At 69.1% G+C, this 42,098-nt stretch carries 39 protein-coding genes and 2 tRNA genes (1 of these 41 cut by a window edge); 29 read left to right on the top strand and 12 right to left on the bottom strand.

Annotated elements, in window-relative coordinates; translation table 11 throughout:
• The 4 genes from E5S69_RS25435 to E5S69_RS25420 form a co-directional block, all read right to left on the bottom strand.
• The coding region (locus E5S69_RS25435; protein WP_171517222.1) for a helix-turn-helix domain-containing protein at window positions 1-486 on the bottom strand (486 nt) is incomplete at its 3' end.
• A 238-nt stretch (window positions 487-724) separates the two neighbouring features.
• Window positions 725-811, bottom strand: a tRNA-Leu gene (locus tag E5S69_RS25430).
• Between the two features lie 90 nt (window positions 812-901).
• Window positions 902-1,666: a MetQ/NlpA family ABC transporter substrate-binding protein gene (locus E5S69_RS25425; protein ID WP_236901429.1), complete on the bottom strand. Its 765-nt coding sequence runs from the start codon at window positions 1,664-1,666 to the stop codon at window positions 902-904.
• A gap of 310 nt (window positions 1,667-1,976) precedes the next feature.
• Window positions 1,977-2,384, bottom strand: a complete 408-nt coding sequence (locus E5S69_RS25420) for a VOC family protein (protein ID WP_171517220.1) — start codon at window positions 2,382-2,384, stop codon at window positions 1,977-1,979.
• Between the two features lie 236 nt (window positions 2,385-2,620).
• On the opposite strand from E5S69_RS25420, the gene E5S69_RS25415 reads away from it, so the two are divergent.
• Together E5S69_RS25415 and E5S69_RS25410 are read left to right on the top strand one after the other, a co-directional pair.
• Entirely contained in the window at window positions 2,621-3,091 is a 471-nt protein-coding gene (locus E5S69_RS25415) for an SRPBCC family protein (protein WP_171517219.1), read from the top strand.
• A complete protein-coding gene (locus tag E5S69_RS25410) occupies window positions 3,088-4,569 on the top strand; it encodes a DHA2 family efflux MFS transporter permease subunit (protein WP_171517218.1) in 1,482 nt (493 codons plus the stop codon). The genes E5S69_RS25415 and E5S69_RS25410 overlap by 4 nt, the downstream gene beginning before the upstream one ends.
• A 20-nt stretch (window positions 4,570-4,589) precedes the next feature.
• Here the strand turns inward: E5S69_RS25410 and E5S69_RS25405 are convergent, their stop codons facing one another.
• Entirely contained in the window at window positions 4,590-4,859 is a 270-nt protein-coding gene (locus tag E5S69_RS25405) for an acyl-CoA-binding protein (RefSeq protein WP_012353003.1), read from the bottom strand.
• A 128-nt stretch (window positions 4,860-4,987) separates the two neighbouring features.
• Here E5S69_RS25405 and tsaB point away from each other — a divergent pair, with 128 nt between their 5' ends.
• Genes tsaB through E5S69_RS25385 form a run of 4 tightly spaced genes read left to right on the top strand, consistent with a single transcriptional unit; the run spans window position 4,988 to window position 8,268 of the window.
• Complete coding sequence (gene tsaB, locus E5S69_RS25400; RefSeq protein WP_171517217.1) at window positions 4,988-5,743, top strand: tRNA (adenosine(37)-N6)-threonylcarbamoyltransferase complex dimerization subunit type 1 TsaB; 756 nt, start codon at window positions 4,988-4,990, stop codon at window positions 5,741-5,743.
• Complete coding sequence (gene rimI, locus E5S69_RS25395; protein ID WP_171517216.1) at window positions 5,740-6,300, top strand: ribosomal protein S18-alanine N-acetyltransferase; 561 nt, start codon at window positions 5,740-5,742, stop codon at window positions 6,298-6,300. The genes tsaB and rimI overlap by 4 nt, the downstream gene beginning before the upstream one ends.
• Window positions 6,297-7,160: a uracil-DNA glycosylase gene (locus E5S69_RS25390; RefSeq protein WP_171517215.1), complete on the top strand. Its 864-nt coding sequence runs from the start codon at window positions 6,297-6,299 to the stop codon at window positions 7,158-7,160. The genes rimI and E5S69_RS25390 overlap by 4 nt, the downstream gene beginning before the upstream one ends.
• Window positions 7,135-8,268, top strand: coding sequence for a DUF1853 family protein (locus E5S69_RS25385; RefSeq protein ID WP_171517214.1), 1,134 nt, complete (start codon window positions 7,135-7,137; stop codon window positions 8,266-8,268). The genes E5S69_RS25390 and E5S69_RS25385 overlap by 26 nt, the downstream gene beginning before the upstream one ends.
• 36 nt (window positions 8,269-8,304) lie before the next feature.
• Here the strand turns inward: E5S69_RS25385 and lplT are convergent, their stop codons facing one another.
• Window positions 8,305-9,624: a lysophospholipid transporter LplT gene (gene lplT / locus E5S69_RS25380; RefSeq protein WP_171517232.1), complete on the bottom strand. Its 1,320-nt coding sequence runs from the start codon at window positions 9,622-9,624 to the stop codon at window positions 8,305-8,307.
• A gap of 582 nt (window positions 9,625-10,206) precedes the next feature.
• Between lplT and alr the strand changes: the two genes are divergently transcribed.
• From alr to E5S69_RS25360, 4 genes are all read left to right on the top strand, one after another.
• The gene (alr, locus tag E5S69_RS25375) at window positions 10,207-11,328 is read left to right on the top strand and encodes an alanine racemase (RefSeq protein WP_171517213.1); all 1,122 of its coding nucleotides are present in this window, start codon (window positions 10,207-10,209) and stop codon (window positions 11,326-11,328) included.
• 114 nt (window positions 11,329-11,442) lie between these two features.
• Window positions 11,443-12,804: a DNA repair protein RadA gene (radA, locus tag E5S69_RS25370; RefSeq protein ID WP_171517212.1), complete on the top strand. Its 1,362-nt coding sequence runs from the start codon at window positions 11,443-11,445 to the stop codon at window positions 12,802-12,804.
• A 3-nt stretch (window positions 12,805-12,807) separates the two neighbouring features.
• The gene (locus E5S69_RS25365) at window positions 12,808-13,371 is read left to right on the top strand and encodes a GNAT family N-acetyltransferase (protein ID WP_171517211.1); all 564 of its coding nucleotides are present in this window, start codon (window positions 12,808-12,810) and stop codon (window positions 13,369-13,371) included.
• Between the two features lie 144 nt (window positions 13,372-13,515).
• Window positions 13,516-14,001 (top strand): disulfide bond formation protein B, encoded by a 486-nt coding sequence (locus E5S69_RS25360; protein ID WP_171517231.1) that lies wholly within the window; start codon window positions 13,516-13,518, stop codon window positions 13,999-14,001.
• 132 nt (window positions 14,002-14,133) lie between these two features.
• Here the strand turns inward: E5S69_RS25360 and E5S69_RS25355 are convergent, their stop codons facing one another.
• On the bottom strand, window positions 14,134-16,068 hold the full coding sequence (locus E5S69_RS25355; RefSeq protein ID WP_171517210.1) for an ATP-binding cassette domain-containing protein: 1,935 nt from the start codon (window positions 16,066-16,068) through the stop codon (window positions 14,134-14,136).
• Between the two features lie 293 nt (window positions 16,069-16,361).
• Between E5S69_RS25355 and E5S69_RS25350 the strand changes: the two genes are divergently transcribed.
• The 16 genes from E5S69_RS25350 (at window position 16,362) to E5S69_RS25275 (ending at window position 33,752) form a co-directional block, all read left to right on the top strand.
• A complete protein-coding gene (locus E5S69_RS25350; RefSeq protein WP_171517209.1) occupies window positions 16,362-17,324 on the top strand; it encodes a MurR/RpiR family transcriptional regulator in 963 nt (320 codons plus the stop codon).
• A gap of 8 nt (window positions 17,325-17,332) precedes the next feature.
• Entirely contained in the window at window positions 17,333-18,304 is a 972-nt protein-coding gene (locus E5S69_RS25345; protein WP_171517208.1) for an isoaspartyl peptidase/L-asparaginase family protein, read from the top strand.
• A gap of 50 nt (window positions 18,305-18,354) precedes the next feature.
• Window positions 18,355-20,259: a dipeptide ABC transporter ATP-binding protein gene (locus E5S69_RS25340; protein WP_171517207.1), complete on the top strand. Its 1,905-nt coding sequence runs from the start codon at window positions 18,355-18,357 to the stop codon at window positions 20,257-20,259.
• A 50-nt stretch (window positions 20,260-20,309) separates the two neighbouring features.
• Window positions 20,310-21,854: a glutathione ABC transporter substrate-binding protein GsiB gene (gsiB, locus tag E5S69_RS25335; RefSeq protein WP_373459629.1), complete on the top strand. Its 1,545-nt coding sequence runs from the start codon at window positions 20,310-20,312 to the stop codon at window positions 21,852-21,854.
• Between the two features lie 160 nt (window positions 21,855-22,014).
• Window positions 22,015-22,935 carry a glutathione ABC transporter permease GsiC gene (gene gsiC, locus E5S69_RS25330; protein ID WP_171517205.1) on the top strand — a complete coding sequence of 307 codons (921 nt, stop codon included), beginning with the start codon at window positions 22,015-22,017 and terminating at the stop codon, window positions 22,933-22,935.
• Window positions 22,936-22,942: 7 nt separating this feature from the next.
• Window positions 22,943-23,857 carry a glutathione ABC transporter permease GsiD gene (gene gsiD / locus E5S69_RS25325; RefSeq protein ID WP_171517204.1) on the top strand — a complete coding sequence of 305 codons (915 nt, stop codon included), beginning with the start codon at window positions 22,943-22,945 and terminating at the stop codon, window positions 23,855-23,857.
• 4 nt (window positions 23,858-23,861) lie between these two features.
• A complete protein-coding gene (locus tag E5S69_RS25320) occupies window positions 23,862-24,899 on the top strand; it encodes a P1 family peptidase (protein ID WP_171517203.1) in 1,038 nt (345 codons plus the stop codon).
• Window positions 24,899-25,717 (top strand): M55 family metallopeptidase, encoded by an 819-nt coding sequence (locus tag E5S69_RS25315; protein WP_171517202.1) that lies wholly within the window; start codon window positions 24,899-24,901, stop codon window positions 25,715-25,717. Before E5S69_RS25320 ends, E5S69_RS25315 begins: the two co-directional genes overlap by 1 nt.
• 74 nt (window positions 25,718-25,791) lie before the next feature.
• Window positions 25,792-26,556, top strand: coding sequence for a hypothetical protein (locus tag E5S69_RS25310; protein WP_171517201.1), 765 nt, complete (start codon window positions 25,792-25,794; stop codon window positions 26,554-26,556).
• A 63-nt stretch (window positions 26,557-26,619) separates the two neighbouring features.
• Window positions 26,620-27,690 carry a M14 family metallopeptidase gene (locus E5S69_RS25305; RefSeq protein WP_171517200.1) on the top strand — a complete coding sequence of 357 codons (1,071 nt, stop codon included), beginning with the start codon at window positions 26,620-26,622 and terminating at the stop codon, window positions 27,688-27,690.
• A gap of 263 nt (window positions 27,691-27,953) precedes the next feature.
• Complete coding sequence (locus E5S69_RS25300) at window positions 27,954-28,580, top strand: CDP-alcohol phosphatidyltransferase family protein (RefSeq protein WP_171517199.1); 627 nt, start codon at window positions 27,954-27,956, stop codon at window positions 28,578-28,580.
• Window positions 28,581-28,584: 4 nt separating this feature from the next.
• On the top strand, window positions 28,585-30,354 hold the full coding sequence (locus tag E5S69_RS25295) for a bifunctional alpha/beta hydrolase/class I SAM-dependent methyltransferase (protein WP_171517198.1): 1,770 nt from the start codon (window positions 28,585-28,587) through the stop codon (window positions 30,352-30,354).
• Window positions 30,351-31,727 (top strand): phosphatase PAP2/dual specificity phosphatase family protein, encoded by a 1,377-nt coding sequence (locus E5S69_RS25290; RefSeq protein WP_171517197.1) that lies wholly within the window; start codon window positions 30,351-30,353, stop codon window positions 31,725-31,727. Before E5S69_RS25295 ends, E5S69_RS25290 begins: the two co-directional genes overlap by 4 nt.
• Window positions 31,717-32,160 (top strand): hypothetical protein, encoded by a 444-nt coding sequence (locus E5S69_RS25285; protein WP_171517196.1) that lies wholly within the window; start codon window positions 31,717-31,719, stop codon window positions 32,158-32,160. Before E5S69_RS25290 ends, E5S69_RS25285 begins: the two co-directional genes overlap by 11 nt.
• Window positions 32,161-32,166: 6 nt before the next feature.
• Complete coding sequence (locus E5S69_RS25280) at window positions 32,167-32,793, top strand: lysophospholipid acyltransferase family protein (RefSeq protein WP_171517195.1); 627 nt, start codon at window positions 32,167-32,169, stop codon at window positions 32,791-32,793.
• Window positions 32,790-33,752, top strand: a complete 963-nt coding sequence (locus E5S69_RS25275; RefSeq protein ID WP_171517194.1) for a phosphatidate cytidylyltransferase — start codon at window positions 32,790-32,792, stop codon at window positions 33,750-33,752. The genes E5S69_RS25280 and E5S69_RS25275 overlap by 4 nt, the downstream gene beginning before the upstream one ends.
• Before the next feature lie 12 nt (window positions 33,753-33,764).
• Here the strand turns inward: E5S69_RS25275 and E5S69_RS25270 are convergent, their stop codons facing one another.
• The gene (locus tag E5S69_RS25270) at window positions 33,765-34,664 is read right to left on the bottom strand and encodes a LysR family transcriptional regulator (RefSeq protein ID WP_171517193.1); all 900 of its coding nucleotides are present in this window, start codon (window positions 34,662-34,664) and stop codon (window positions 33,765-33,767) included.
• 227 nt (window positions 34,665-34,891) lie between these two features.
• Here E5S69_RS25270 and E5S69_RS25265 point away from each other — a divergent pair, with 227 nt between their 5' ends.
• Genes E5S69_RS25265 through E5S69_RS25255 form a run of 3 tightly spaced genes read left to right on the top strand, consistent with a single transcriptional unit; the run spans window position 34,892 to window position 38,095 of the window.
• Complete coding sequence (locus E5S69_RS25265) at window positions 34,892-35,899, top strand: tripartite tricarboxylate transporter substrate binding protein (protein ID WP_171517192.1); 1,008 nt, start codon at window positions 34,892-34,894, stop codon at window positions 35,897-35,899.
• An 11-nt stretch (window positions 35,900-35,910) separates the two neighbouring features.
• Complete coding sequence (locus E5S69_RS25260; protein ID WP_171517191.1) at window positions 35,911-36,924, top strand: NADPH:quinone oxidoreductase family protein; 1,014 nt, start codon at window positions 35,911-35,913, stop codon at window positions 36,922-36,924.
• A 13-nt stretch (window positions 36,925-36,937) separates the two neighbouring features.
• Window positions 36,938-38,095, top strand: a complete 1,158-nt coding sequence (locus E5S69_RS25255; RefSeq protein WP_171517190.1) for a CaiB/BaiF CoA transferase family protein — start codon at window positions 36,938-36,940, stop codon at window positions 38,093-38,095.
• A gap of 63 nt (window positions 38,096-38,158) precedes the next feature.
• Here E5S69_RS25255 and E5S69_RS25250 read toward each other — a convergent pair.
• The 4 genes from E5S69_RS25250 to E5S69_RS25235 form a co-directional block, all read right to left on the bottom strand.
• Window positions 38,159-38,235, bottom strand: a tRNA-Val gene (locus E5S69_RS25250).
• 85 nt (window positions 38,236-38,320) lie between these two features.
• The gene (locus tag E5S69_RS25245; RefSeq protein WP_171517189.1) at window positions 38,321-39,871 is read right to left on the bottom strand and encodes a class I adenylate-forming enzyme family protein; all 1,551 of its coding nucleotides are present in this window, start codon (window positions 39,869-39,871) and stop codon (window positions 38,321-38,323) included.
• Between the two features lie 65 nt (window positions 39,872-39,936).
• Complete coding sequence (locus E5S69_RS25240; RefSeq protein ID WP_171517188.1) at window positions 39,937-40,935, bottom strand: tripartite tricarboxylate transporter substrate binding protein; 999 nt, start codon at window positions 40,933-40,935, stop codon at window positions 39,937-39,939.
• A gap of 156 nt (window positions 40,936-41,091) precedes the next feature.
• Window positions 41,092-42,098, bottom strand: the 3' portion of a protein-coding gene (locus tag E5S69_RS25235) for an MFS transporter (protein WP_171517187.1). It continues 265 nt past the right edge of the window; only the last 1,007 of its 1,272 coding nucleotides appear in the window; its start codon lies beyond the right edge, outside the window — the gene reads right to left on this strand; its stop codon occupies window positions 41,092-41,094.

The raw sequence follows: 42,098 nt of genomic DNA, 5'->3' as shown, positions 1-42,098 counted from the left end.
GGCATCGAGTTTTTTTAGGTACGCCACCTCCGCGCGCAGGTATTCGTTCTCCTTGAGCAACTGCTCACGGGTGCGCTGATCCGGCTTGGATTCCGGTGGGATGGGTTCGGGCGGTGAAGAGTTCGGCATCTTCCGGGGGCGTCCCTTGGGACGGGGCAATAGTGCAGACAGACCACCCTTATGATACTGGCGTTCCCAGCGGCTGATGGCCCCCGGATCACGGATCCCCAATATCGCTCGTACCTGGGCTTGCGACAGGTTGTCTCGCTGCATGCGCTCAAGCGCCGCCAGCTTGAATTCTGCGCTGTACTCGGTATAGCCCTTGCGCCGTAACCCACGTTGACCATGGAGTTCATACTCGGCAACCCACTGTCGGGCCAGCGTACGGGCCAATCCATACTCCTGCGCCAGCGCCCTATAACCGATATCCCCGGCTAGATATCGCTTTACTACCTCGAGCTTCAGTTGCTCGTCGTGTCTCACCATGAAAAACACCCCAAGGTTGGATCGGCGTCCAACTCTTGGGGTGCAGTTCATTGCGCGCGGGCCTTTTGCCTGTAACTCTGGTGCCCACGAGAGGACTCGGTCACGCAAGCTCGACCCCGGCTGCGCTTGCAAGCGCAGCCCTTCTCGTCCTCGCGAAAAGCGCTCAAGCGCTCAAGCGCTTTTCTTCCTGGGCGGAAATGAAAAAAGGGTCTGCATGCGCAGACCCTTTTTAGTATTGTGGTGCCCAGGAGAGGACTCGAACCTCCACAGTGTTGCCACCGCTAGGACCTGAACCTAGTGCGTCTACCAATTCCGCCACCTGGGCAGGTGGTGAGCCGCGAATTCTACCGAAGGCGACGGAATTTGCAAGCCCCTGCGCGGGCGCCGTGTAAAAACCGTGGCGACCGCCAGGCAATCAGAACGAGGGCACCATTGCGCCCTTGTACTGCGCTTTCATGAATTGGCGCACGTCTTCGGACTGGTACGCCGCCACCAGCTTCTTGACCCACGGCTTGTCCTTGTCCTGGGTGCGCACCACGATGATGTTGGCGTACGGGCTGTGGATGTCTTCCAGCGCGATGGCGTCCTTGGTCGGCTGCAAGCCGGCGGCCAGCGCGTAGTTGGTGTTGATCACGGCGGCGCCGACATCGGGCAGTGCGCGGGCCAGCTGCGCCGCGTCCAGTTCCACGATCTTCAGCTTCTTCGGGTTGTCGGCCACGTCCAGCGGCGTGGCATTGGAACCGTTGGTGCCGGCGCCAGCCTTCAGCTTGATCACGCCTTGCGCCTGCAGCAACAGCAGCGCGCGGTTTTCATTGGACGGATCGTTGGGCACCGCCACCTTGGCGCCCTGCGGCAGATCCTTCGGCGACTTCAGCGTCTTCGAGTAGATGCCCAGCGGCGAGATATAGGTGTAGCCCACGCTCTGCATCTTGTAGCCGCGCTGCTTCACCTGGCTGTCGAGATACGGCTGGTGCTGGAAGCTGTTGGCGTCGAGGTCGCCGGCGTCGAGCGCGGCGTTGGGCTGCACGTAGTCGTTGAACTCAACCACCTTGAGGTTGAGGCCATTGCGCTTGGCCACCTTCTGGACCACCTGCCAGACCTCGGCGTCCGGCCCGCTGACGGTGCCGACCCGGATGGTCTGTTCCTGGGCCGAGACGCTGCCGGCGGCGATAAGACCCATGGCGGACACTGCTGCCGCCAGACGCTTGAAGAAAGACGTGCGCATAGGAGTGGTAAAGATCTTGTTGGGATATGGCGAGTGAGAGGCATTCGCCGGGCAGGGATCGCCTGTCCGGAGCGAGGCCACAGATTAACGCAATTGCGTCAGGACGGCGCGGTGTGGACGATTCTGGCGTCTATTTCTTTTTCATAAGCTTATGAATCCAAGCTGTGCGCGCATGCCGCCATTAAATGCTTTCGTCAGGCTCAATGCCGACGGCGGGGTCGAGCGCAACTTCCGTAAACGCATGCCCCGCGCCGCTGCGATCGGCTCAGTCGGCCATCACCGCGTATCCCTGACCCTTCCACTCGACAAAACACAGCCCGTGCCCGAACGGGTCCGACAGGGTCGCCTGCCGGCCCCAGGCGAACTCCTGTGGCCAGTCCTCGATTTCCGCGCCGGCCTCGAGCGCGCGCTCGATCGCTTGCTCGAGGTCGGCGACGACGAAATCAAGGTGCACCGGGGTCCAGTGGCGGCGATAATCGCGCCGGGTTTCGGCGCGCGTGGTCGGGCGCGTGCCGGCGGCCTTGGCGAGCAGGTAGACCGGGGTATTGCCGCCCAGCATTTCGGCGACGGTGCCGTCGAACAGCTTGCGCTCAAGCCGCAAGCCGAGCGCTTGCGTGTAGAAGACGATGCCGCGCGGCAGATCGTCGACATCGATATTGATCAGCAATTCCATCACAGCCTCCTGCGGCGTTTCGGGGAGTGAAAGCGGCCGCATTGTGCGCCGGGTCTCCTGACATCTGCTGTCAGGAGTGATGTTTCAGCCGGCTTCGCGGCGTATGACGAGGCTGCGCGGCGTTGGGCCGATCAGAAGGCAGGGCGGGGCGTTCATGTTGCAACGCGCCGACAAAAAGGCCTCGCGAATACGCGGAGACTTCATAATATCGACTTATCGCGAACGGGAGAGTGAAGTTGCGTTTTGAGCACTTGGTTGAGATCAATGATCCGGGCAACCCGCAGCTGGAACCGCTGTCGGCCGAGCAGCTGTGGCAGGGCCTGGTGCTGCGCGCCGAGTCTCCCGAGCTGTTCGTGCTGGGCCTGGACCGCGCCGAGGTAGTGGGGCGCGGCGACAACTGGATCGATCGCGTGCTGCATTTCGGCGAAGCGTCGATCGAGGACCACGTGGTCTACGAGCCGCGCCGGCTGGTGCGCTATGAAACCGCGGCCACGGCCGAGCATGCCGGCGGCACGCTGACCATGGCGATCGAGACCCCGGGGCCGGGCGCGCTGCTGCTGCGCTTTATCTATGACACCACCATGCCGGCGGTCGATGCCAGCGGCGACGACCGTTACGCCGAGATCGTCAAGTCGGCCTATCACGCCGCCGACATCGACACCGTCCGCAAGATCCGCGAGATCGCCGACACCGGGCGGCTCGGGTGAGCGAGGGACCGGCCACGCCGGAGGATTCCGGCCAGCAGTCGGGCCTGCCGACCCGGCAGGCGCTGCGTGCGCGTTACGGCGAGCGGCTGCGCTGGCTGGTGCTGGCGACGCTGATGCTGGGCACAATCTCGTCGATCGTCTCGTCCACCATCGTCAATGTGGCCATTCCGGACCTGAGCCGGCATTTCGCGCTGGGGCAGGAGCGCGCGCAATGGGTGGCCGCCAGCTTCATGATCGCGATGACGATGTCGATGCTGCTGACCCCCTGGCTGCTGAACCGCTACGGGCTGCGGCGCACCTTCCTGGGCGCGGCGCTGCTGCTGGGCGCGGGCGGGCTGGTGGGCGGCTTTTCGCCCACCTACGGCGTGATGATCGCCATGCGGGTGGCCGAGGGTGTTGCCGCGGGGATCATGCAGCCGCTGCCCAATATCCTGATCCTGCGGGTGTTCGAAGAGCGCGAGCAGGGCAAGGCGATCAGCATGTTCGGCTTTGGCGTGGTGCTGGCGCCGGCGCTGGGGCCCAGCCTGGGCGGCTTCCTGGTCGAGGCCTTCGGCTGGCGCTCGATCTTCTTCGTGGTGGTGCCGCTGACGCTGCTGGCGGTGCTGATGGCGCGTCGCTTCATGGCGGTGGATTCGATCATGATGGGCGAGCGCCAGCCGCTGGACTGGCGTGGGCTGGGCCTGGCCGGCGTCGCCACGGTGAGCCTGCTCAACGGCGTGGTGGAGATGCGCGAGAGCGTGCCCGCGGGCCTGGCCCTGTCGGGCTTCGGCGTGCTGATGCTGGCGGCATTCGTGATGTGGCAGCTGCGCGCGGCGTACCCGCTGATGAACATGCGGCTCTACAGCTATCGCCAGTTCGCCGCGGGAGCGGTGGTGGCCTTCATCTATGGCGCGGGCCTGTTCGGCTCGACCTACCTGTTGCCGGTCTACATGCAGATGGCGCTGGAATACACGCCGTCGCGGGCCGGCCTGGTGCTGTTCCCGGCAGGGGTGGTGCTGGCGCTGACGATTGCGCTGGCGGGACGCTTCACGCACCGGATCCCGCCGCATATCCAGGTGTCGTTCGGGCTGGCGCTGCTGTCGCTGTCGTTCCTGCTGATGGCACTGGGCTCGCGCGCCACGCCTTACCTGGTGCTGGTGGCGCTGGCGGTGCTGGGGCGGATCGGCCTGGGCTGCATCCTGCCTTCGCTGACGCTGGGCGCGATGCGCGGCGTGGACTTCACCTTGATCGCGCAGGGTTCGAGCTGCATCAACTTCCTGCGGCAGCTGGGCGGGGCCATCGGTGTGAGCCTGGCGGGCGTGGGGTTGCAGTGGCGCCTGGCCGAGCATGGCGCGTTGCTGGGCCAGGCCGGCGACACTGTGGTCCAGGCGGCGCGCATCCGCGCCTTCGACGAAACCTTCCTGGCGGTGGGCGTGGTGATTGCCAGCGCGATGCTGGCGGCCTGGCGGATCCGCCCGCGCCCGGTGCCGGCGGCCTGAGGCCACCGGCCCGGCACCGTTCAGCTGGCGGCGCCGCTGCGCAGTTCCTCCACCAGCGCGATGTATTGCTCCATCGCCTGTTCGCGCGCGGTGCCGCGCAGCGCTTCCCACGCTTCAAACTTGTAGCGGCCGACAAAATCGGTCATGCCGGGCTTGTCGCCGTGGGCATCGCCTTCGCTGCCTTGCTTGAACAGCGCGTACAGGCGCAGCAGGGACATATTGCTGGGGCGCTCGCTCAGTTGCTTGACGTCGATCTGGGCCTGTTCGAAGCGTGCCTGCAGGTCGCTCATGGGGTTCCTCCGTGTGGACTGTCTGGATTGCGGAAATGCAGCCCGATGATAGCCGTCCCGCGCGGCCGCGCCGTCCGTATAAAACCGAAGAAGCCCTCGATTCCGGGCCCAACGGATACAATCGCGCCATGTCCTGGATTCTTGCTGTTGAAACTTCTACGGAATGGTGCTCGGTGGCGCTTGGACGCGCGGCAGGCGCCGGCATCGAGTGCCTGGTGCGCCATGAGCACACCGGCGCACGCTCGTCGGCGCGCGTGCTGCCGGCCGCCGGGGAATTGCTGGCCGAGGCCGGCATCGCGCTGGCCGATTGCGCGGCCATTGCCTTTGGGGCCGGCCCGGGCTCGTTCACGGGGCTGCGCACCGCCTGCGGGGTGGCGCAGGGGCTGGCGTTCGGCGCCGGGCTGCCGGTGGTACCGGTCAATACCCTGATGACCTGCGCCGAGCGCGCGCGCGCCGCCACGCCGGCGCTGCCGGACACGACCGCGGTGCTGGTCGCGCTCGATGCGCGCATGGATGAGGCCTATGCCGCGTCGTTCCGCTGGGACGCCGCCGCACAGGAGTGGACGGCACTCACGCCGATGCAGGTCAGCGCGCCGGAAACCGTGGCGTTGCCCGATGGCGCGTTCTGGCTGGCCGGCAATGCGTCGACGGTGTTCGGCGAGCGGCTCGCCGGCCTGGCCCGCGCCGCCCGCGTGCTGCCCGAGGCGATGCCCCATGCGCAGCCGATGGTGGCCATCGCGCTGCGCGCACTGGCGCGCGGCGAGGCCATCGACGCCGACCAGGCCATGCCGCTCTACCTGCGCAACAAGGTCGCGCAGACCATCGCCGAACGCGAAGCCGCCGCGGCGGCGCGCGCCGCGGCCCAGCCGGGGAAGGCATCGTGAGCGCCGCCTATCCCCTCGAAGACCGCCATGACTGGCCCGCGGTACCGGCGATGCCAGTGCTGCCGGACGGCTGGTCGCTAGGGCGCATGACTGCGCTGGACCTGCAAGCGGTAGCAGGCATCGAGGCGCGCGCCTACAGCCACCCGTGGACCCGCGGCAACTTCGAGAACTCGGTCAAGTCCGGGCATCTGGGGCTGACGCTGCGCGATCCGGCGGGCACGCTGGTGGCCTACGCCGTGCTGATGCCGGTGGTCGATGAAATGCACCTGCTCAATATCACCGTCGAACCGCAGCGCCAGCGCCAGGGGCTAGGGCGGCTGATGCTCGCGGTGGTGCTGGCGACCTCGCACGCGCACCGCATCCACACCATGCTGCTGGAAGTGCGACCTTCCAATACCGGCGCGATCGCGCTGTACCAGGCGGCCGGGTTTGCCGAGATCGGACGCCGCAAGGGCTATTACCCCGCGCCCGGCGGCAAGCGCGAAGACGCGCTGGTGCTGCGCCGCGCCTGGCCGGCGCAGGATGCCGCCAATGAAGGCACGGAGGGGCAGGCATGAACCGCCGTGCGCAGTTCCTCGAGGTGCTGGGGATCGCCACTGAATGGGTCCCCCGCGAGCGCAACGACGCACCGGCAGAGGCGGTGCCCGCCACGGCCACCGCGCCGGTCGCGCAGGCGCCTGCAGCCGCAACGGCTGCTCCGCTTGCACCGGTTGCTGCGGTGATTGCCGATGTCGCGGAGCCCGTGTCGGCGCGCGTGAAGCCTCTAGCCCGGGCGCCCGCCGCACCTTCGCTGGTTCCCGCCGTGCCCGAGCCGGGCTCGGCGCAGGCCGACCGCGAAGCCGCCATCGCCACGATGGACTGGCCGGCACTGGATGCCGCCGTGGCCGGCTGCACCGCCTGCGGCCTGTGCCAGACCCGCACCCAAACCGTCTTCGGCGTGGGTGACCGCCAGGCGGAATGGATGCTGGTAGGCGAAGCCCCCGGCGAGAACGAAGACCTGCAGGGCGAGCCCTTCGTCGGCCAGGCCGGCAAGCTGCTCGACAACATGCTGGGCGCGCTCGGGCTGGCACGCGGGCGCAATGTGTTTATCGCCAACGTGCTCAAGTGCCGCCCGCCCGGCAACCGCAACCCGGAGCCTGAAGAGGTGGCGCAGTGCGAGCCCTTCCTGCGCCGGCAGATTGCGCTGGTCAGGCCCCGCGTGATCGTGGTGCTGGGCCGCTTCGCCGCGCAGACATTGCTGCGCACCACCACGCCCATCGGCAAGCTGCGCGGCACCGTGCATGCGTATGAAGGCATCCCCGTGGTGGTGACCTACCACCCCGCCTATCTGCTGCGCACGCTGACCGACAAGGCGCGCGCATGGGAAGACCTGTGCCTGGCCCGGGAGGTCCATGACCGTGCGGGAGCTGGGGCCTGACCTTTCCCTGACCCGCGGCGGCGACGGCCCTGGGCCGTCGGACGCGCCGCTGTGGCGCCGTGCCGCGTCGGCACGCGCACGCGACCTGGCCTGGACCACGCTGTCGCCGCCGCTGCTGGGCGTGGTGCCTGGCGCCGCGCTGGCGCGCTGGCCGGCCGGCGCCCGCGAGGCCTGGCAGCACTGGCTCGAAGGCGCCGATCCCGCCACGCTCCCCGCCACCATCGATGAACTGGCCGACGGCCACGCCGCGTTCCCTGCCGATGCCGACCATGATCCCGCCAACCGCAGCCTGCGCCTGGGCCGGCATGCCGAGCGGCTGCTGCATTTTGCCTTGCGGCATATGCAGGGGCTGTCGCTGCTGGCGGCCAACGTGCCGGTACGGCGTGCGGGCAAGCACGGCGTGCGCACACTGGGCGAACTGGATTTCGTCTGGCGCGACCTGGCCTCGGGCGCGGTGGTCCACTGGGAAATGGCGGCCAAGTTCTACCTGATGGCGGCGGGCGGCCACCAGCCGCCGCGGGCGCAGGATTTCGTCGGCCCGAACCTGGTCGACCGCCTCGGCGACAAGCTCGGCCATATCGTGCATCGCCAGCTGCCGCTGGGACATACCGCCGAGGCGCGGGCCGCGCTGGGCCATACCGTGGACCGCAGCGAGGTCTACTTGCTGGGCTGGCTGTTCTATCGCGACGGCCAGGTGCCGGCCGGGCTGGAGACACTGGGCATTGCGCCGGACCACTTGCACGGCTGGTGGTCCACGCTCGACACCTGGGCCGCGCGCGCCGCTGCACGCCCGGGCATGCGCTGGTGCCGCCTGCCGCGCACCGGGTGGCTGTCGGGCGCGCTGGTGCCCGATTCAGGCACGGCCGACGCCGGCGCGCTGCAAGCAATGCTGGCGCAACGCTTTGCCGATCCGCGCCATGACCACGGCTGGCGCCGCGAGTCGCCCGTGATGCTGTGCGAACTGGAACCGGCCGGCGCGCAGGCGCCGGGCTGGTGGCGCGAATGCTCGCGCGGGTTCGTGGTACCGCCGGGGTGGCAGGAGCGCGCGCTGGCGCGTACCGGGGAACCGCCACGGGCCGGGCCGCAAGGCGGGCAGGACGACGCCTGAGCCGGCCTCGCCGCCGCTGGCCGGGCCGCGACGGTGTTAGTGGTGCTTGTCCTCGCCGATCATCGCCAGCGAGTTGAAGGTGCGTACGTTGTACTTGTGCAGCTTGAGCACCAGCGCCATGGTCACGCAGATAAACAGCCCCAGCGCGATGATGACCACGCCGATTGGCACGTTCAGCTTGATCAGCAGCGCGTACAGGCACAGCATCAGCAGCACCGAGACGTTCTCGTTGAAGTTCTGCACCGCGATTGAGTGCCCGGCCGACAGCAGCACATGGCCGCGGTGCTGTAGCAGCGCGTTCATCGGCACCACGAAATAGCCCGACATGGCGCCCACCAGCATCAGGAACACGTAGGCGATGGCCATGTACAGCGGCATGTGCAGCCCCAGCACGTCAAGCGTGACCTGCGGCATCGCGTCCTTGGTGTAGAACGCCATCAGCATCACCGTGGCGCCCATCGCCACGCCGAAGGGCAGCACCGACAGCGATTTGCGCAGCGGAATGCGCGCCGCCGCCAGGATTGCGCCGACCGCCACGCCCACGGCCACCACGGCTTGCAGCAACGCACCCTGGGACAGGTTCAGCCCCAGCGATTTCTCGGCCCACTTCAGCACGATGAACTGCAGCGTCGCGCCCACGCCCCAGAACAGGGTGGTCACCGCCAGCGAGATCTGGCCCAGCTTGTCGCGCCACAGCCCCAGGAAGCAGTCGCCGAACTCGGCGATCAGCTTGATCGGATTCTTTTCCTGCGCCGGATAGCGGGCGCCGGTGTCGGGAATGAACACGTTGAAGACGGAAGCGATCACGTAGAACAGCATGATCACCACCATCGCGGCCTCGGCCGGGGTGTCGATGCCGGTATTGATAAAGGGCACGTCCAGGCGCAGCAGCAGGCTCGAGACATGCACCGAGATCAGCGCTCCCCCCACCACCGTGCCCAGGATGATCGAACCCACCGTCAGGCCCTCGATCCAGCCGTTGGCCAGCACCAGCTTTTCAGGGGGCAGCAGCTCGGTCAGGATGCCGTACTTGGCGGGCGAATACGCCGCCGCGCCGAAGCCAACCACGCCGTAGGCCAGCAGCGGATGCAACCCGAACATCATGATGGCGCAGCCGACCACCTTGATGGCGTTGGTGATGAGCATCACCCGCCCCTTGGGCATCGAATCGGCGAAGGCGCCGACGAAGGCGGCAAGAATGACGTAGGAGAGAACGAAGAACAGCTTGAGCAGCGGGGTCATCCACTGCGGGGAATGCAATTCGGTGAGAAGGGCGATGGCGGCGATCAGTAAGGCATTGTCGGCCAGCGAGGAAAAAAACTGCGCGGCCATGATGGTGTAAAAACCCTTCTTCATGCTGTCGACTTTCTCTCCATCGCGCGCTCCATTCAGGTTGGCCAGGCTGGTGCCGGCCGCAGAGGCCATGGTTTGCAAGGAACCTTGTGCCGCGGCCGTGTCGAATTGTGTCGTAGGTGCTGCGCTGCGGCGCCGTGAGGCCTGCCTGACAGTCATTGACATAATGCTTCGCTTTTAGAACATGGCCGGAGCGTCCGGCTTTATATCACGAAAACATGACATTCCCGAACCCCGGCAACGGCTCTTTTTGACAGCCAATTGCCCTGCCGATTCCCCGATGACCCCCGGCAACAGCATCCGAATGTGTTCAAATAACGGCTGCCACCGTGGCCCGCCGGACCGGACTTTCCCTGATCCGGTGTGCGCCCGGCAAGATATGGTGACTGGGATACCTGAGGGTGCCAATTGCGGGCATCCCGCATATCCGTCGCCGCAACGTGCTGCGGCACACCGACAGGTGACGTTTGCGCCATCGATACTGAGACAGAGCCGTCCCTCCAGCCTTGCGCCATGCGTGCCTGCCGCCTGCGCCGCTGCCGGCTGTGCCGCTGCCGGCCTGTCCGCTACCCTGATGTGACCTCCATGCCAAGACCGATCCAAGCCGTCATCCACCAACCCGCACTGGCCAACAATCTCGACGTGATCCGCCGCAAGGCGTCCCACTCTCGCGTCTGGGCGGTGGTCAAGGCCAACGCCTACGGCCATGGCATCCGCCGCGTCTTTGCCGCGCTGCGCGCTGCCGACGGCTTCGGGCTGCTGGACCTGAATGAAGCCGTGCTGCTGCGCGACCTCGGCTGGCAGGGCCCGATCCTGCTGCTGGAGGGCTTCTTCCAGCCCCAGGACATTGCCTTGATCGAGCAATACCGGCTGACCACCGCGATCCACTGCGACGAGCAGCTGCGCATGCTTGAGAGCGCACGCCCCAAGGGCCCGCTGGCGATCCAGCTCAAGCTCAATACCGGCATGAACCGGCTCGGCTTCCATCCGGCGGCGTATCGCACGGCCTGGGAGCGCGCGCGCGCCATGCCGTGCGTGGGCAGCATCGTCCATATGACGCATTTTTCCGATGCGGATGGCCCGCGCGGCATCGCCCACCAGGTGGAGGCGTTCGACGCTGCCACGGCCAACCTGCCGGGCGAGGCCAGCCTGGCGAATTCCGCCGCGGTGCTGTGGCACCCGCAGGCGCACCGCGCCTGGGTGCGCCCCGGCATCATCCTGTATGGCGCCTCGCCCACCGGGCGCGATGCCGATATTGCCGGCACCGGACTGCAGCCGGCCATGTCGTTGCACAGCGAGCTGATCTCGGTGCAGGACCTGCAGCCGGGCGATACCGTCGGCTATGGCTCCCTGTTCACCGCGGAGCGGCCGATGCGCATCGGCGTGGTGGCGTGCGGCTATGCCGACGGCTACCCGCGCCATGCGTCGGGCTGGGGCGAGCAGCGCGCCCCGGTGCTGGTCGACGGCGTGCGCACCGAACTGGTCGGGCGCGTGTCGATGGACATGCTGTGCGTGGACCTGACGCCATGCCCGAAGGCCCGCGTCGGCAGCCCCGTCACGCTGTGGGGCCAGGGCCTGCCGATCGACGAAGTGGCGCAGGCCAGCGGTACGGTCGGCTACGAGCTGATGTGCGCGCTGGCGCCGCGCGTGCCGACCACGGTGGCGACCATCACGGCATCGGACAGCGCCGCGCCCGTGGTGGCCTGATCCGCGGCGCGGGTGCGGGCCCAGGCCCGTCCGGTTACGATCTGCGGGCATCCGCCACCTTCCGCGGGCCGGGTCAATCTGGACCCGGCTCGTTTCATTCTGCAAGGACCTCCGTTGGCCAAGAGCAAGACTGTCTATACCTGTACCGAATGCGGCGGCACCACGCCGCGCTGGGCCGGCCAGTGCCCGCATTGCCAGCAGTGGAACACGCTGGTGGAGACCGTGGCGGAATCCGCGGCCAACAAGCGCTTCCAGCCGCTGGCGGCGTCGGCGACGGTGCGCAAGCTGGCGGAGATCGAGGCGGCCGACGTGCCGCGCTTTTCCAGCGGCATCGATGAATTCGACCGGGTACTGGGGGGCGGCCTGGTGTCGGGCGGGGTGGTGCTGATCGGCGGCGATCCCGGTATCGGCAAGTCCACGCTGCTGCTGCAGGCGCTGGCCAACCTGGCCGGACAGCGCCGCGTGCTCTATGTCAGCGGCGAAGAATCGGGCGCGCAGATCGCGCTGCGCGCGCAGCGCCTGGGCGTGGAAAGCCCGTCGCTGGGGCTGCTGGCCGAAATCCAGCTGGAAAAGATCCAGGCCACGCTGGAAGTGGAAAAGCCCGAGGTGGCGGTGATCGATTCGATCCAGACCCTGTATTCCGAGGCGCTGACCTCGGCGCCCGGGTCGGTGGCGCAGGTGCGCGAATGCGCGGCGCAACTGACGCGCATTGCCAAGAGCAGCGGCATCACCATCATCCTGGTCGGTCACGTGACCAAGGAGGGCAGCCTGGCGGGCCCGCGCGTGCTCGAGCATATCGTCGATACGGTGCTGTATTTCGAGGGCGATACCCATTCGTCGCACCGGCTGATCCGCGCCTTCAAGAACCGCTTCGGCGCGGTCAATGAGCTGGGCGTGTTCGCCATGACCGAGCGCGGCCTGCGCGGCATCAGCAATCCGTCCGCGCTGTTCCTGTCGCAGCATGAAGAGACCGTGCCGGGCTCGTGCGTGCTGGTGACGCAGGAAGGCACGCGGCCGCTGCTGGTCGAGATCCAGGCGCTGGTCGATACCGCCCACGTGCCCAATCCGCGCCGGCTCGCGGTCGGGCTGGAGCAGAACCGGCTGGCGTTGCTGCTGGCCGTGCTGCACCGGCACGCGGGCGTCGCCTGCTTTGACCAGGATGTGTTCCTCAATGCGGTGGGCGGGGTCAAGATCACCGAACCCGCCGCCGACCTGGCGGTGCTGCTGTCGATCCACTCGTCGATGCGCAACAAGCCGCTGCCGCGCGGCCTGGTGGTGTTCGGTGAAGTCGGCCTGGCCGGCGAGATCCGCCCCAGCCCGCGCGGGCAGGAACGCCTGAAGGAAGCCGCCAAGCTGGGCTTTACGCTGGCCGTGATCCCCAAGGCCAACGCGCCCAAGCAGAAGATCGACGGGCTCGAGGTGATCGCGGTGGAGCGCATCGAACAGGCCATCGACCGCGTGCGGCATCTGGACTGAGCCATGGATCCAGGCATCGCCTTCGAGACCGGCCGGTTGCGGCTGCGCCAGTGGCGCGATGAAGACTATGCGCCGTTTGCCGCGCTCAATGCCGATGCGCAGGTGATGCGCTATTTCCCGGCGCCCCTCACCCGCGCCGAAAGCGATGCGATGGCCGGGCGCTGCCGCAGCCTGATCGCGGAGAACGGGTGGGGCGTCTGGGTCGTCGAACGCACGGCAGACCATGCTTTCCTGGGCTTTGTCGGACTGCACGAGCCGGCCGCCGTGTTGCCGTTTGCGCCGTGCGTGGAGATCGCCTGGCGGCTGGCGCGGCAGGCCTGGGGCCACGGCTATGCCACCGAGGCGGCGCGCGGCGCGCTCGCCTATGGCTTCGGCCGCCTGGCGCTGGAAGAGATCGTCGCCTTCACCACGCTTGCCAATACCCGCTCGCGCGCGGTGATGGAACGGCTCGGCATGCGCCAGGATGCCGAGGGCTTCGACCATCCCGCATTGCCGCCGGGGCACCCGTTGCGGCCGCATTGCCTGTACCGCTTGCCGCGCGCGACGTGGCTGGCATCGGGCGCCTGATGTCCCTGCGTCAATCCGCCACAGGGCAGGGGCCTTGCGCCGCATGTGGCGCCCGCGGCAGGGGCGGCAAAATCGGTAATAATGCGCAGCAACGCCGCGCCCTCCACTGACGGCAACGATTACCGGATCACCTGAATTCCCATGATGCAAGCCAATTCCCGCGCGTACTTCCTGCTGATTGCCATCGTCTCCTTCGCCCTGGTCGGCGTTGCGCTCTACCTGCAGTTTGAAAAGGGCTACCAGCCTTGTCCGCTTTGCGTGATGCAGCGCTTTGCCTTTATCGGCATCGGTATCTTCGCGTTGCTGGCCGCGGTGGCGCAGAACACGCGCTCGCTGTGGCAGGGCCTGGGCATGCTGTCCGGCATCGCCGGCATCGCGGTGGCGGTCTACCACGTGTCGCTGCTGCTCAATCCCAAGGCATCGTGCGGCATCGACCCGCTCGAGAACTGGGTCAATGCGCTGCCTACCGCCAAGGTGCTGCCGCAGGTGTTCTATGCCGATGGCCTGTGCACCGCGCCGCTGCCGCCGGTGCTGGGGCTGTCGGTACCGGCATGGTCGCTGATCTGGCTGTTTATCCTGACGCTGACGCTGGCGGTGGGGTTGATCCGGAGGGAGAAGAATTTCCGCTGAGCGATGGCGGAGTTGGAGTGAAAAACCGGTGCCGTGTGCGCCGGTTTTTTTCAGGGCTGCCGCGGCATCCTCATCTGACGGTTGGCTCCCCTCTCCCTCTGAGAGAGGGGGAGCCAACCATCGCGGAAGACATCAAGCAATCTGCTCGATCTGCTCCTGCAGTTCCAGCCATTTCTCTTCCAGCGTTTCCAGCTCGCCGTTGACCTCGCCCTGGCGCTTCAGCATTTCCATCAGCTTCGCCTTGTTGGCCTCGGCGTAGCTGCTTTCGTCTGCCATGAACTGGTCGATCTCGACCCGGGCGGTTTGCAGCACCGCCATGCGCTTTTCGACCTTTTCCAGTTCCTTTGCCAGCGGCTTGCGCAGCGCCGACAGCCGCTGGCGCTCGTCGGCCTCGGCGCGGCGCTGGTCCTTGCGGTTGACCGCCGCGCCGGCATCGCCGGCGTTGTCGGCGAGGTGGGCGGCGGTGGCGGCGTTGCGCTTGGCCGCGGCCTGCTGCAGCAGCCAGTCGCGGTAGTCGTCGAGGTCGCCGTCGAACGGCCGGATGGTGCCGTCGGCTACCAACATGAACTGGTCGGCGGTGGCGCGCAGCAGGTGACGGTCGTGCGAGACCAGGATCAGCGTGCCTTCGAACTGCGCCAGCGCCATGGTCAGCGCCTCGCGGGTGTCGAGGTCGAGGTGGTTGGTCGGTTCGTCGAGCAGCAGCAGGTTGGGCTTCTGCCAGACGATCAGCGCCAGCGCCAGCCGCGCTTTCTCGCCGCCCGAGAACGGTTCGATCGGCGCGGTGGCCATGTCGCCGCGGAAGTTGAAACTGCCGAGGAAGTCGCGCAGTTCCTGCTCGCGGGTGTCCGGGGCGAGCCGGGCCAGGTGCTGCAGCGCGGAGTCGTGGTCGCGCAGGGTTTCCAGCTGGTGCTGGGCGAAGTAGCCGATCTGCAGGCCCTTGCCCAGGCGCAGGTTGCCCTTGAGCGGATCCTGCGTGCCGGCCAGGGTCTTGACCAGCGTCGACTTGCCCTGGCCGTTCGCGCCCAGCAGGCCGATGCGCTGGCCGTTCTGGATCGACAGCGCCAGGTTGTGCAGGATGGTGACGGGCGGATCGGCCTGCGCATAACCGCAGTCGACGCCGTCGAGCACCATCATCGGGTTGGGCGCGGCATCGGGCTCGCGGAACTCGAAGGCAAAGCCGGCGGCGACATGCACCGGCGCCAGGCGCTCCATCTTCTCCAGCGCCTTGACCCGGCTCTGCGCCTGGCGCGCCTTGGTGGCCTTGGCCTTGAAGCGCGTGATGAACGATTCCAGGTGCGCGATTTCCTTCTGCTGGCGCGCATAGGCTGACTGCTGCTGCGCCATCTGCTGCAGCCGCAAGGTCTCGAACAGCGTGTAGTTGCCGCCGTAGCGGCGCAGCTGCTGGTTCTCGATATGCACGGTGACATTGCAGATCGCGTCGAGAAATTCGCGGTCGTGCGAAATCATCACCAGCGTGCCGGGGTAGCGCGCCAGCCAGTCTTCCAGCCAGACGATGGCGTCCAGGTCCAGGTGGTTGGTCGGTTCGTCGAGCAGCAGCAGGTCCGACGGGCACATCAGCGCCTGCGCCAGGTTCAGGCGCATGCGCCAGCCGCCCGAGAACGACGCCACCGGCTGCGACACCTGCGCCAGCGTGAAACCCAGGCCCAGCAGCAGGGCCTCGGCGCGCGCCGGGGCGGTGTAGCCGTCGGCGTCGGCGTAGGCGGCGTGGGCCTCGCCTTCGGCGCTGCCGTCTCCGCTGGCCTGGGCGGCGGCAATCGCGGCCTCGATCTCGCGCAGGCGGGTGTCGCCATCGATCACGTAGTCGACCGCGGTGCGGCTGACGGCCGGCGTTTCCTGCGCCACGTGGGCGACCCGCCACTGCGCGGGCACGCTGACATCGCCCCCGTCCGGATGCAATTCGCCGCGCAGCAGCGCGAACAGCGTCGACTTGCCGCTGCCGTTGGCGCCGACGAGGCCCACGCGCTCGCCCGGGTTGAGCGTCACGCTGGTGTGGTCGAACAGCACCTTGGTGCCGCGCTGAAGGACAAGCTGGTCGATTCGGATCACGAGAGGGGAAATGCCTGAATGAAAAACAGAAAAAGCGCCGCGAAATGCGGCCCGCGGCCGGGTCTGTGGCGCTGGCCCGCATTGTAGCGTTTCCGGTGCGCCGCACGCCGTGCCGGTGCACGGACCGTGCCAAAGCGGGTCGACGCGTGCACCGGGAAAGTGCCGGTAACGCGGGCAAATCTAGGGATTACCCTTGGTCTGGCAAAACTATATTTTCTTGTAAGTCGGTTGAGTGTAAATTCATTTACACAAACGGCAGCCCTGATGCGCCGTCCTGACCAGCCGCTTCCATCATGCCCATTGGCCATTCGATTTCGGACCGCATTGCACGCAGCCTGCCGGCACTGACGCCGGCGCACCGCCGTATGGCGGAATACGTGCTGGCCAACCTGTTTCGCGCCGCAACCATGCGCATCGATGAATTCGCCGCGGCGGTGGAGGTTTCGGTGGCGACCGCCAACCGCTTTGCGCGCGCGCTGGGGTTCGACGGCTATCCGCAGTTCCGGGCTGAGCTGGTGCGCGGCTTCGAAGCCACGCTGGCGCCGGTGGAGCGGCTGCGCAGCGAGCTGGAGCGGCCCGCCACGGCCGCCGAAGTCTTCGCGGCCTCGCTCGAAGATGCCGCGGCCAATGCCGAAGCGACCCGGCGCGGCATCGATGCGGCCTCGTGCGAGCGCGCGGTGGCGGCGATCCTCGCCGCGCAGCGCGTCTATGTGGCCGGCTTCGGCGCCAGCGGTTTCCTTGCGGGCCTGCTCCAGCACGGGCTGGAAATGCATTGCCGCATGGTGACCTCGGTGGCGGGCGCGGGCGGCGCCTCGCATGCGGCGCGCCAGCTGTTCAAGCTTCAGCCGAGCGACCTGCTGATCGTGATTGCCTTTCCGCGCTACGTCACCGACACCATCGAGCTGGCCCAGCGCGCCCGGTTGCGCGGCGGGCAGGTGCTGGCGCTGACCGACGGCCCCACCTCGCCGCTGGCGCCGCTGGCCGATATCGCGCTGTATGCGCAGGCCGGCAACCGGCTCTCGGCCAACTCCGATGCCACCGTGCTGGCGCTGATCGAAGCGCTGTGCGGCGCGGTGGCGCACCGGGCCGAACGCCCGGTCAAGGCCGCCGCGGAAATGACCGAATTCCTGTTGCCGTGGCTGTATGGCGCTCCCGAGGCCGAGCCGGCGCGCCGGCCCGCGCCGATGCCCGCGGCCTCCACCGAACCCGGGACCGGCGCCAGGCGCGGCCGGTCGACCCACACACGCAAGTCCTGAACCTCCCTATGCAAGCAGCTGTCATTGCCATCCACGGCGGCGCCGGCACCATCACCCGCGCGGCGATGGATGCGGCCCGCGAACGCGAATACATCGAAGCGCTGCAGCATGTGCTGCAAGCCGGCCAGCGCATCCTGGCCGACGGCGGCAGCGCGCTCGATGCGGTCACCGAGGCGGTGCGCCTGCTCGAAGAGTGCCCGCTGTTCAACGCCGGCAAGGGCGCGGTGCTGACCCATGCCGGCACCTATGAACTGGATGCGGCCGTGATGGATGGCGCCACCCGCGACGCCGGCGCGGTAGCCTGCGTCACGCGCCTGCGCAACCCGGTGCTGGCCGCGCGCGCGGTGCTCGACCACAGCGAACACGTGCTCTTTGCCGGCGCCGGCGCCGAGGCCTTCGCGCAGGCGCAAGGGCTGGAACTGGTGCCCCCCGGGTACTACTTCACCCAGGCCCGCCACGACCAGTGGCAGCGCGCGCGCGGCAATACCGGCATGGCCTTGCTCGACCACGACGCCGCCGCGCTGGCGGCGCAGCAGCCCCAGGGCACCGATCCGCTCGACGCCGACAGCAAGTTCGGCACGGTGGGTGCCGTTGCCTGCGACAGCCGCGGCAACCTCGCGGCGGCCACCTCGACCGGCGGCGTGACCAACAAGCAGGTGGGGCGCGTCGGCGATACCCCGCTGATCGGCGCCGGCTGCTATGCCGACGACATGGCCGCCGTGTCCGCCACCGGCACCGGCGAGATGTTTATCCGCACCGTGGCCGCGCACGACGTCGCGGCGCAGATGCGCTATGCCGGCCTGCCGCTCGAGGAAGCGGCGCGGCGCGTGGTGATGGAGAAGCTGCCCGCCATCGGCGGCCGCGGCGGCCTGATCGCGGTCGACCGCGCCGGCAACGTCACGCTGCCGTTCAACACCGAAGGCATGTACCGCGGTGTCGCCCGGGTGGGCGAGGCCGTGAACGTGTCGATCTACGGTTGACGCGCCGCGCCCCCCGGCCCGTCCCGCATCCCGCCATACAAGGAGTCCCTGTGGTCACTACCCCAGCGCCAGCGCGCGTTCCCGCATCCGGCATCGTCCTGCCGCCCGAGCGCGTGGTCCAGGTGGACGGGCTCGGCGTGCGCTTTGCTACGTCCGAGCGCACCGTCGAGGCCGTGCGCAACCTGTCCTTCCATGTCGACCGCGGCGAGACGCTGGCGGTAGTGGGCGAGTCGGGCTCGGGCAAGTCGGTGACGTCGCTGGCGCTGATGCGGCTGGTCGAGCATGGCGGCGGCAAGATCATCAGCGGCAGCATGGCGCTGCGCCGGCGCGGCGGCGAGGTGATCGACCTGGCGCGCACCGATAGCGCGACGCTGCGCAGCGTGCGCGGCGCCGATGTGGCGATGATCTTCCAGGAGCCGATGACCTCGCTCAACCCGGTGTTCCCGGTGGGCGAGCAGATCGCCGAATCGATCCGGCTGCACCAGGGCAAAAGCCGCGCCGGGGCGCGCGCCGAGGCCTTGCGCATGCTGGAACTGGTGCGCATCCCGGAAGCGCGCCGCGTGCTCGAACGCTATCCGCACCAGCTCTCCGGCGGCATGCGCCAGCGCGTGATGATCGCCATGGCGCTGTCGTGCAAGCCGGCGCTGCTGATTGCCGACGAACCCACCACGGCGCTCGACGTGACCATCCAGGCCGAGATCCTGCAGCTGATCCGCGGCCTGCAGGCCGAGATGCACATGGGCGTGGTCTTCATCACCCACGACATGGGCGTGGTGGCCGAGGTGGCCGATCGCGTGCTGGTGATGTACCGCGGCGAGAAGGTCGAGGAGGGCACCTCGGACGACGTGTTCCGCGCGCCGGCCCATCCGTATACGCGCGCGCTGCTGTCGGCGGTGCCGCGCCTGGGCGCCATGCGCGGCACCGACCTGCCGGCCAAGTTCCCGCTGCTGCGGCTGGACAGCGCCAGCCCCGAACAGGCCGCGCCGCAGGATACGGTGGCACCCGGCGTCGCGCCGATCCTGCGCGTGCAGGACCTGGTGACGCGCTTCGACGTGCCCGGCGGCGTGTTCGGCCGCGTCACGCGGCGCGTGCATGCGGTCGAGCAGGTCAGCTTCGATCTCTATCCCGGCGAGACGCTGGCGCTGGTGGGCGAATCCGGCTGCGGCAAGTCCACCACCGGCCGCTCGCTGCTGCGCCTGGTGGAAAGCCAGAGCGGCACCATCGAATTCAACGGGCAGAACATCAGCAAGCTCGAGGGCGCGGCGCTGCAGACCCTGCGCCGCAATATCCAGTTCATCTTCCAGGACCCGTTCGCGTCGCTCGATCCGCGCGTGCCGGTGGGCTACTCGATCATGGAGCCGCTGCTGGTGCACAAGGTGGCCAGCGGCAAGGACGCCGAGCAACGCGTGGCGTGGCTGCTCGACAAGGTCGGGCTGGACCCTTCGCATGCGGCGCGCTACCCGCACGAGTTTTCCGGCGGCCAGCGCCAGCGCATCTGCATTGCGCGCGCGCTGGCGCTTAACCCCAAGGTGGTGGTGGCCGACGAGTCGGTGTCGGCGCTGGACGTATCGATCCAGGCGCAGATCGTCAACCTGATGCTGGACCTGCAGCGCGAGCTGGGCATCGCCTTCCTGTTCATCTCGCATGACATGGCCGTGGTGGAGCGCGTCAGCCATCGCGTCGCGGTGATGTACCTGGGCCAGATCGTCGAGATCGGCCCGCGCCGCGCCATCTTCGAGAACCCGCAGCATCCGTACACGAAGAAGCTGATGGCGGCGGTGCCGATCGCCGACCCGGCGCGGCGCCATCTGCGGCGCGAGCCGCTCAACGACGAAATTCCCAGCCCGATCCGCGCGGTCGGCGACGAGCCGGTGGTGCAGCCGCTGGTGCCGGTCGCTGGCAGCGGGGCGCTCGGCCACTATGTCGCCCGGCATGCTGTCGGCGGCGCCTATTGAAGTCCTCGAAGTCAAGCAGTTTCCAAGGAGATTCGACGATGTCTGCACGTATGGTTTCGCCCCGATGGATGGCCGGCGCCTTTGCCGCCGGCGCACTCGGCATGCTGGCCGCTGCCCCGGCCTTTGCGGCCAAGGATGCGGTGATGGCGGTGGCTTCCACCTTTACCTCGCTCGATCCGTACGACTCGAACGACACGCTGTCGCAGGCCGTCGGCAAGACCTTCTACCAGGGGCTGTTCGGGCTGGACAAGGACATGAAGCTGGTCAATGTGCTGGCCGACAGCTACGAGGTCAGCAAGGACGGCCTGACGTACACGATCAAGCTGAAGAAGGGCGTCAAGTTCCACGACGGCACGACCTTCGACGCCGCCGCCGTCAAGGCGAACCTGGACCGCGTCACCAACCCGGCCAACAAGCTCAAGCGCTACACGCTGTTCAATCGTGTGGCCAGGACCGACGTGGTCGACGCCAGCACCGTCAAGGTCACGCTGAAGGAGCCGTTCTCGCCGTTCATCAACGTGCTGGCGCATCCTTCGGCGGTGATGATCTCGCCGGCCGCGCTGCAGAAGTACGGCAAGGACATTGCCTTCCATCCGGTTGGCACCGGTCCGTTCGAGTTCGTCGAATGGAAGCAGCCCGACCACCTGAAGGGCAAGAAATTCGCCGGCTTCTGGAAGACCGGCTATCCGAAGATCGACACCATCACGTGGAAGCCGGTGGTGGACAACAACACGCGCGCCGCGATCATGCAGACCGGCGAGGCCGACTTCGCGTTCAGCATTCCGTTCGAGCAGGCCGCGGTGCTGAAGAACAGCCCGAAAGTCGATCTGATTGCGTCCCCATCGATCATTCAGCGCTACCTGAGCCTGAACACGACGGTCAAGCCGTTCAACGACCCCAAGGTCCGCCAGGCCATCAACTACGCCATCAACAAGGAAGCACTGGCCAAGGTGGCCTTCGCAGGCTATGCCGTGCCGGCTGAAGGCGTGGTGCCGGCGGGCGTGGACTACGCCGAAAAGCTGGGCCCGTGGCCGTATGACCCGGCCAAGGCGCGCGCGCTGCTGAAGGAAGCCGGCTACCCGAACGGCTTCGAGACCACGCTGTGGTCGGCCTATAACCATACCACCGCGCAGAAGGTGATCCAGTTCGTGCAGCAGCAGCTGCAGCAGGTGGGCATCAAGGCGCAGGTGCAGGCGCTCGAAGCGGGCCAGCGCGTGGAGAAGGTCGAAAGCGTGCCGAAGCCCGAAGACGCCGGCGTGCGCATCTACTACGTGGGCTGGTCGTCGTCGACCGGTGAGTCGGACTGGGCGCTGCGTCCGCTGCTGGCTTCGGAATCGATGCCGCCCAAGCTGCTGAACACCGCCTACTACAAGAACGACCAGGTCGACGCCGATATCGCCGGCGCGCTGCGCACCACTGACCGCGGCGAGAAGGCGCGCCTGTACAAGGACGCGCAGGAACGCATCTGGAAGGATGCGCCGTGGGCGTTCCTGGTGACCGAGAAGGTGCTGTTCGCACGCAGCAAGCGGCTGACCGGTGCGTATGTGATGCCGGACGGGTCGTTCAATTTTGATGAGATTGATATCAAGCAGTGAGGGAGCAGGTGGGAGGCCGGGACTTCGTTGACGCTCCCGCCCAACCGCGCAACCCATCCAACGAGCAGTAAGCAGTAAAGCAGTAAGCCGAGAGTGGCCGCCTGCCTCGCGACGCGGGGTTCGCAGGCGGGCGGCCCGCGGCCTTTCCTCATGGTGTGTGATGCTGAATTACTTCCTCAAACGCGTGCTGGGCGTGATCCCCACGCTGCTGATCGTGGCGGTGCTGGTGTTCCTGTTCGTCCACCTGCTGCCGGGCGATCCGGCGCGCCTGGCGGCCGGCCCCGAGGCTGACTCGGCCACGGTCGAGCTGGTGCGCAAGGACCTGGGCCTGGACCGGCCCATGCACGAGCAGTTCGTCAACTTCTTCGCCAATGCGCTGCGCGGCGAGTTCGGCCATTCGCTGCGCACCAAGCGCCCGGTCAGCGAGGAGATCGGCGACCGCTTCATGCCCACGCTGCTGCTGACGGTGGCGTCGATGGCGTGGGCGGTGGTATTCGGCATGGCGATCGGCATCGGCTCGGCGGTGTGGCGCAACCGGTGGCCGGACCGCTTCGGCATGACGCTGGCGGTTTCCGGGATTTCCTTCCCGGCCTTCGCGCTGGGCATGCTGCTGATGGAGGTGTTCTCGGTGCAGCTGGGCTGGCTGCCGTCGATCGGCGCGGACACCTGGCAGCATTACGTGCTGCCGTCGGTCACGCTGGGCGCCGCCGTGGCGGCGGTGATGGCGCGCTTTACCCGGGCCTCGTTCGTCGAGGTGCTGCAGGAAGACTTTATCCGCACCGCGCGCGCCAAGGGCGTGCGCGAGACCCTGGTGGTTACCAAGCACGGCCTGCGCAACGCCATGATCCCGGTGGTGACCATGATGGGCCTGCAGTTCGGCTTCCTGCTGGGCGGCTCGATCGTGGTCGAGAAAGTGTTCAACTGGCCGGGCCTGGGACGGCTGCTGGTCGATGCCGTCGAGATGCGCGACTACCCGGTGATCCAGGCCGAGGTGCTGCTGTTCTCGCTCGAATTCATCCTGATCAACCTGGTGGTGGACATGCTCTACACCGTGATCAATCCCACCATCCGCTACAAGTGAGGCCGGCATGACTGAGCTTTCCACGCCCGCCGCAGCGCCAGCGGCATCCGCCACCGCTACCGCACCCGAGGCCGTGCGCACGCCCTGGACCGAGTTCTGGCGCAAATTCCGCAAGCAGCACCTGGCGCTGGGCGCCGGCGCGTTCGTGCTGGTGCTGGTGGCGATCGCCATCGTCGCGCCGCATATCGTGCCGTACGACCCCGAAAACTTCTTCGACTACGACGCGCTCAACGCCGGCCCGTCGGCCGCGCACTGGATGGGCGTCGATTCGCTCGGGCGCGATATCTTCAGCCGCATCCTGGCCGGCACGCGCATCTCGCTGGCGGCGGGCTTCCTGTCGGTGATCATCGGCGCGGTGATCGGAACCGTGCTGGGCCTGCTGGCGGGTTACTACGAAGGCTGGTGGGACCGCATCGTGATGCGCATCTCGGATGTGCTGTTCGCCTTTCCCGGCATTTTGCTGGCGATCGGCATCGTCGCCATCCTCGGCAACGGCATGACCAACGTGATCTTCGCCGTGGCGATCTTCAGCATCCCGGCGTTCGCGCGGCTGGTGCGCGGCAATACGCTGATGCTGAAGCGGCTGACCTACGTCGAGGCCGCGCGCAGCATCGGCGCATCGGACTGGACCATCCTGATGCGGCATATCCTGCCTGGCACGGTATCGTCGATCGTGGTGTATTTCTCGATGCGGATCGGCACCTCGATCATCACCGCGGCCAGCCTGTCGTTCCTGGGCCTGGGCGCGCAGCCGCCCACGCCGGAATGGGGCGCAATGCTCAACGAGGCACGCGCCGACATGGTCACCGCGCCGCACGTGGCGATCTTCCCCAGCCTGGCGATCTTCCTGACCGTGCTGGCCTTCAACCTGCTGGGCGACGGGCTGCGCGACGCGCTCGACCCCAAGATCGACCGGCGCTGAAGCGATGGCCGCCTCGATCCCGCGCATCGGCGCGCTGGCCGCCGGCCCGCTGGACAGCATTGCCGACGTCGCCGGCGTCACCGTCGGCCATTGCACGCTGGACGACGCTGGCGTGCAGACCGGCGTGACCGTGATCCGCCCGCATGGCGGCGATCCTTACCGCGACAAGGTGCCGGCCGCGGCCACCGTGCTCAACGGCTTCGGCAAGAGCGTGGGGCTGGTGCAGGTGGACGAGCTGGGCGTGCTGGAAACGCCGGTGGCGCTGACCAATACCTTCGCCGTCGGCGCCGTCGCGCAGGCGCAGATCCGCGCCGCGGTGGCGGCCAATCCGGAGATCGGCCGGGCGTTGCCCACGGTCAATCCGCTGGTGTTCGAATGCAATGACGGCTACCTCAACGATATCCAGCGCATGGTGGTGGCAAGCGGCCACTACGACGCGGCGCTGGCCAGCGCGGGGCAGGCCGTCGCGCAGGGCGCCGTGGGGGCGGGCCGCGGCATGTCGGCGTTCGGGGTCAAGGGCGGCATCGGCACGGCCTCGCGCGTGGCGGACGGCTATCGCGTCGGCGCGCTGGTGCTGGCCAACTTCGGCACGCCGGATTCGTTGACCGTGGCCGGCCGGCTGGCCGGGCCTGAACTGGCACGCAGGCTGGCGCAGCCGGACCGCGCGGCGCAACCGGAAAAAGGCTCGATCATCATGGTCGTCGCCACCGACGCGCCGCTCGACGCGCGCCAGCTGCGCCGGCTGTCGCTGCGTGCGGGCGCGGGGCTGGCGCGCACCGGCTCCGTGTTCGGGCATGGCTCCGGCGATATCGCGCTCGCGTTCTCGACCGCGTACACCGTGCCCCACGACGCGGCATGTCCGATGCCCGCCGTCGCCATGCTGCATGAAACCCGTCTCGACCCGCTGTTCCGCGCCGCGGCCGACAGCGTCGAGCAAGCTATCCTGCATGCGCTCTGGCATGCCGCGCCGGTGTGGGGCCGCGACGGCAATGCGCGCCGCGCGCTGCTGGAGGTGATGCCCGAACTGCGCCAAGACCCCTGATGAAGATCCTTGTTTCCACCGATATCGAAGGCGTGGCGGGCGTATTCCACGCCGAGCAGACCCGTCCCGGCAATGGCGAATACGAACGCGCCCGCGCCTGGATGACCGGCGAGGCCAATGCCGCCATCGAAGGCGCCTTTGCCGGCGGCGCGGCCGAAGTGCTGGTCAACGATTCGCACGGCGGCTTCCGCAACCTGCTGCCGGACCAGCTCGATGCGCGCGCGCGGGTGGTGCTGGGCAAGCCGCGCTACCTCGGCATGATGGCCGGCGTCGAGGCCGGCGTCGACGGCGTGCTGATGATCGGTTACCACGGCCGCGCGCAGAGCCGCGGCGTGCTGGCGCACACCATCAACAGCGGCGCCTTTGCGCGGGTCTGGCTCAATGGCAAGGAACTCGGCGAGGCCGGGCTCTACGCCGCACTGGCCGGCGAGTTCAACGCGCCGGTGCTGATGGCCAGCGGCGACGACATGTTCGTGCAGGAAACCCACGCGCTGATGCCGTGGGTGCGCTATGTCGAGACCAAGACCGCGGGCGGTTTCGGCAGCGGCACCTCGCTGTCGCCAACGGCCGCGCGCGCAGCCATTGCCGCGGCGGCAGCAGCCGCGGTGCGCGAGCGCGCGCAGGCGCAATGCCTGCGCATCGCCGCGCCAGTGGCGTGCACCCTGCAGGCGCAGACGCCGGCGCATGCCGACCTGTTCTGCCAGTGGCCGACGCTGGAGCGGCGCGACGGCGTGACGCTGTCGTTCCAGGCCGATTCGGTGCAGGCCGCGGTGCGCATGCTGAACTGCCTGTCGGCGATGTCGTTCATGCTGAAGTAGGCGCGATGTGCCGGGGGCACGCGCGGATCGGCGACAATGGCGGCTCGTGCAATCCCCAGGCATTACCGCAACGCATGACCCAGGCACACGACGGGGGCTGGATCCCCGTACGCAAGGACTTCGTCGATCCCGCCACGCGCTGCCACGCGCGCGGCGCCAACCGGCGCCATCACGGCTTTCCGGACGGGCAGGCTTATATCCTGCGCGATGCCGCCGGGCATGAATACCCGTTTGGCGACGACTGCGCCCGCGCCGCGGTGGCGCATCCGGCCCTGCTGCAGCAGGTGCCCGACTACACCGAACGCGACGTGGTGCCGCGCATGGCCTTGCCCGAGCTGCCGCCGGGTCCGCGCCGGCGCGACCCCGCGCAGGCCCAGGCGGCCGAGCGCGCGGCGGCGATCCGCTACCTGGTGCTGCGCATGGAGAAGGTGGCCGCGGTGCCGCGCGTGCAGCCGACCGTGCGCTTTCCTGGCCTCGAGGGCGTCTACGAGCAGTACCAGCGCAGCGGCGACCTCGGGCTGGCGCAGGTGCGCCGCATCCTGGCGATCGAACGCAGCCGCTCCACGCCGCCGCGCCTGCGCGCGACCAACCTGCTCGACGTCTATACCGCGCATGTGAAGCTGGAACGGCTGATCGCGGCATCCACCAGTGTCGACAACATCCGCTTCCTGCGCAGCCTGCATGACTGGCTGGCCCGGCATCTGGTGCTGACCGCGGGGCAACTGGAAGCGGCGGGGATCGCGATGCATCCGCAAGCGTTTACGTCGGCAGGCATCTGGGGTGACGAAGCGGAGCCGCCGCCGGCGGCCGGCAATTTCCAGTCCGGGTCGCTGTTCTAGCCGCGACTGGCGAGACCCGCCGAATTGGCGTCTAATGCCTGCATCGCATCCGCGGGTGACGCCATGAGCTATTTTTCTCGCAGCTACGCCGAAGCGCGCAAGACCTTCCTGGACGCCGCGCGCACCGCGGGCGCCGCGCTGGCGCAGTTCCCGCATCCCACCAAGCGCGGCAGTGCCGGCGAAGACCTGGCGATCGACGTGGCGCTGGCTGGTGCGCCCGGGGCCCGCCGCTGCCTTATGGTGACTTCGGGCACGCACGGCGCCGAGGGCTTTGCCGGATCCGGCGCGCAGGTGGCGCTGCTGCACGACGCCGCGCTGCTTGCCGATTGCGCCGCGGCCGACACCAGCCTGCTGCTGGTGCATGCGATCAATCCCTATGGCTTCTCCCACCTGCGCCGGGTCAACGAGGACAACGTCGACCTGAACCGCAACTTCCTGGATTTCTCGCAGCCGCTGCCCCACAACGAAGCCTATGCCGAGATCGCGCCGCTACTGCTGCCGGCGCAATGGCCGCCGTCCGAGAGCGACCAGGCGCAACTGATGAAGGCGGTGGCCGAGCGCGGCATGGCGTGGTACCAGGCCGCGGTCAGCGGCGGCCAGTACCAGGATCCGGCAGGCATGTTCTACGGCGGCGACAAGGCCACCTGGAGCAACTACACGCTGTGCCGCATCCTGGCGCGCTTTGGCGCCGGGCGCGAGGCGCTGCGCTGGATCGACGTCCATACCGGGCTGGGGCCGTGGGGCTATGGCGAGCCCATCCACATGGGCCCGGACACGCCCGAATCGGTCACGCGCACGCGCGCGATCTGGGGCGAGCGGGTGACCTCGATCTACGATGGTTCATCGACTTCGGCCAACCTCACCGGACTGGCCTGGCATGCCGTGCCGCAGACACTGCCGACGGTGGACTACGCCGGCATCGCGCTCGAGTTCGGCACGCTGCCGGTGGGCGAGGTGCTGGACGCGCTGCGCGGCGACCACTGGCTGCACCTGCATCCGGAGGCCGACGAGAACCAGCGCTCGCTGGTGCGCCAGGCGATGTGGCGCGCCTTCTATGGCGATGCTGATGACTGGCGCGACGGCGTGGTGGCGCAGGTGACCGACGCGGTGCGGGACACCATCGCGTCGGCCTGATCGGGCAGGTTTCTGGCATCAGGCGCCATCTGGTATTGTCCGGGGCTTAGCGGTAGAGTGCTGAGCCAGGCACTGCTGCCGGGCCATGGCCGGGCCATGACCGGATGTGCGACGGCCGGGCAGGCGCCGGACCAAGACGAACAACAAGACGAAGAACAAGACGGAAGCGGCCGCGGCCGGGCCAGGGCGTCGCGCCACCGGCGCCGTCCCGGGCAGCCGGGTATCCCCGCTTCCGGCATCAGCGCGGCAGGGAGGCCGGTGCGATGACGCTCTATGAACTGAAGCCCAGGTTCCAGGCCTGGCTGCGCCCCATGGTGCAAGACCTGGCGCAGCGCGGCGTGACCGCCAACCAGGTCACGCTGGGCGCCGCCGCCGGATCGCTGGCGGTGGGCGTGCTGGCCGCGCTGGGCATGCTGGTGGCCGAGACCCCGGCGCTATTCCTGCTGTTCCCCCTGTGGTTGTTCGCGCGCATGGCGCTCAATGCCATCGACGGCATGCTCGCGCGCGAGCATGGCCAGCAGAGCGTGCTGGGCGCCTACCTGAACGAGCTTGGCGACATGGTCTCGGACCTGGCGCTGATCCTGCCGCTGGCCGCGCTGCCGGACTTCAGCCTGGGGCAGGTCGGCACCTTCGCGCTGCTGGCGCTGATGGTCGAGGCCGCCGGGCTGATCGGGCCGCTGGCCGGAGCCAGCCGGCGCTATGACGGCCCGCTGGGCAAGAGCGACCGCGCCTTCGCGGTCGGCGCGATCGCGCTGTGGGCCGGCCTGGGGCTCGGCTTCGGTGCGGCGGCCAGCTGGTTGTGGCTGCTGCTGTCGCTGTTGTCGCTGGGCACGATGGCCAACCGGGTGCGCCGCGGCATTGCCGAGGCCCAGGCCCGCCTTGCGGAGTAGCGCGATGGACCGACTGTCGACCCGCCAGCCGCTGCAGCGGCAATTCGAGACCCACGATGGCCAGGCGCTGTTCTATCGCCACTGGCCCGCCGTGGCGGGCCCGGCGCGCGGCGCCGTGGTGCTGTTCCATCGCGGCCACGAGCATTCCGGCCGGGTGGCGCACCTGGCCGACGAACTGAACCTGCCCGGCTACGACATCTTTGCCTGGGATGCGCGCGGGCACGGCAATTCGCCCGGCGAGCGCGGCTACAGCCCCAGCCTGGCCGATTCGGTGCGCGATATCCAGACCTTCACCGCCCATATCGCCGAGGCCCACGGCATCCCGCTGGAACGCACCGCGGTGATCGCGCAAAGCGTGGGCGCGGTGCTGGCCGCGACCTGGGTGCATGACTACGCGCCGCCGATCCGCGCGCTGGTGCTGGCCTCGCCGGCGTTCAAGGTCAAGCTCTACGTGCCGTTTGCGCGGCCGGGCCTGAAGCTGATGCAGCGCGTGCGCGGCAAGTTCTTCGTCAACAGCTACGTCAAGGCCAGGTTCCTGACGCACGATCCCGAACGCATCGCCAGCTATGACGGCGATCCGCTGATCACGCGCGCGATCGCGGTCAATATCCTGCTGGACCTCTACGAAACCGCGGAGCGCATCGTCGCCGATGCCGCCGCGATCACGGTGCCGACGCAACTGCTGATTTCCGGCGCCGACTGGGTCGTGCACCGTGGTCCGCAAGACCGCTTCTACGAGCGCCTGGGATCGCGCACCAAGGAGCGCATCGTGCTGGACGGCTTCTACCACGACACGCTCGGCGAGCGCGACCGCAAGCTGGCGGTCGATGCCGCGCGCCGCTTTGTCCTGCAAGAATTCGACACGCCGTCGGCGCCGCGCTCGCTGCTCGACGCCGACCAGATCGGCCCGTTCCGCGAGGAATCGGACCGCCTCGCGTCGGCGCCGGGCGGGCTCGCCGCCTGGTACTGGCGTGCGGCGCGGGCCAACCTGAAGCTGGGCGGGATGCTGTCGGATGGCGTGCGGCTGGGCCACCAGACCGGCTTCGACTCGGGCTCGACGCTCGACTACGTTTACCGCAACACGCCGTCGGGCCGCGGGCCATTGGGCCGGCTGGCCGACCGGCAATACCTGGATGCGATCGGCTGGCGTGGCATCCGCCAGCGCAAGGTCCACGCCGAGGCGCTGATCGCCGAGGCGGTGCGGCGCCTGCGCGCCGCGGGCATGCCGGTGCGCATGGTCGATATCGCCGCCGGGCATGGACGCTACGTGCTGGAAGCACTGGGCGCGCTGGAGGGCGGCGCGGCCGCGGTCGAGTCGATCCTGCTGCGCGACTACAGCGCGCTGAACGTGGAGCAGGGGCGCGCGCTGATCGCCGCCAAGGGCCTGCAGGGCGTGGCCCGCTTCGAGCAGGGCGATGCCTTCGACGGCGCCAGCCTGGCCGCGCTGGCGCCGGCACCGACGCTGGCAGTGGTGTCCGGCCTGTACGAACTGTTCCCCGACAACGCCATGGTGCGCCGCTCGCTCGAGGGCCTGGCGCGCGCGGTGCCGCCGGGCGGCTACCTGGTCTACACCGGCCAGCCCTGGCATCCGCAGCTGGAGTTTATCGCGCGCGCGCTGACCAGCCACCGCGCCGGCGCGGCGTGGGTGATGCGCCGACGTTCGCAGGCCGAGATGGATGAACTGGTGCGGGCCGCGGGCTTCGACAAGGTGACGCAGCGCATCGACCCGTGGGGCATCTTCACCGTCAGCCTGGCGCGCAGGCGCGGCGCATGAGCACGGTGCCGACGCTGGCCGAGGCCGGTGCGCAGTCGCAGCGGCCGTGGGGCCTGGCCTGCGTGCTGCTGGCGCTGGCCGGCGCGTTCTTCTTCTCCAGCTATGGCCTGGCCAACTGGCTGGCAAGCCAGCGCGCCGACGTGCCGTCGTTCTACTTCGAATGGGAGCGGGGCATTCCGTTCCTGCCCTGGACCATCGTGCCGTACTGGTCGATCGACCTGCTGTACGGCATCTCGTTCTTCCTGTGGCGCAGCCGCGCGGCGCTGATCACGCATGTCAAGCGGCTGGTGCTGGCGCAACTGGTGTCGGTGGCGTGCTTTATCGCCTTCCCGCTGCGCTTCAGCTTTGCGCGGCCCGATGCCGACGGCCTGCCGGGCCGGCTGTTCACGCTGCTGGGCGGCTTCGACCTGCCGTTCAACCAGGCACCGTCGCTGCATATCAGCCTGCTGGTGATCCTGTGGGTCGCCTTTGCCGCGCATCTGCGCGGCGGCTGGCGCTGGATGCTGCACGGCTGGTTTGCGCTGATCGGGATCTCGGTGCTGACCACCTGGCAGCATCACCTGATCGACGTGCCCACCGGCGCGCTGGTGGGCTGGCTGTGCGTTTACCTGTTGCCGATGCGGCTGCCTGTGGCCGCGGCGGGTGTGCCGGATGCACGCACGCGCCAGCTGGCGCGCCGCTACGGCGTGGGTGCGCTGGTGGCGCTGCTGTGCGCGGTGCTGGCGGTGGGCGGGGCGGTGACGCTGGCCTTCCTGCTGCTGTGGGCCGCGCTGGCGCTGGCCTGCGTGGCCCGCATCTACGCGCTGGCCGCGCCGGCGTGGTTCCAGAAGGACGGCGACGGCGCCATGGCGCCGGGCGCACGTTGGGTGCTGGCGCCTTACCTGCTGGGGGCCTTCCTCAATTCGCGCTGGTGGACGCGGCGCGCGCCGCAGGCCAGCGCGATCGCGCCGGACCTCTGGGTGGGCCGCTTCCCGACGCGGGCCGAGCTGCGCGCGCTCGGCGCGGATGCGGTGCTTGACCTCAGCGCCGAGCTGCCGCGCGCGGCCAGCGGGCCGGGCCTGGCATATCGCTGCGTGCCGGTGCTGGACCTGACCGTGCCTACGCCGCAGCAGCTCGAACAAGCCGTGACGCAACTCGACACCTGGCAGCGGCAGGGGCGCCGCGTGCTGGTCAGCTGCGCGCTGGGCTATTCGCGCAGCGCGCTGGTGGCGGCAGCGTGGCTGGCACGACAGCAAGGCCTGCGCGACGCCGGCGCCGCGCTGGCGGTGCTGCGCCGGCATCGGCCCGCCGTGGTGCTGGGCCGTGAACATGCCGACGCGCTGCAGCGCTGGCTGGACCGTGCGGCCACGCAGGAGCCTGGCGATGGCCGCTGACCACGACGCAGCGTTGTCGCACCGCACCGACAACTGGATCGCTCACGCGGTGACGGGGGCGCTCGCGGGTGCCGCGTGGGTAGGCGCGGCGGGACTGGCGTTCGCCATGCTGGCGGCGTGGCTGGGCGCGGGCACCGCAATCTCGCGCTGGCCGGCGGCGCTGGCCCTGCTGCTGGCGCTGCCCCAGCTCTGGCTGCTGTTGCGTGTCGCGATCGACCGCCGCCTGTTCGGCGCGCTTGCCGGCGGCGTGCCGGCCCAGCCCGACCTGGCCGGGCTCGATGGCGCGTTGCTTGAACTGGGCTGGATGCCCGCCGCGCGCGCCGCACGCCCGCTGTCCGAACGCGCCCGCGGCGCGCTGCGGCTGGTGCGCGCGAGCGCCGCGCTGACCGTGTGCCAGCTGGCGCTGGCCTTGCTGACCCTGATCCTGAGGTAAACAACCATGTGGCTTGCCCGTGCCACCGCACGCGCGATTATCGTCTTCGCCCGGCTGCTGACCGGCATGCGCGCCAACTGGCAGGGCTGCATCCCGGCCGCGGTGCAGCGCGTCTACTTTGCCAACCACAGCAGCCATGGCGATTTCGTGTTGATCTGGGGCTGCCTGCCGCCCGACCTGCGCACGGTCACGCGGCCGGTGGCCGGCGCCGATTACTGGGAGACATCGCCGCTGCGGCGCTTTATCGGCCGCGACGTGTTCCGCGCGCTGTTGATCGACCGCACCCGCAGCGACCCGGGCAGCGACCCGATCGCGCTGATGCGGGCCGGCCTGGCGGCGGGCGACTCGCTGATCCTGTTTCCCGAAGGCACGCGCAACACCACCGACGCGCGCCTGCTGCCGCTCAAGAGCGGCATCTACCATCTGGCGCGGGCCTGCCCGCAGGTCGAATTCGTGCCAGTGTGGATCGACAACCTGAACCGCGTGATGCCCAAGGGCGAAGTGGTGCCGGTGCCGCTGCTGTGCACTGTGACCTTCGGCCAGCCCCTGCGGCTGGCAGACGACGACAGCAAGGAAGCGTTCCTTGCGCGCTGCCGCGACGGCCTGCTCGCGCTTGCCCCGGAACTGGAATGAACGCCATGCCCACCCTGCATTGGAGCCGCGAGACCTGGCTGCTGTTTGGCGGCCTGTTCGGCGTGCTGCTGCTGGCCTCGACCGTGACCGCGCTGCTACGCTGGCGCGTGGCGGGCGGCGGCCGGCACGCGGTAATCGACAACCTGGGGCAGCGCGTGTGGGCCTGGTGGTGGATGATCGGCATCATGGGCGCCGCCTTCGCGCTGGGGCGCACCGCGGTGATCGTGCTGTTCTACCTGCTGTCGTTCTTCGCGCTGCGCGAGTTCGTCACCATCACCACCACGCGACGCGGCGACCATCGCGCCATCGTCGCCGCGTTCTTCGTGTTCCTGCCGCTGCAGTACGTGCTGGTCTATATCGGCTGGTACGGCATGTTCTCGATCCTGATCCCGGTCTACGCCTTCCTGATCCTGCCGATCCTGGCGGCGCTGTCGGCCGAGACCACGCGCTTCCTCGAGCGTTGCGCCGGGGTGCAGTGGGCGGTGATGGTGTGCGTGTTCTGCATCTCGCACGTGCCGGCGCTGCTGACGCTGCCGATCCCGGGCTTCGACGGGCGCAACCTGCTGCTGATCGCGTTCCTGGTGATCGTGGTGCAGGGCAGCGACGTGCTGCAGTACGTGTGGGGCAAGCTGTGCGGCAAGCGCAAGATCGCGCCGCTGCTGTCGCCGTCGAAAACCGTCGAGGGTTTTGTCGGCGGCGTCGCCAGCGCCACCGCGCTGGGCGCGGCGCTGTGGTGGATCACGCCGTTCTCGCCATGGCAGGCCGGCGCGATCGCGCTGGTGATCGCGCTGATGGGCTTCCTTGGCGGGCTGGTGATGTCGGCGATCAAGCGCGACCGCGGCATCAAGGACTGGGGCCACATGATCCAGGGCCACGGCGGCATGCTCGACCGGCTTGACTCGGTGGTGTTCGCCGCGCCGGTGTTCTTCCATGTCACGCGCTACTGGTGGGTGCCCTGAGACGCCCAGGGCTCACAACGCCATCTCTTCGCACCACGCCACCACCGCATCGCGGAAGTCCTGGCAGATCGGCGACAGGTAGCCGTCCGCGCGCCACAGCACGGCCAGTTCGTGCTGCCACGACATGCCCGGGGCTTCGATCGCGGCCAGTCCCTGGCCTTCGGCCTGGCGCAGCATGCGCGGCGGCATGATGCCGAGCAGGTCCGAGTGCCGCAGCAACTCGCCGAAGGCGACCGGAGACGCCGTGCTTTCCACCGCCACGCGCGGCGGCGGCAGCCCGACCGCGGTAAACCGTTCTTCCAGCCACTGGCGCAGGTACAGCGAACTGGCCGGCACCACCCAGCGTTCGCCTGCGAGGTCCGCCAGCGTCCGAAAACCGTCGCGGCGCGGGTGGGCACTGCGGCACACGATCTGCATGCTGAGCGGCCCGAGCGGCAGCCAGGCAATGTCCGCCGGCAGGCTGGCGGGACGCGCGCCCAGGATCAGGTCGGCTTCGCCGTTCTGCAGCATCGCCATCAGGCGCGCGCTCAAATGGGTCTCGATCGAGAACGTGGCCAGCGGGCGGCTCAGGAAAAAGCGCGCCAGCAGCGGCGACAGCAGCGACGGCAGCAGGTACGGGATGGCGCCCAGGCGCACCGTGCCCGCGCGCGCGGCGCGCTGTTCGGCCAGCTCGTTGCGCAGGTCGCCGGCGGCCAGCGAGATGCGGCGCGCATGCGCCGCCAGGGTGCGGCCCGCGCCGGTCGGCACCAGCCCGCGCGGGGTGCGCTCGAACAAGGGCATGCCGGCTTCGCCTTCCAGCCGCGCCAGCGTCTTGGACAGGCCGGACTGGGTCATGCCCAGGGTTTCGGCGGCGCGGTGCAGGTTGCCCTGGTCGATCACGACCAGGAAGGCTTCTAGATCCTCGAATCGCATGGGCGTGGCGGCGCTGGGTGGTGCAGGCCATTGTAGCGCCGCGCACCGCGCGCGCCGGGCACGCGGGTCTTGGCGCGGCGCCATGCCCGGCAGGACTCGGTTCGCGCCGCGCGGGAATCGCGCCGGCGCGGACGCTGGCCTAGACTGCGTGGCATCCCTCGCGCAACGCACGGCAGTGGAACCTGCGGCGGGCACTACAGAAGGGACCCAGGATAGGAGACAAAGCGATGCCATACCGTTTGCCAGGGCTGCGCGCAGCCATGGCCGCCATGTTGCTGGCTGCCATTCCCACCGTCATGCCGGCCGCCGCCGTGGCCGCCGATCCCGCCTCTGGCGAACCCTATCCGTCGCGGCCGCTGACCATCGTGGTGCCGTCGGTGGCGGGCAACGTCAACGACGCCGTGGCGCGGCTGATCGGCCAGGAGCTGACCAGGAGCTGGGGCCAGCCAGTGATCGTCGACAACAAGCCTGGCGCCGGCACCACCACCGGCACCAAGTACGTCGCCAGGGCAGCCAGGGATGGATACACCGCGCTGCTGACCTTCACCGCGCACGTGCAGAACCCGTCGCTGTACCGCGGCATCGGCTATGACCCGATCGCGGATTTCACGCCGGTCAGCGAGGTGGCGATCTCGTCGACCATCCTGGCAGTGTCGCCCGACTTCCCCGCGCGCACGCTGCCGGAGGTGGTGGCGCTGCTCAAGGCCAACCCCGGCAAGTATCCCTACGGCTCCTACGGTGCCGGCACCACCGGGCATATCCTGGGCGAACTGCTCAAGCGCGAGGCCGGCCTGCAGATGGAGCACGTGGCCTACAAGGGCGGCGCGCCGCTGGCCACTGACCTGGCGGCCGGCCATGTGAAGCTCGGCTTTATTGCCGTGGGCACGGCGATGCCGCTGCTGCAGGGCGGCAAGCTGGTGCCGGTGGCGATTGCCGGCGCCGAGCGCTCGGCCTTGCTGCCCCGGGTGCCGACCTTCCGCGAAGCCGGCTACCAGGGGTTCGAGCCGGATGCGTGGATGGGGCTGCTGTTCCCGGCCGGCGTGCCCCGCGCGCGGGTCGAAGCGCTGTCGCGCGAGGTGGCGCGCATCGTGCGCCTGCCCGAGATCGCGAAGAAAATGCAGGACCTGAACCTGGTGCCGGTCGGCGGCACGCCGGAGGCCTTCGCCACGGTGATGAAGAACGACCGCGACAAATGGAGCCGCATCATCCGCGATGTCGGCATCACGCTCGAATGACGGGGATGCCGATGCAAGCCGACGAGTACCTGGGGCTGGTCTGCTCGCGCTGGTGCCACTGGAGCGAGCTGGCGCTGCAACGGATCGCGCGCCGGCCGCTGGCGCCGGGCCAGGTGCGCATCCGCGTGCGGCACGCCGGCGTGGGCTTCGCGCTGAGCCTGTTCGTGTCCGGCAAGTACCAGCGCAAGCCGCCGCTGCCATTCACCCCGGGCACCGAGGCCGCGGGCGAGATCATCGAAGTGGCGCCCGACGTCACGCAACTGCGCCCGGGCCAGCGCGTGGCCGCGGCGCTGGACTGGGGCGGCATCGCCGAGGAAGCGGTGGCGACCGCCGAGACCGTCTATCCCGTCCCCGACGGACTGCCGCTGGCGCACGCCGCGGCGCTGCCGATCACCTATGGCACGGTGTGGGCCGCGCTGGCGTGGCGCGCGGCGCTGCAGCCCGGCGACACCATGCTGGTCCATGGCGCCAGCGGCGCGCTGGGCACGGCGGCGGTGCAGGTCGGCCGGCTCATGGGCGCGCGCGTGATCGCCACCGCCAGCACCGCGGCCAAGCGCGAGGCGGCGCTGCGCAATGGCGCCGCGCACGCGCTGGAGCCGGATCCTGACACGCTGGCCGCCGCGGTCAAGGCGCTGTGCCCGGCCGGCGGCGCCGACGTGGTGTTCGACCCGGTCGGCGGCGACCTGTTCGACGCCTCGCTGCGCTGCGCGGCGCCGGGCGCGCGGCTGCTGTCGATCGGCTATGCCAGCGGCCGCATCCCCTCGGTGCCGGCCAACCTGCTGCTGGTGAAGAACCTGGCGCTGATCGGTTTCAACTACGGCTATTACATCGGCTGGGGCCTCACCGATGAGCGCCGCCGCTTTGCGCCGCGCGTGCAGGCCATGGTGGGCGAGATCATGCAGGCCGCGGCCAGCGGCAGGCTGGCGCCGCCGGTGCTGCAGCACTTTGCCTTGAGCGACTGGCTGAACGCGGTCGACACCACGATGTCGCGCCGCGCCATCGGCAAGGTCATGCTGGATATCTGAACGGAGCCAACCCATGCACGATGCACTCGCGGCGATGGACGCCATCGACGATGCCATGTTCGATGGCCTGACCGTGCTCGACCTGAGCCAGGGCATCGCCGGCCCGTACTGCGGGCTGATCCTGCGCCAGCAGGGCGCGCGCGTGATCAAGGTGGAGCCGCCGGAGGGCGACTGGTCGCGCCAGATGGGGCGCATCCGCGCCGGCCAGACCGCGATCGCGGTGGCCTGCAACGCCGGCAAGGAGAGCGTGGTGCTGGATGCGCGCAGCGCCGAGGGCCGCGCCGCCATCGGCCGGCTGGCGCAGCGCGCCGACGTGGTGATCCAGAATTTCCGCCCTGGCGTGGCCGAGCGCATGGGGGTGGGCTACGAGGCCCTGGCCGCGCACAACCCGGCGCTGGTCTATGTCTCGATCTCGGGCTACGGCCATGCGGGGCCGCTGGCGAACCGGCCGGCGGTGGACACCACCATGCAGGCCTACAGCGGTCTGATGCACCTGAACCGCGATGCCGCGGGCCAGCCGCGCCGCATTGCCTTTTTCCTGATCGACCTGGCCACCGGGCTGTATGCGTCGCAGCATGCGGCTGCGGCGTTGTACAAGGCCGCGCGCAGCGGCCGCGGCCGCCATGTGCGGCTGTCGCTGCTCGAGACCAGTGCCGCGCTGCAGTCCTACCTGATGGTGGATGACGCCATGTTCCCCGACGCCGAGCTGGCGGCGGCCAACGCGCCGACCGGCCTGTTCCAGGCAGCCGATGGCGCGCTCTACCTCAGCATGCTCAATGACGCGATGTTCATGCGGCTGGCCAGGCTGCTGGGTTGCGACGACTGGCTTGCCGATACCACGCTGCACCGCAGCGCCGGCCGGCTGCCGCGCGCGGCGGAACTGAGCGGGCGCGTCGCGCATGCACTGGCTGCGCAGCCGCTGGCGCACTGGGAGGCGCTGCTGACCGAGCACGATGTGCTGTTCGCGCGCGTCGGCCATGCGCGCGATTTGCTGGACAGCGCGCAGTGCGCGCAGGCGGGGGTGTTCGGGCGGCTGCCGCTGGCGGGCATCGGCGAGGTGCCATGGGCCAACCTGCCGGGCATGGCGGGCAGGGAACGGCCGGCCGGCAGTGCGCCGGTGCTGGGCCAGCATACCGCGGCGGTGCTGGCGGAGTTCGGCATCGACGCCTGAAGCGGTCCCGGAAAAGAAAAACGGACGGTGCGCGATGCGTACCGTCCGTGTTCCGTTGTGCGTTGGTAGGCTCGATTGGACTCGAACCAACGACCCCCACCATGTCAAGGTGGTGCTCTAACCAGCTGAGCTACGAGCCTAGCGAAGGCGCGAATTATAGAGAGGCCTTTACGATTGCGCAAGCACCCCCGCGCGTTTTCTTGCGTGGGCGCCTGGCACAGCGCGTCAGGCCGCGCTGATGCGGTCGCGCAGTTCGCGCTTGAGCACCTTGCCGATGGCGCTGCGCGGCAGGCTCTCCACCTGGTGGATCGCCGCCAGCCGCTGGGTCTTGCCCAGGCGTTCGTTGGCCCACGCCAGCACCTCCTGCGCACTGGCGCCGCTGTCGGCGCGCAGCGCGACAAAGGCCACCGGGGTCTCGCCCCAGCGCTCCGACGGCACCCCCACCACCGACACTTCGGCCACCGCCGGGTGCTCGCGTACCACCGCCTCCAGGTCGCTCGGGTAGAGGTTGAAGCCGCCCGAGATGATCATGTCCTTCTTGCGGTCCAGCAGCACCAGGAAGCCGTCTTCGTCGAAGCGGCCGATATCGCCGGTGCGGATAAAGCGCTGGCCCTGCGCGTCATGCCATTCGGTCTCGGCGGTCTTTTCGGGCTGGTTGTGGTAGCCGTTCATCATCGCCGCCGAGCGGCCCACCACTTCGCCGGTGCTGCCCGGCGGCAGCTCGCGGCCGGCTTCGTCGATGATGCGCACGTCGGCGCCGGTGGCGGGTCGCCCCACGGTATGCAGCTTGTCGGGGAACTGGTCGGCGAACAGCAGGCAGCCGCCGCCGCCTTCGGTCATGCCGTACAGCTCGGTCAGCGCGCCGGGCCAGCGCCGCAGCACCTCGGCCTTCAGGGCCGGGCTGCACGGCGCGCTGGTGCAGAACTTGTGCCGGAACGACGACAGGTCGTGGCGATCGAATTCCGGATGCGCCAGCAGGCGCTGGTACTGCACCGGCACCAGCATGGTATGCGTGACGCGATGCCGCTGCGCCAGCGCCAGGTACTGGCCCGCATCGAACTTCGCCATCAGGATGGCGGTGCCGCCCAGGCCGATGGTGGGGAAGAAGCTGGCCAGCGTGGTGTTGGAATACAGCGGCGTGGACAGCAGCGTGACGGCCTCGGTCCCATAGCCGGTGGCGGCGCCGCGCGACACATGCGCCCAGCGCATCGCGTGCGACTGCACGATGCCCTTGGGCGTGCCGGTGGTGCCCGACGAATAGATGATGTTGAGCGGCATCTCCGGGCGGATTTCGGCTTCCGCCCCCGGCATGCCGGGGGGCGCCAGCCAGTCCTCGTACGGCCGGCCCGCCTCGCTGCCGTCGAGCGTGACCACCGGCGTGCTGGCCAGCCTGTCCCGCACCGGCGCGAGCATGTCCGCCACGCTGGCGTCGCTGAACAGGATGCGCGCGCCGGCGTCGGCGATCATGCCGGCCAGGCTGTCCGGCGTGGACGACGGCGCCAGCGGCGCGACCACCACGCCGGCGCGCACCGCGCCCAGGTACACCGCGGCGTATTCGATCGACGAGGCCGCGCAGATGGCGATGGCTTCGCCGGGCCGCACCCCGTCGCGCGCCAGCGCCGCGGCAATGCGGTCCATGGCGGCGTCGAGTCCGGCATAGTCGAGCACGCGCTCGCCATGCATCAGCGCGCGCTGCGCGGGGCGCTGCGCGGCGTGTTCGCGCACCAGCACGGACATGGTGGTGAAGGGGCGTTGGAGCGGAGTCGGTTGGGTCATGTTCGGCAAGGGAATGCGGGTGCCGTCCTGCGGCACCCGGGGCAGCGGTGGTAGGGCAGCAGGCCTTACTGGATCTGTGCGCCGGAGTCCTTCACCACCTTGCTCCAGCGGTTGATCTCGGCGTCGATATGGGTGCGCAGCGCGGCGGGGGTCGAGCCCACCGGTTCATAGCCGCTGGCGGCCAGCGTCGCCTTCAGCTCGAGCTGGCGCAGCACGGTGGCAATCTCGGTGCTGAGCCGGTCGATCACGGGCTGCGGCGTGCCGGCCGGTGCCAGCATCGCATACCAGCCGGTGATGCTGATGCCCGGCACGCCGGCCTCGGCCAGCGTCGGCACTTCGGGCGCGACCGCGGCGCGCTGGCTGCCGGTCACGGCCAGTGCGCGCAGCTTGCCGCTTTTTACGTGGGGCAGCGTGGTGGAGATGCTGTCGAAGGTCAGCTGGACCTCGCCCGACAGCATCGCCGTGACGACCTGCGCGCTGCCCTTGTACGGCACATGGGTCATCTTGATGCCCGCCACGGAATCGAACAACTCGCCCGCCAGGTGGCCGGTATTGCCGTTGCCCGCCGAGGCAAAGGTCAGCTTGCCCGGCGCGGCCTTGGCCTCGGCGATCAGCTCCTTCACGTTGGTGGCCTGCAGCGACGGGCTGCCGGCCAGGATCATCGGCAGGTTGGCCACCAGCGATACCGGGGCGAAGTCTTTGCGCGTGTCATAGGGCAGCTTGGGGTAGAGGCTGGCATTGATGGCATGGGCGGCGAGTACCATGATCAGCGTGTAGCCGTCGGGCTTGGCCCGCGCCAGTGCCTGGCTGGCGATGGTGCCGCCGGCGCCCGGCCGGTAGTCCAGCACCACGGGCTGGCCCAGGCGCTCTTGCAGCTTCGCGGCAACCGGGCGCGCCAGCAGGTCGGCGCTGCCGCCCGGTGGGTAGGGGATCAGCAGCTGGATCGGGCGCGCCGGCCAGGTTTCGGCGTGAGCGGTGCCCGGCAGGGCGATGGCGGCCGTCGTGGCCAGCATGGCGGCAAGCCATGCGCGGCGGCCCCGCTCGGGGCGGGATGGGGATGGCATCAGGCGGTCTCCTCGTTTGCCGGCCGCTGGCGCAGCCGTTGTCCCTTGGCGCCGGATCCGGCTGGGACGTTGGTGTCACAAACGGTAAACGCGTCAGCCCGCCAGCGGAATTCTTAAATCGATAAGTCTGGCTTTTTGCAGGCAAAGCGAGTGCGGCTAATGGCGGGTGGGATGCGGCGGGCTGAAGCAGTAGGGCACCAGCGCGGCCGCGATCAGCACCGCCGCCGACACGAAGATGGCCGCATAGGTGGACGGCAGCGGCCAGCCGCGCACATGGCCGGCATTGGCGATCAGGCCGAAGGCCCACGAGGTCAGCGCCGAGCCCAGGAACACGAAGGTATTGAGCAGTCCCAGCCCGCGCCCGCGCTGCGCCGGCGGGATCAGGCCGCGGCCCTGTGCCATCACCAGCGGATGCAGCATGCCGATGGTCGACAGCAGCGCCATCATCGCCACGCCATAGCCGATGCCGTGGTCGGGCCACAGCGCCAGGAGGATCGCCCCGGCCATGGCAAGGCACGACCAGCCGATGATGGTGGTCTTGAGCGTGCCGCGCCGCACCAGCACCGGCAGCAGGAAGGCGGTCAGGAAGCCGGCCAGGCTCAGCAGCGTCAGCGCCACGCCGCGCGGCGCCGAGCCCAGGCTGAACACGTCGGCCAGGTAGGGGCCGCTCCAGGCATTGCGGAACGCAGTGCCGGCGGCCATCGCCACGCATACCGGGATCAGCGTCCACAGCGGCGCCAGCTTCAGCAGTTGCAGGCTTTCCGACAGCATCGCCGGCCACGACGCGCTGCGGGCCTCGGCATGGCCCTGGTCGCGCACGCAGCGCCACACGCCATAGCAGGCCGCGACCATGCCGAGCGCCGACACCGCCATCGACGGGCGCCAGCCGACCAGCGAGATGGCCCAGCCCAGCGGCGCGGTCGCGCACAGCGAGCCAATCATGCCGGTGGCGTTGGAGCGGCTGACCACGCGCGTGTAGTCGCGTTCGGACAGCTGCTCCGAGGCGAAATGCAGCAGGCCCATGAACACCGGCGCGCACGCCAGCCCCAGGCCGACCTGCGCCAGCGTGGCGGCGGTGCCGTTGGGCGCCAGCACGAATACGATCGACGACAGCGCGCCCACCGCCAGCAGCAGCGCGGTCGGCCGGCCTACGCCATAGCGGT

The organism is Cupriavidus necator, from assembly GCF_013141915.1.
Classification (GTDB): Bacteria; Pseudomonadota; Gammaproteobacteria; order Burkholderiales; family Burkholderiaceae; genus Cupriavidus; species Cupriavidus necator_B.
Note: the sequence above shows the minus strand (reverse complement) of the source record. Positions and strands in the feature narration are given on the sequence as shown.

Coding starts and splice junctions, on each gene's coding strand:
- E5S69_RS25360 (WP_171517231.1), top strand. CDS start 13,516: ATGCAAGCCAATTCCCGCGCGTACTTCCTGCTGATTGCCATCGTCTCC.
- E5S69_RS25420 (WP_171517220.1), bottom strand. CDS start 2,384: ATGGAATTGCTGATCAATATCGATGTCGACGATCTGCCGCGCGGCATC.
- E5S69_RS25240 (WP_171517188.1), bottom strand. CDS start 40,935: ATGCCATCCCCATCCCGCCCCGAGCGGGGCCGCCGCGCATGGCTTGCC.
- E5S69_RS25300 (WP_171517199.1), top strand. CDS start 27,954: ATGACGCTCTATGAACTGAAGCCCAGGTTCCAGGCCTGGCTGCGCCCC.
- E5S69_RS25345 (WP_171517208.1), top strand. CDS start 17,333: ATGCAAGCAGCTGTCATTGCCATCCACGGCGGCGCCGGCACCATCACC.
- E5S69_RS25365 (WP_171517211.1), top strand. CDS start 12,808: ATGGATCCAGGCATCGCCTTCGAGACCGGCCGGTTGCGGCTGCGCCAG.
- gsiC (WP_171517205.1), top strand. CDS start 22,015: ATGCTGAATTACTTCCTCAAACGCGTGCTGGGCGTGATCCCCACGCTG.
- E5S69_RS25305 (WP_171517200.1), top strand. CDS start 26,620: ATGAGCTATTTTTCTCGCAGCTACGCCGAAGCGCGCAAGACCTTCCTG.
- E5S69_RS25285 (WP_171517196.1), top strand. CDS start 31,717: ATGGCCGCTGACCACGACGCAGCGTTGTCGCACCGCACCGACAACTGG.
- alr (WP_171517213.1), top strand. CDS start 10,207: ATGCCAAGACCGATCCAAGCCGTCATCCACCAACCCGCACTGGCCAAC.
- E5S69_RS25290 (WP_171517197.1), top strand. CDS start 30,351: ATGAGCACGGTGCCGACGCTGGCCGAGGCCGGTGCGCAGTCGCAGCGG.
- E5S69_RS25270 (WP_171517193.1), bottom strand. CDS start 34,664: ATGCGATTCGAGGATCTAGAAGCCTTCCTGGTCGTGATCGACCAGGGC.
- E5S69_RS25245 (WP_171517189.1), bottom strand. CDS start 39,871: ATGACCCAACCGACTCCGCTCCAACGCCCCTTCACCACCATGTCCGTG.
- E5S69_RS25350 (WP_171517209.1), top strand. CDS start 16,362: ATGCCCATTGGCCATTCGATTTCGGACCGCATTGCACGCAGCCTGCCG.
- E5S69_RS25405 (WP_012353003.1), bottom strand. CDS start 4,859: ATGAGCGACCTGCAGGCACGCTTCGAACAGGCCCAGATCGACGTCAAG.
- E5S69_RS25390 (WP_171517215.1), top strand. CDS start 6,297: ATGAACCGCCGTGCGCAGTTCCTCGAGGTGCTGGGGATCGCCACTGAA.
- gsiB (WP_373459629.1), top strand. CDS start 20,310: ATGGTTTCGCCCCGATGGATGGCCGGCGCCTTTGCCGCCGGCGCACTC.
- E5S69_RS25260 (WP_171517191.1), top strand. CDS start 35,911: ATGCAAGCCGACGAGTACCTGGGGCTGGTCTGCTCGCGCTGGTGCCAC.
- lplT (WP_171517232.1), bottom strand. CDS start 9,624: ATGAAGAAGGGTTTTTACACCATCATGGCCGCGCAGTTTTTTTCCTCG.
- E5S69_RS25385 (WP_171517214.1), top strand. CDS start 7,135: ATGACCGTGCGGGAGCTGGGGCCTGACCTTTCCCTGACCCGCGGCGGC.
- E5S69_RS25265 (WP_171517192.1), top strand. CDS start 34,892: ATGCCATACCGTTTGCCAGGGCTGCGCGCAGCCATGGCCGCCATGTTG.
- E5S69_RS25310 (WP_171517201.1), top strand. CDS start 25,792: ATGACCCAGGCACACGACGGGGGCTGGATCCCCGTACGCAAGGACTTC.
- gsiD (WP_171517204.1), top strand. CDS start 22,943: ATGACTGAGCTTTCCACGCCCGCCGCAGCGCCAGCGGCATCCGCCACC.
- E5S69_RS25280 (WP_171517195.1), top strand. CDS start 32,167: ATGTGGCTTGCCCGTGCCACCGCACGCGCGATTATCGTCTTCGCCCGG.
- E5S69_RS25275 (WP_171517194.1), top strand. CDS start 32,790: ATGAACGCCATGCCCACCCTGCATTGGAGCCGCGAGACCTGGCTGCTG.
- E5S69_RS25320 (WP_171517203.1), top strand. CDS start 23,862: ATGGCCGCCTCGATCCCGCGCATCGGCGCGCTGGCCGCCGGCCCGCTG.
- E5S69_RS25315 (WP_171517202.1), top strand. CDS start 24,899: ATGAAGATCCTTGTTTCCACCGATATCGAAGGCGTGGCGGGCGTATTC.
- tsaB (WP_171517217.1), top strand. CDS start 4,988: ATGTCCTGGATTCTTGCTGTTGAAACTTCTACGGAATGGTGCTCGGTG.
- E5S69_RS25425 (WP_236901429.1), bottom strand. CDS start 1,666: ATGGGTCTTATCGCCGCCGGCAGCGTCTCGGCCCAGGAACAGACCATC.
- E5S69_RS25255 (WP_171517190.1), top strand. CDS start 36,938: ATGCACGATGCACTCGCGGCGATGGACGCCATCGACGATGCCATGTTC.
- E5S69_RS25295 (WP_171517198.1), top strand. CDS start 28,585: ATGGACCGACTGTCGACCCGCCAGCCGCTGCAGCGGCAATTCGAGACC.